The 53,379-nt window shown below is 71.9% G+C and carries 51 protein-coding genes and 1 pseudogene (1 of these 52 cut by a window edge); 29 read left to right on the forward strand and 23 right to left on the reverse strand.

Annotated elements, in window-relative coordinates:
* Positions 1-230 carry the start of a histidine ammonia-lyase gene (gene hutH, locus ACFP3V_RS19730; RefSeq protein WP_380585229.1) on the reverse strand. 1,327 nt of this gene lie to the left of the window's left edge, so 230 of the gene's 1,557 nt are visible here — the first part of the coding sequence; its start codon is at positions 228-230; its stop codon lies off the left edge, out of view.
* Between the two features lie 70 nt (positions 231-300).
* Here hutH and fdhD point away from each other — a divergent pair, with 70 nt between their 5' ends.
* Positions 301-1,122, forward strand: a complete 822-nt coding sequence (gene fdhD, locus ACFP3V_RS19735) for a formate dehydrogenase accessory sulfurtransferase FdhD (RefSeq protein ID WP_380585231.1) — start codon at positions 301-303, stop codon at positions 1,120-1,122.
* Between the two features lie 604 nt (positions 1,123-1,726).
* On the opposite strand, the pseudogene ACFP3V_RS19740 reads toward fdhD, so the two are convergent.
* The 3 genes and pseudogenes from ACFP3V_RS19740 to ACFP3V_RS19750 all read right to left on the reverse strand — a co-directional run.
* Positions 1,727-2,917: pseudogene (locus ACFP3V_RS19740) on the reverse strand (GGDEF domain-containing protein); the annotation flags it as partial.
* A gap of 284 nt (positions 2,918-3,201) precedes the next feature.
* The gene (locus tag ACFP3V_RS19745) at positions 3,202-4,311 is read right to left on the reverse strand and encodes an adenylate/guanylate cyclase domain-containing protein (protein WP_380585233.1); all 1,110 of its coding nucleotides are present in this window, start codon (positions 4,309-4,311) and stop codon (positions 3,202-3,204) included.
* A 128-nt stretch (positions 4,312-4,439) separates the two neighbouring features.
* The gene (locus tag ACFP3V_RS19750; protein ID WP_380585235.1) at positions 4,440-5,288 is read right to left on the reverse strand and encodes a biotin--[acetyl-CoA-carboxylase] ligase; all 849 of its coding nucleotides are present in this window, start codon (positions 5,286-5,288) and stop codon (positions 4,440-4,442) included.
* Positions 5,289-5,393: 105 nt separating this feature from the next.
* On the opposite strand from ACFP3V_RS19750, the gene ACFP3V_RS19755 reads away from it, so the two are divergent.
* The 6 genes from ACFP3V_RS19755 (at position 5,394) to ACFP3V_RS19780 (ending at position 11,241) form a co-directional block, all read left to right on the forward strand.
* Positions 5,394-6,992, forward strand: a complete 1,599-nt coding sequence (locus ACFP3V_RS19755; protein WP_380585237.1) for an acyl-CoA carboxylase subunit beta — start codon at positions 5,394-5,396, stop codon at positions 6,990-6,992.
* A gap of 12 nt (positions 6,993-7,004) precedes the next feature.
* Positions 7,005-7,214, forward strand: coding sequence for an acyl-CoA carboxylase subunit epsilon (locus tag ACFP3V_RS19760; RefSeq protein ID WP_380585239.1), 210 nt, complete (start codon positions 7,005-7,007; stop codon positions 7,212-7,214).
* 73 nt (positions 7,215-7,287) lie between these two features.
* Entirely contained in the window at positions 7,288-7,413 is a 126-nt protein-coding gene (gene mmpB, locus ACFP3V_RS19765) for a morphogenic membrane protein MmpB (protein ID WP_380585241.1), read from the forward strand.
* A gap of 54 nt (positions 7,414-7,467) precedes the next feature.
* The gene (locus tag ACFP3V_RS19770; RefSeq protein ID WP_380585243.1) at positions 7,468-8,070 is read left to right on the forward strand and encodes a nucleoside triphosphate pyrophosphatase; all 603 of its coding nucleotides are present in this window, start codon (positions 7,468-7,470) and stop codon (positions 8,068-8,070) included.
* A gap of 64 nt (positions 8,071-8,134) precedes the next feature.
* Positions 8,135-8,971, forward strand: coding sequence for a hypothetical protein (locus ACFP3V_RS19775; RefSeq protein WP_380585245.1), 837 nt, complete (start codon positions 8,135-8,137; stop codon positions 8,969-8,971).
* A 500-nt stretch (positions 8,972-9,471) separates the two neighbouring features.
* The gene (locus ACFP3V_RS19780; RefSeq protein WP_380585247.1) at positions 9,472-11,241 is read left to right on the forward strand and encodes an acetyl/propionyl/methylcrotonyl-CoA carboxylase subunit alpha; all 1,770 of its coding nucleotides are present in this window, start codon (positions 9,472-9,474) and stop codon (positions 11,239-11,241) included.
* A 188-nt stretch (positions 11,242-11,429) separates the two neighbouring features.
* Here ACFP3V_RS19780 and ACFP3V_RS19785 read toward each other — a convergent pair whose 3' ends face one another.
* The gene (locus ACFP3V_RS19785; RefSeq protein ID WP_380585315.1) at positions 11,430-12,284 is read right to left on the reverse strand and encodes a DeoR/GlpR family DNA-binding transcription regulator; all 855 of its coding nucleotides are present in this window, start codon (positions 12,282-12,284) and stop codon (positions 11,430-11,432) included.
* A 187-nt stretch (positions 12,285-12,471) separates the two neighbouring features.
* On the reverse strand, positions 12,472-13,923 hold the full coding sequence (locus ACFP3V_RS19790; RefSeq protein WP_380585248.1) for an NAD(P)H-quinone dehydrogenase: 1,452 nt from the start codon (positions 13,921-13,923) through the stop codon (positions 12,472-12,474).
* 63 nt (positions 13,924-13,986) lie between these two features.
* On the opposite strand from ACFP3V_RS19790, the gene ACFP3V_RS19795 reads away from it, so the two are divergent.
* The 4 genes from ACFP3V_RS19795 to ACFP3V_RS19810 all read left to right on the forward strand — a co-directional run bounded on the left by ACFP3V_RS19795 (position 13,987) and on the right by ACFP3V_RS19810 (position 18,416).
* Entirely contained in the window at positions 13,987-14,424 is a 438-nt protein-coding gene (locus ACFP3V_RS19795; protein WP_380585250.1) for a gamma-glutamylcyclotransferase family protein, read from the forward strand.
* A gap of 211 nt (positions 14,425-14,635) precedes the next feature.
* Positions 14,636-15,514 (forward strand): purine-nucleoside phosphorylase, encoded by an 879-nt coding sequence (locus tag ACFP3V_RS19800; RefSeq protein WP_380585317.1) that lies wholly within the window; start codon positions 14,636-14,638, stop codon positions 15,512-15,514.
* A gap of 139 nt (positions 15,515-15,653) precedes the next feature.
* Positions 15,654-17,378, forward strand: a complete 1,725-nt coding sequence (locus ACFP3V_RS19805) for a phospho-sugar mutase (protein ID WP_380585252.1) — start codon at positions 15,654-15,656, stop codon at positions 17,376-17,378.
* A gap of 261 nt (positions 17,379-17,639) precedes the next feature.
* A complete protein-coding gene (locus ACFP3V_RS19810) occupies positions 17,640-18,416 on the forward strand; it encodes a tyrosine-protein phosphatase (protein ID WP_380585254.1) in 777 nt (258 codons plus the stop codon).
* A 53-nt stretch (positions 18,417-18,469) separates the two neighbouring features.
* On the opposite strand, the gene ACFP3V_RS19815 is transcribed toward ACFP3V_RS19810, so the two are convergent.
* Positions 18,470-19,147: a PH domain-containing protein gene (locus ACFP3V_RS19815; protein WP_380585256.1), complete on the reverse strand. Its 678-nt coding sequence runs from the start codon at positions 19,145-19,147 to the stop codon at positions 18,470-18,472.
* Positions 19,148-19,365: 218 nt separating this feature from the next.
* On the opposite strand from ACFP3V_RS19815, the gene deoC reads away from it, so the two are divergent.
* From deoC to ACFP3V_RS19830, 3 genes are read left to right on the forward strand one after another with little or no spacing between them, the layout of a single operon-like run.
* The gene (gene deoC / locus ACFP3V_RS19820) at positions 19,366-20,328 is read left to right on the forward strand and encodes a deoxyribose-phosphate aldolase (RefSeq protein WP_380585319.1); all 963 of its coding nucleotides are present in this window, start codon (positions 19,366-19,368) and stop codon (positions 20,326-20,328) included.
* A gap of 5 nt (positions 20,329-20,333) precedes the next feature.
* Positions 20,334-21,776 carry an aldehyde dehydrogenase family protein gene (locus tag ACFP3V_RS19825; RefSeq protein ID WP_380585258.1) on the forward strand — a complete coding sequence of 481 codons (1,443 nt, stop codon included), beginning with the start codon at positions 20,334-20,336 and terminating at the stop codon, positions 21,774-21,776.
* The gene (locus tag ACFP3V_RS19830; protein WP_380585260.1) at positions 21,769-22,668 is read left to right on the forward strand and encodes an aldehyde dehydrogenase family protein; all 900 of its coding nucleotides are present in this window, start codon (positions 21,769-21,771) and stop codon (positions 22,666-22,668) included. The genes ACFP3V_RS19825 and ACFP3V_RS19830 overlap by 8 nt, the downstream gene beginning before the upstream one ends.
* Before the next feature lie 48 nt (positions 22,669-22,716).
* Here ACFP3V_RS19830 and ACFP3V_RS19835 read toward each other — a convergent pair whose 3' ends face one another.
* Complete coding sequence (locus ACFP3V_RS19835) at positions 22,717-23,295, reverse strand: TetR/AcrR family transcriptional regulator (protein WP_380585262.1); 579 nt, start codon at positions 23,293-23,295, stop codon at positions 22,717-22,719.
* A 143-nt stretch (positions 23,296-23,438) separates the two neighbouring features.
* Here ACFP3V_RS19835 and ACFP3V_RS19840 point away from each other — a divergent pair, with 143 nt between their 5' ends.
* Both ACFP3V_RS19840 and ACFP3V_RS19845 read left to right on the forward strand, forming a co-directional pair.
* Complete coding sequence (locus tag ACFP3V_RS19840; RefSeq protein ID WP_380585263.1) at positions 23,439-24,878, forward strand: MFS transporter; 1,440 nt, start codon at positions 23,439-23,441, stop codon at positions 24,876-24,878.
* A gap of 97 nt (positions 24,879-24,975) precedes the next feature.
* On the forward strand, positions 24,976-25,614 hold the full coding sequence (locus tag ACFP3V_RS19845) for a uridine kinase family protein (protein WP_380585265.1): 639 nt from the start codon (positions 24,976-24,978) through the stop codon (positions 25,612-25,614).
* Between the two features lie 347 nt (positions 25,615-25,961).
* On the opposite strand, the gene ACFP3V_RS19850 is transcribed toward ACFP3V_RS19845, so the two are convergent.
* Entirely contained in the window at positions 25,962-26,642 is a 681-nt protein-coding gene (locus ACFP3V_RS19850) for a SigE family RNA polymerase sigma factor (protein WP_380585267.1), read from the reverse strand.
* A gap of 205 nt (positions 26,643-26,847) precedes the next feature.
* Between ACFP3V_RS19850 and ACFP3V_RS19855 the strand changes: the two genes are divergently transcribed.
* Genes ACFP3V_RS19855 through ACFP3V_RS19875 form a run of 5 tightly spaced genes read left to right on the forward strand, consistent with a single transcriptional unit; the run spans position 26,848 to position 30,194 of the window.
* The gene (locus tag ACFP3V_RS19855; RefSeq protein WP_380585269.1) at positions 26,848-27,525 is read left to right on the forward strand and encodes a response regulator; all 678 of its coding nucleotides are present in this window, start codon (positions 26,848-26,850) and stop codon (positions 27,523-27,525) included.
* Entirely contained in the window at positions 27,522-29,021 is a 1,500-nt protein-coding gene (locus ACFP3V_RS19860) for an ATP-binding protein (RefSeq protein WP_380585271.1), read from the forward strand. The genes ACFP3V_RS19855 and ACFP3V_RS19860 overlap by 4 nt, the downstream gene beginning before the upstream one ends.
* The gene (locus ACFP3V_RS19865) at positions 29,018-29,359 is read left to right on the forward strand and encodes a hypothetical protein (RefSeq protein ID WP_380585273.1); all 342 of its coding nucleotides are present in this window, start codon (positions 29,018-29,020) and stop codon (positions 29,357-29,359) included. The genes ACFP3V_RS19860 and ACFP3V_RS19865 overlap by 4 nt, the downstream gene beginning before the upstream one ends.
* A gap of 26 nt (positions 29,360-29,385) precedes the next feature.
* Positions 29,386-29,958, forward strand: a complete 573-nt coding sequence (locus tag ACFP3V_RS19870; protein ID WP_380585275.1) for a VanZ family protein — start codon at positions 29,386-29,388, stop codon at positions 29,956-29,958.
* 35 nt (positions 29,959-29,993) lie between these two features.
* Positions 29,994-30,194, forward strand: a complete 201-nt coding sequence (locus ACFP3V_RS19875) for a PspC domain-containing protein (protein WP_380585277.1) — start codon at positions 29,994-29,996, stop codon at positions 30,192-30,194.
* A gap of 189 nt (positions 30,195-30,383) precedes the next feature.
* Here the strand turns inward: ACFP3V_RS19875 and ACFP3V_RS19880 are convergent, their stop codons facing one another.
* From ACFP3V_RS19880 to ACFP3V_RS19890, 3 genes are all read right to left on the reverse strand, one after another.
* Positions 30,384-30,773 (reverse strand): hypothetical protein, encoded by a 390-nt coding sequence (locus ACFP3V_RS19880; protein WP_380585279.1) that lies wholly within the window; start codon positions 30,771-30,773, stop codon positions 30,384-30,386.
* A gap of 133 nt (positions 30,774-30,906) precedes the next feature.
* Positions 30,907-32,007: an adenosine deaminase gene (locus ACFP3V_RS19885; RefSeq protein ID WP_380585281.1), complete on the reverse strand. Its 1,101-nt coding sequence runs from the start codon at positions 32,005-32,007 to the stop codon at positions 30,907-30,909.
* A 249-nt stretch (positions 32,008-32,256) separates the two neighbouring features.
* Entirely contained in the window at positions 32,257-33,195 is a 939-nt protein-coding gene (locus tag ACFP3V_RS19890) for a LysR family transcriptional regulator (protein ID WP_380585283.1), read from the reverse strand.
* A 64-nt stretch (positions 33,196-33,259) separates the two neighbouring features.
* On the opposite strand from ACFP3V_RS19890, the gene ACFP3V_RS19895 reads away from it, so the two are divergent.
* Positions 33,260-34,498 (forward strand): MFS transporter, encoded by a 1,239-nt coding sequence (locus tag ACFP3V_RS19895; RefSeq protein WP_380585285.1) that lies wholly within the window; start codon positions 33,260-33,262, stop codon positions 34,496-34,498.
* Between the two features lie 123 nt (positions 34,499-34,621).
* Here the strand turns inward: ACFP3V_RS19895 and ACFP3V_RS19900 are convergent, their stop codons facing one another.
* The 9 genes from ACFP3V_RS19900 to ACFP3V_RS19940 form a co-directional block, all read right to left on the reverse strand.
* The gene (locus ACFP3V_RS19900) at positions 34,622-35,899 is read right to left on the reverse strand and encodes a thymidine phosphorylase (protein WP_380585287.1); all 1,278 of its coding nucleotides are present in this window, start codon (positions 35,897-35,899) and stop codon (positions 34,622-34,624) included.
* 40 nt (positions 35,900-35,939) lie between these two features.
* Positions 35,940-36,278: a cytidine deaminase gene (locus ACFP3V_RS19905; protein ID WP_380585321.1), complete on the reverse strand. Its 339-nt coding sequence runs from the start codon at positions 36,276-36,278 to the stop codon at positions 35,940-35,942.
* Between the two features lie 59 nt (positions 36,279-36,337).
* Positions 36,338-37,558, reverse strand: coding sequence for an ABC transporter permease (locus ACFP3V_RS19910; protein ID WP_380585323.1), 1,221 nt, complete (start codon positions 37,556-37,558; stop codon positions 36,338-36,340).
* Positions 37,559-37,566: 8 nt separating this feature from the next.
* A complete protein-coding gene (locus ACFP3V_RS19915; RefSeq protein WP_380585289.1) occupies positions 37,567-38,718 on the reverse strand; it encodes an ABC transporter permease in 1,152 nt (383 codons plus the stop codon).
* 4 nt (positions 38,719-38,722) lie between these two features.
* Positions 38,723-40,288: an ABC transporter ATP-binding protein gene (locus tag ACFP3V_RS19920; RefSeq protein WP_380585325.1), complete on the reverse strand. Its 1,566-nt coding sequence runs from the start codon at positions 40,286-40,288 to the stop codon at positions 38,723-38,725.
* Positions 40,289-40,379: 91 nt separating this feature from the next.
* Entirely contained in the window at positions 40,380-41,456 is a 1,077-nt protein-coding gene (locus ACFP3V_RS19925) for a BMP family lipoprotein (RefSeq protein WP_380585291.1), read from the reverse strand.
* 184 nt (positions 41,457-41,640) lie between these two features.
* Positions 41,641-42,861 carry an amidohydrolase gene (locus tag ACFP3V_RS19930; RefSeq protein ID WP_380585293.1) on the reverse strand — a complete coding sequence of 407 codons (1,221 nt, stop codon included), beginning with the start codon at positions 42,859-42,861 and terminating at the stop codon, positions 41,641-41,643.
* 113 nt (positions 42,862-42,974) lie between these two features.
* Entirely contained in the window at positions 42,975-43,841 is an 867-nt protein-coding gene (locus tag ACFP3V_RS19935; RefSeq protein ID WP_380585294.1) for a hypothetical protein, read from the reverse strand.
* A gap of 52 nt (positions 43,842-43,893) precedes the next feature.
* Positions 43,894-45,477, reverse strand: coding sequence for an acyl-CoA mutase large subunit family protein (locus tag ACFP3V_RS19940; RefSeq protein ID WP_380585296.1), 1,584 nt, complete (start codon positions 45,475-45,477; stop codon positions 43,894-43,896).
* A 133-nt stretch (positions 45,478-45,610) separates the two neighbouring features.
* Between ACFP3V_RS19940 and ACFP3V_RS19945 the strand changes: the two genes are divergently transcribed.
* From ACFP3V_RS19945 to ACFP3V_RS19970, 6 genes are all read left to right on the forward strand, one after another.
* Positions 45,611-46,357: an SDR family NAD(P)-dependent oxidoreductase gene (locus tag ACFP3V_RS19945; protein ID WP_380585298.1), complete on the forward strand. Its 747-nt coding sequence runs from the start codon at positions 45,611-45,613 to the stop codon at positions 46,355-46,357.
* 383 nt (positions 46,358-46,740) lie between these two features.
* Positions 46,741-47,262 carry a 2-oxo-4-hydroxy-4-carboxy-5-ureidoimidazoline decarboxylase gene (locus tag ACFP3V_RS19950; RefSeq protein ID WP_380585327.1) on the forward strand — a complete coding sequence of 174 codons (522 nt, stop codon included), beginning with the start codon at positions 46,741-46,743 and terminating at the stop codon, positions 47,260-47,262.
* A gap of 263 nt (positions 47,263-47,525) precedes the next feature.
* Positions 47,526-47,906: a succinate dehydrogenase, cytochrome b556 subunit gene (sdhC, locus tag ACFP3V_RS19955; protein WP_380585300.1), complete on the forward strand. Its 381-nt coding sequence runs from the start codon at positions 47,526-47,528 to the stop codon at positions 47,904-47,906.
* Between the two features lie 15 nt (positions 47,907-47,921).
* A complete protein-coding gene (locus ACFP3V_RS19960) occupies positions 47,922-48,389 on the forward strand; it encodes a succinate dehydrogenase hydrophobic membrane anchor subunit (protein ID WP_380585302.1) in 468 nt (155 codons plus the stop codon).
* Between the two features lie 27 nt (positions 48,390-48,416).
* The gene (gene sdhA / locus ACFP3V_RS19965) at positions 48,417-50,171 is read left to right on the forward strand and encodes a succinate dehydrogenase flavoprotein subunit (RefSeq protein WP_380585304.1); all 1,755 of its coding nucleotides are present in this window, start codon (positions 48,417-48,419) and stop codon (positions 50,169-50,171) included.
* Complete coding sequence (locus tag ACFP3V_RS19970) at positions 50,171-50,956, forward strand: succinate dehydrogenase iron-sulfur subunit (RefSeq protein ID WP_380585306.1); 786 nt, start codon at positions 50,171-50,173, stop codon at positions 50,954-50,956. The genes sdhA and ACFP3V_RS19970 overlap by 1 nt, the downstream gene beginning before the upstream one ends.
* Positions 50,957-51,032: 76 nt before the next feature.
* On the opposite strand, the gene ACFP3V_RS19975 is transcribed toward ACFP3V_RS19970, so the two are convergent.
* Complete coding sequence (locus ACFP3V_RS19975; RefSeq protein ID WP_380585308.1) at positions 51,033-51,821, reverse strand: hypothetical protein; 789 nt, start codon at positions 51,819-51,821, stop codon at positions 51,033-51,035.
* Positions 51,822-51,878: 57 nt separating this feature from the next.
* On the reverse strand, positions 51,879-52,124 hold the full coding sequence (locus ACFP3V_RS19980; RefSeq protein WP_380585310.1) for an SCO4848 family membrane protein: 246 nt from the start codon (positions 52,122-52,124) through the stop codon (positions 51,879-51,881).
* 95 nt (positions 52,125-52,219) lie between these two features.
* Here ACFP3V_RS19980 and ACFP3V_RS19985 point away from each other — a divergent pair.
* Positions 52,220-53,379, forward strand: a 1,160-nt coding sequence (locus ACFP3V_RS19985) for a D-alanyl-D-alanine carboxypeptidase family protein (protein ID WP_380585311.1), incomplete at its 3' end; no start/stop codon positions are given.

The following is a 53,379-nucleotide window of genomic DNA, read 5'->3' on the forward strand; positions in this document are numbered from 1 at the left end:
GCGCGCAGCTCGGGGCTGATGTGACGGACCGCCAGCGCGCCGAAGCCGGTGGACACGCCGTAGACCGGGCGGGGCTCCGCGGCCAGCGCGTCGATGCGGGCCCGGGAGGCGGCCATCTCCTCGCGGGCGTCCGCGGTGAGCTCGATGCGGGCCTCGCCCCGCGCCACGGCCAGGACGTCGGCCGGACCGACGTTGGCCTTTCCGACGAACACGGTGTTGTGCATATCCATATGCGAAATGACATCACGTGAATGGCTTCATGACAACCGCTTCCCGGAGGAGAGTGGAAGGATCGGTCACATGGGTCGAGTGACGGAGCGCCGGAAGATACTGCGACTGCGGGAGGGCTACGAGCCCAGCACCCGCCCGGACGCGCTGGCGGCGGAGGAGCCCCTGGAGATCCGCGTCAACGGCGAGCCGCTGACCGTCACCATGCGCACGCCCGGCCACGACTTCGACCTGGTCGCCGGCCTGATGACGGCGGAGGGCCTGGCCCGCGCCACGGAGGACCTGGTCTCGCTGCGGTACTGCGCCGGCACGGACGCCGACGGGCAGAACACCTACAACGTCGTCGACGCGCAACTGCGGCGGTCCGGCGGCGTCCCCGCGTCCCTGCACCGGAACCTGCTGACCACCAGCGCCTGCGGGCTGTGCGGGCGGGAGACGGTCGACTCCATCCGGAACCAGGTGCCCTGGGACCTGACGGAGGATCAACTCCGGGTCGCCCCCGAGGTGCTGTACGGCCTGCCCGACGCCCTGCGGGAGGCGCAGCGCGTCTTCGACTCCACCGGCGGCCTGCACGCCGCCGGCCTGTTCACCGCGGACGGCCGGCTCCTGTGCGCGCGGGAGGACGTGGGCCGCCACAACGCCGTGGACAAGGTCGTCGGGTGGGCGCTGCGCGAGGGACTGCTGCCGCTCCGGGGCCACGTGCTGATGGTCAGCGGGCGGGCCTCCTTCGAGCTCACGCAGAAGGCGGCGATGGCCGGAATCCCCCTGCTGGCCGCCGTCTCCGCGCCCTCCTCGCTGGCCGTCGACCTGGCCGACGAGCTGGGCCTGACGCTCGTCGGCTTCCTCCGGGGCCGCAACGCCAACGTCTACGCGGGCTTCGAACGCATCTCGTGACCACGAGCGACGGAAGCCACCGCTACGGCGGGCTGCACGGGCCGGAGAGGGCGACGGCGATGAGCGCGCGGAGCGTGGGGCCGGTGCCCGCGAGGGACAGGGTGGACTCGTCCGCGAACAGCTCCAGCAGCCACCCTCCGGCCGCGTTGGTGCCGCCCGCCGCGACCATCGCGCGGTAGCCGCCGACGACCAGGACGGCCTCCTCCGCCGGGTCGTTGTCCGCCGCTCCGGTGCGCAGCCAGAACGAGTGGCCCTTCACCGCCTGCGCGGTCAGCGGGTAACCCCGCAGGTCGAAGACCGCGTCCGGGGCCTCGTTGATCGCGCGCTGCACCTGGGCCCGTGCGCCCGCCGGCCCGCGGGTCATCCGGCGGATGCCGTACCGAGCCGTCCGGCACAGGTCGGTGCCGGGCGGGACGTAGGAGATCCACCACGCGACGGCGTCCAGCAGGTGCGCCACCGTCTCGGCCACGGCCTCCAACCTGCCCAGGGTGTCGGCCGGATGGATGCGGGGCAGCACCTCCGACTCCTCGTCCAGCCGGACCGCCGAGCTGTGCTCGTCGAGCACCGCGACCGCGGCGGCGAGCAGCTGGCCGGGATCGGCGCTGTGCCGGGCGCCGCGGAACCGGCGGCGCTCGGTCCGGCGCCCGGAGGGCAGCCCGGGCGTTTGGCGGGGCGGGGCGTCCGCCAGACGGAGCGTCAGATCCTGGCGCCCGCCCCGACCGGCGACCACCGGCTGCGCGGCCTGGCCGGCCTTCGCCCGGTACTGCGCGGCGTCGGCGAGCCGGAACAGCCGGTCGGCGGTGGTCACCGGGCCGATCGGGTCCCCCGTGGACGCCACGCCGCAGGCCACGCCCTCGCCCTGCTCCAGCGTCAGCGCCTGCGCGCACAGCTCCTCCGCGACCCGGACCACCTCGTCGGCGCTCGGCCCGGCTGCCACCAGGCAGAACTCGTCCCCGCCGAGCCGGCCGACCAGGCTGCCGGGCAGCATCGTCCCGCACAGCGAGAGCTGGTTGGCGAACCGTTCCAGCAGCCGGTCGCCGAACTCGTGGCCCTGCTCGTCGTTCACCCTCTTGAGCCCGTTGACGTCGCAGACGACGAGGGAGACGACGGTGCCGTCGGCACGGTGCTGCTCGAGCGCGGCGTCGAGCCTGGCGTCGATGGCCCGGCGGTTGGCGAGCCCGGTGAGCGGATCGGTGAAGGCCAGGCGACGGACCTGCTCCAACTCCTCCGTCTGGGCCAACCCGGCGGACAACTGGGCGGCGAGGACGGTGGCGAAGGACGCCTCCTCGTCGTCGAAGACCGGGCGCTCGACCGCGCGGGCCAAGTACAGCTCGCCCCAGGCGCGGCCGCGGACCACGATCGGCGCGACGAGGGCGCAGCCGCGCCCGCGCCGCCGCAGGCCCGCCGCGCGTGCTCGGCAGTCGGGGCCGTTGGCCGACACACCGTCAACTGTCTGCACCCAGGCCCGCGGCAGGCCGTCCCGGGACCAGCCCTCGCCCAGCCCGCGCTGGGCGAGGAACTGCGCGATCTCGGGATAGTCCGCCAGGGGGTAGGACTCGTCCTCCGGGAACTCCTCCTCCCCCGGTGCGCGCGCCCCCTCGTTGACGAGGACGCGGAGCCGGCCCCGGTCCCGCTCCCAGACGGAGATCGCCCCGAAGTCGGCGTGCAGGGCCTCACGGATGCGGGTCGCGGCCCCCTGCAGGGCCTCCCGGCGGGTCCGCGCGCCCGCCATCAGCTGCGCGAGCTCGACGACGGCCCGAAGGCGGGCGTCCGCACTCACGGCTGGGTTCTCCATCGCTGCGGCCACAGATGCCTCTCGCTGCGCTCGACCAGGACGACAACAGCGTAGGGACAAACCACCTGAATCGGATGCAGGCGGGCAGCCCCCTCAGGGGCGCGAGGATCCCACGCCCTTCGGGCGGGAGGTGCCCCACAGCGAGCAGCCCACCACCCACGGGGGTTCCACCCTGATTGCAGGCCGGACCTCCCCGAGTGGTGTATTGCTCGCGGTGGGCATCGCCCACCCGCAGGGTGGGGGATCCTCGCACCCCTGAGGGGGCTGCTCGCCTGCCGGAGGGCTTACGGCCGTCCGGGGCGGCGGGTGAGGAGCCAGGGCTCGACGAGTCCGAGGCCGCGGACCGGGCGGCGCCACATCGGCTGCAGGTGGTACGGGTAGGACCCCGGGTCCTCGACGACCTCCGGGCGGTCCTCCGGGGCGATGCCCACCGCCGACACCGCTGACAGGGCGTCAGCCGCCCCCGGCGGGACCCCGGGCGAGGCCGCCGCGCCCTCGCGCTCCAGCGCCTGGGCGAACTCCTCGTCCACCAGCACCGCGTCCCGCGGCGCGATCGACGTCAGCCGCGAGGCGAGGTTCACCGTGGTCCCGAAGACGTCGCCCATCCGGGTCGTCACCGTGCCGAAGGCCATTCCCACCCGCAGCGCGGGCATGGTGTCGTCCTTGCCCAGCGTCTCGACCAGCGCAAGGCCGATCTCCGCCGACGTGGTGGCGTCCTCGGAGACGTAGAGCACCTCGTCGCCCAGCGTCTTCACCAGCCGGCCGCCGTGGCCGGCGACCAGGTCGGCGCAGGTGGTCTCGAAGTTCTCGACCAGTTCGCCGAGTTCCTCGTCCTCCAGCCGCCGCGACAGCCGGGTGAAGCCGACCAGGTCGGCGAAGCCGACGGCCAGGCGACCCGACTGCATGTCCTCGTCGTTCTCGGCCTGGACCACCCGACCGGTGACGGCCGCCAGCTGGCGCCGCCACACGTAGACGAGGAACTGCTCCAGTTCCGGGAGCAGCAGCTCCACCAGCGGATAGGCGACCTCGGCCCGGGACAGTCCGGGCTCCGCCTCCGCCGTCAGGTGCTCCAGGAAGGTGTCGATCTGCCACTCCGCCAGCCGGGCCGTCGTCTGCCCGGTGGAGCGGGCGACCTGGACCGCCATCGTCTCGCTGAGCAGTCCCGCCTCCACCAGGCCGGACAGCCGTCGCAGCGCGATCACGTCCGCCTCGGTCAGCGCCCGGGACTGCCCGATGTCCGCGAAGCCCATCGCCCGCCAGAAGCGCGAGGCCAGCTCCATGGAGACGCCCGCCGCCCGCGCGGCCTGGTACGGCGTGTACCGGCGCTCGGCGTCCAGGATCAGCTGTTCCAGCTGCAGCGACACCGAGTCGGGCTGCTTTGCCTCGTCGCCCACCTGTCCGTCCTCGTGCTTTCCCCGGCTCCGCCGCGTGTTCTTGCTCACACCCTGGCCAAGAGATAGTCGCACGGATCCGGCCTGCTCCGACACGTCTGCGGGCGACCTCTCCACGGAGCGGAACGCGGCTACACCCCGCGCAGGTGCACCACGTCACCAGCCGAGACGGCGTGCTCGTCGCCGTCCTCGGCGCGGATCACCAGCCGCCCGGCGGCGTCCACGTCCACCGCCCGGCCGACCAGCTCGCGCTCGCCCGGCAGCAGGGCCCGCACCTCCCGGTCCAGTGTGGCGCACACGTCCAGGTAGGCGTCGCGGAGGCGGCTGGCCGCGGGGTCACCGGCGTCGGCGCACCACTCGCCGTACAGCTCCTCGAAGCTCCGCAGCAGCGCCCGGACCAGGATCTGGCGGTCCGTCAACTGCGCCCCGGCCAGGGCCAGCGAGCCCGCCGTCGGCACCGGCAGCTCGGTCTCCTTGAGCGTGACGTTGAGCCCCAGGCCCGCGATGACCGCCTTGCCCCCGTCGGCCAGCTCGGTGAGGATGCCGCCCAGCTTCCGCTCCTCGTCGCCGACCTGCACCAACAGGTCGTTCGGCCACTTCAGCCGGACGTCGACCCCCGCCGTCTGCCCCAGCGCGGAGGCGGCGGCGACACCGACCAGCAGCGGCAGCCAGCTCCAGTGCTCCTTGGGCACCCCGGCGTCGCCCGGCCGCAGCAGCAGCGAGAGGAAGATCCCGGACCGGGGCGGCGCGGACCAGCTGCGCTCCAGCCGGCCGCGGCCGTGCGTCTGCACCTCGGCGATCAGCACGGCGCCCTCGGCGGCGCCCGACGCGGCGCGGGCCGCCAGGTCCGAGTTGGTGGAGCCGGTGCTGTCCACCACCTCCAGCTCGGTCCACAGGCCGTCCGGCCGGATCAGGGACCGGCCCAACTGGCCGCCGCGCAACGGCGGGCGGTCGAGATCACTCCACGGGGAATCGCTCACAAACCCACCCTATGACGGTAGTCACTCCGCGTATCCCAAGCGGGAGCGCGTGGCTAACCTACTGATCAGAAACCCCTCACCCCTTCTGACGGGAGCCACGACGCCGTGTCTACCCCCGCGAACGACCCGATCGACATCCACACCACGGCCGGCAAGATCGCCGACCTGCGGCGGCGGATCGACGAGGCCGTGCACTCCGGCTCCGCCCGCGCGGTCGAGAAGCAGCATGCCAAGGGCAAGCTGACGGCGCGTGAGCGCGTGGAGCAGTTGCTGGACGAGGGCTCCTTCGTGGAGTTCGACGAGTTCGCCCGGCACCGCTCCACCAACTTCGGCCAGGACCGCACCCGCCCCTACGGCGACGGCGTGGTCACCGGCTACGGCACCGTAAACGGCCGCCAAGTGGCGGTCTTCGCCCAGGACTTCACCGTCTTCGGCGGCTCGCTGGGCGAGGTCTTCGGCGAGAAGATCGTCAAGGTGATGGACTTCGCACTGAAGACCGGCTGCCCGGTCATCGGCATCAACGACTCGGGCGGCGCGCGGATCCAGGAGGGTGTGGTCTCGCTCGGCCTCTACGGTGAGATCTTCCGCCGCAACGTGCTGGCCTCCGGCGTGATCCCGCAGATCTCGCTGATCATGGGTCCCTGCGCGGGCGGCGCGGTCTACTCCCCCGCCATCACCGACTTCGTGGTGATGGCCGACCAGACCTCGCACATGTTCATCACCGGCCCGGACGTCATCAAGACCGTCACCGGCGAGGACGTGGGCTTCGAGGAGCTGGGCGGCGCGCGCACCCACAACTCCAAGTCCGGCGTGGCGCACCACCTGGCCACCGACGAGAAGGAGGCCGTCGAGTACGTCAAGGCCCTCCTCTCCTACCTGCCCTCGAACAACCTGGAGGAGGCCCCGGCCTTCCCGGAGGAGGCGGACCTCACCGTCTCGGACGAGGACCTGGAGCTGGACGCGATCGTCCCGGACTCCGCCAACCAGCCCTACGACATCCGCAAGGTCGTCGAACACGTCCTGGACGACGGCGAGTTCCTGGAGACGCAGGAGCTGTTCGCGCCCAACATCGTCACCGGCTTCGGCCGGGTCGAGGGCCACTCGGTGGGCATCGTCGCCAACCAGCCGATGCAGTTCGCCGGCTGCCTGGACATCGACGCCTCGGAGAAGGCCGCCCGCTTCGTGCGCACCTGCGACGCCTTCAACATCCCGGTGCTCACCTTCGTGGACGTCCCCGGCTTCCTGCCCGGCACCGACCAGGAGTGGAACGGCATCATCCGCCGCGGTGCCAAGCTGATCTACGCCTACGCCGAGGCCACCGTGCCGCTGATCACCGTGATCACCCGCAAGGCCTTCGGCGGCGCCTACGACGTCATGGGCTCCAAGCACCTGGGCGCGGACCTCAACCTGGCCTGGCCGACCGCGCAGATCGCGGTGATGGGCGCCCAGGGCGCGGTCAACATCCTGCACCGCCGCGAGATCAGCGAAGCGACGGCCGCCGGAAACGGCGAGGCCAAGCGGGCCGAGCTGATCGCGGACTACGAGGACACCCTGCTCAACCCGTACGTCGCCGCCGAGCGCGGCTACGTGGACGCGGTGATCCTGCCCTCGGAGACCCGCCAGCACATCGTCAAGGGGCTGCGGGCGCTGCGCAACAAGCGCGAGGCGCTGCCGCCGAAGAAGCACGGCAACATCCCGCTGTAGAAGGAGCCCCCGATGACGCCGATCCGTGTGCTGCACGGAGACCCCAGCCCCGAGGAGCTCGCCGCCGTCCTGGCGGTGGTCTCGGCCCGGGCGGCGGCCGGCTCCGCCGCCCGGGAGGAGCAGGACGGCACCGCAAGGGTCTGGGCCGACCGCGCCGCCGCGATGCGCCCGGTCCCGCGCCCCGGCCCGACGGCCTGGCGCACCTCCCTGTGGAACCGCTGACACCGCTTCCGGTACGGAAGTTGAGTACGCGTACTCATGCGGCCGGGGCCTCCCCGGCCGCATGGTGGGAAGCGTGCTCTGGTCCGACCCGCGCGACGACACCCCTCAGCAGCAGCGTGACATCCGCGCCCTGCTGCGCCGGGTCTGGCTGCTGATCGCGCTCTTCGCGACCCTGAGCCTCGTCGTCGTGATGATCTGACCTCCCCGCGAGGAGCGGATGGGCCCGCCGAGTGCGGCGGATACCCTGTGGCCCATGAGCGCACACCGGTCCCTCGTCCTCGCCTCCGCCTCCCCCGCCCGGCTCGGACTGCTGCGTCAGGCCGGTCTCGATCCGAAGGTGATCGTCAGCGGGGTGGACGAGGACGCGCTGAGCGCCCCCACCCCGGGCGAACTCGCCCTGGTCCTGGCCGAGGCCAAGGCTGACGCCGTGGCGGCCGGGCTGACGGACGGTCAACTGGTCGTCGGCTGCGACTCGGTACTGGACCTGGACGGCCGGGCGCTGGGCAAGCCCGCCGACGTGGACGACGCCCGGCGTCGCTGGCAGGCCATGGCCGGCCGGGCGGGCGTGCTGCGCACCGGCCACTGCGTCATCGACACGGCCACCGGCGCCCGGGCCGCCGCGACCGCCTCGACCGTGGTCCGCTTCGGCCACCCGGAGCCCGAGGAGCTGGAGGCCTACCTCGCCTCCGGCGAACCGCTGCACGTCGCAGGGGCGTTCACGCTCGACGGCCGGTCGGCGCCGTTCGTCGAGGGCATCGACGGCGATCCGGGCAACGTGATCGGACTCTCCCTTCCGCTGCTGCGCAAGCTGCTCGCGGAGCTGGGGATCCGCATCACCGACCTGTGGACAACCTGATCCCTGTCCGATCCGCCCGCTACCGTGGTTCCCGTCGCACACAGGGGAGTTCGGGAGGGGCGACATGGGCGGGGACGTCTGGAACGTGGTGCTGGGCGTGGTGTCCAGCGCGGTCAGCGCGGTGCTGGCCTGGTCGCTGCAGGCGGGCCTGCGCCGGCGCAGGCTGAACCGCAGGCGCGCCTTCTTCGGCATGCCCGCCGGCAGCGAGGCGCTGGTCGTCGTCCCGCGCAAGGCGGGCACCGGCAAGGAGGACCGCGTCGTCGCCCAGCGGGACGTCTACGCCCTGATGGAGCTGGCCACGCTGATCCGCGAGTGCGGCGCCACCGCCACCGTCCTGCCGCACGACGAGGTGCGCCAAGGGCTGGGCGACAAGACCGAGTTCTGCATCGGCGGCGTCTACGCCAACGACCGCTCGGCCGCGCACCTGCGCTGGAAGTTCCCCGGCGTGGGGGTCACCGCCGAGTGGGAGCAGTGGGGCGCCAACAAGCTGATCATCGGCGGCCGTGAGTTCGTCCGGGACAAGACCAAGGAGGACTACGCCCTGCTGCTGCGCATCGCCGCGGGCGAGGGCGGGCGTCCCACCTTCCTGGTGCACGGCCAGACCGCGACGGCCAACCTCGCGACGGTCCGCTATCTCACCCGCCACATCGGCGAATTGATACGCCGTTACCCCGGCGACCAGACCTTCGCCCTGCTGCTGCGCGTGGTGCAGCCCTTCGCCTACGGCCCGGACGTGGTGGAGCTCGTCGGAGACGTCACTGCGCAGGCGCTGGAGGCGCCTGCGGCGGGGCAGCCTGCTCCGCTTCCGCCGGTGCGGGAACAGCGGTCCGCGGCTCCATCCCCGTCCCCAGCAGCTGGAGAACCAGCAGCGTCAGCGTCACCGTCAGCACCGCAAAGCTGAGCGGGCCGGAGAGCGCCAGCGACACCGCCGCCAGGACGCCGACCAGGATCGCGCCCGCCAGCAGCACGATCCGGCCGAAGCGCCCGGGTGCCCGGTTGCGCACGGCTACGGCGACCAGCACCGCGGCCACCAGGAGCAGGAACCCGCCCTGCAGCCCGAGGCCGACATAGGCCCCGAGCGACATCAGGTTCGGATCCGCCCCGCCGAAGGACATGTGCTGCCGGTGCACCGCCGTGCCCAGCACCAGCCCCACGAAGGCCGCCGCGAGGGCGTCCACGAGCAGGAACACGACCGCGAGCAGTGCCGTCCATCTCCGCATGGGCGCACCTTACTGAGGAGTAGTCAGCTCCGGAAGAGGTCGCGCGTAGGCTGGAATTCAGTGCCGCCGAAGGCTGCCAAGCGATGCTGTGGGAAAGCTCACCGTGTCTGCCGACTCCTGCGGACTCGTGGGTAACGCCGCCCAGTCAATAAACTCGCCTCGGTTCGAGAAGGGAGCCATTGTGCGCAAGGTGCTCATCGCCAACCGCGGAGAGATCGCGGTCCGTGTCGCCCGGGCCTGCCGGGACGCAGGCATCGCCAGCGTCGCTGTCTACGCCGAGCCGGACCGGGACGCGCTCCACGTCCGCGTGGCCGACGAGGCTTTCGCCCTGGGTGGGGACACGCCCGCCACCAGCTACCTGGACATCGCCAAGGTGCTCAAGGCCGCCGCCGACTCCGGCGCCGACGCGGTCCACCCGGGTTACGGCTTCCTCTCCGAGAACGCCGACTTCGCGCAGGCCGTCCTCGACGCCGGCCTGATCTGGATCGGCCCGCCGCCGCAGGCCATCCGCGACCTCGGCGACAAGGTGACGGCCCGTCACGTCGCCCAGCGCGCGGGCGCCCCGCTGGTGGCCGGCACCCCGGACCCGGTCTCCGGTCCGGACGAGGTCGTCGCCTTCGCCCAGGAGCACGGCCTCCCCATCGCCATCAAGGCCGCCTTCGGCGGCGGCGGCCGCGGCCTGAAGGTCGCGCGCACGCTGGAGGAGATCCCCGAGCTGTACGGGTCGGCGGTCCGCGAGGCCGTGGCGGCGTTCGGCCGCGGCGAGTGCTTCGTCGAGCGCTACCTCGACAAGCCGCGCCACGTCGAGACCCAGTGCCTGGCCGACCAGCACGGCAACGTCGTCGTGGTCTCCACCCGCGACTGCTCGCTGCAGCGCCGTCACCAGAAGCTCGTCGAGGAGGCCCCCGCGCCGTTCCTCAGCGACGAGCAGAACGCGCAGCTGTACGCCGCCTCGAAGGCCATCCTCAAGGAGGCCGGCTACGTCGGCGCCGGCACCTGCGAGTTCCTGGTCGCGGCCGACGGGACGATCTCCTTCCTGGAGGTCAACACCCGCCTGCAGGTCGAGCACCCGGTCACCGAGGAGGTCACCGGCATCGACCTGGTCCGCGAGCAGTTCCGCATCGCCGACGGCGAGGAGCTGGGCTACGGGGACCCGGAGATCCGCGGCCACTCCTTCGAGTTCCGCATCAACGGCGAGGACCCGGGCCGCAACTTCCTGCCCGCACCGGGCACCGTCACCCTGTTCCAGCCGCCGTCCGGCCCCGGCGTCCGCCTGGACTCCGGCGTCGAGTCCGGCTCGGTCATCGGCCCGGCCTGGGACTCCCTGCTGGCCAAGCTGATCGTCACCGGCTCCACCCGCGAGCAGGCCCTGCAGCGCGCCCGGCGCGCCCTGGCCGAGTTCAAGGTCGAGGGCATGGCCACCGCCCTGACCTTCCACCGCGCGGTGGTCGAGGACCCGGCCTTCACCAGCTCCCCGTTCCAGACCTACACCCGCTGGATCGAGACCGACTTCGTCAACACCATCCCGCCCTTCACGCCCACCGGCGCTCCCGGTGCGGCGGAGGAGGACGGCGAGGGCGGCCGCGAGACGGTGGTCGTCGAGGTCGGCGGCAAGCGCATCGAGGTCTCCCTCCCGGCCGGCCTGGGCGCGGGCGCTGCGGCGGCGCCTCGCGCGGCGGGCGGCGCGAAGGCCAAGCGCCGGGTCTCGTCGAACCGCGGCGGCAGCGCGGTCTCCGGCGACACGCTGGCTTCGCCGATGCAGGGCACGATCGTCAAGGTCGCCGTGGAGGAGGGCCAGACGGTCGCCGAGGGCGACCTGGTCGTCGTCCTGGAGGCGATGAAGATGGAGCAGCCCCTCAACGCCCACAAGGCCGGCACGATCGTGGGCCTGCACGCGGAGGTGGGCGCGACGATCACCTCCGGCGCGGCCATCTGCGAAATCAAGGACTGACGCCCGTCCCCGCTGGGGGCCGAATGGCCCCTCAGGGGCGCCGGGGTATCCCCGGCCTGAGGCTGGGGGAGGAACTGGGCGAGCACCACACCACCCACGAAGGTCCGGGCCCGATCAACTGGTCGAACCTCCCCGGGTGGTGTGGTGCTCGCCCAGTTCCCCGCGCCCCTGGAGGTGCCTGGCTGAGGTCAGCGGGCCGGTGCTACCGCTTGGACCGGGGCGCGGCGTTGGCCCGGAAAGGGGGCCTGCACGCGCCTCGGCAGGGGCAGCGCCTCCGCCGGCAGCGCCGCCCCCGCGCCCATGGGGGCGACATGGACCTCAACTCCCCGGTCCGCCAAGGCGTTCAGCTCCCGCGCCCCGCCCTCGCTCAGCGTGGCCTTCTCGTCCGTGACCAGGTGGGTGATCGCCTCGCTGGGCACCGTCTGGAACATCGTGTCCGTGCCCAGCTTGCCGTGGTCCGCCAGGACCACCACCTCCGCTGCCGCCTGCACCAGCGCCCGGTCCACGCTCGCGGCCAGCATGTTCGTGGTGGACAGCCCGCGCTCCGCCGTCAGCCCCGAGCCGGAGACGAAGGCCCGGGTGACCCGCAGCCCCTGCAGGGACTGCTCCGCACCGCTCCCCACCAGGGCGTAGTTCGACCCGCGCAGCGTGCCGCCGGTCATCACCACCTCCACCCGGTTGGCGTGGGCCAACGCCTGGGCGACCAGCAGCGAGTTGGTGACGACCGTCAGACCGGGCACCCGGGCCAGTCTTCGTGCCAGCTCCTGCGTCGTCGTGCCGGCGCCCACCACGATGGCGTCGCCCTCGGCGACCATGGCCGCGGCTATGTCGGCGATGGCGCTCTTCTCGGCGGCGGCGAGGTGGGTCTTCTGCGGATACCCGGGCTCTCTCGAGAAGCCGCCCGGGAGCACGGCTCCGCCGTGCCTGCGGTCGAGGAGCCCTTCGGCCTCCAGCGCCCGCACATCACGGCGCACGGTCACTTCGGAGGTCTGGACGACGCGGGCGAGTTCCCGGAGCGAGACGGCTCCGTTGGCACGCACCATTTCGAGGATCAACTGGCGACGTTCTGCTGCGAACACGAAACTGACGGTAACGTGCACGCCCGTTTTCTTTCAGGCGTTTGCGCCTTGTTGCCGAAGTTGGGCACGGACGACCACGCGCCACCCCTAGAATGCGCGCCACATCCGCAACTTGAGGCACCGTCAGACATCAGTGGTGCCGCCTGGTCCCTCAGCTCGCGCCCTCGCGCTTGCGCACGTGCAGCTGGCGCGCGGCCTCCGCGACCGAACCCGACACGGACGGGTAGACCGTGAAGGTGTTGGCGATCTGCTCCACCGTCAGGTTGTTGTCCACCGCCAGCGCGATCGGGTGGATCAGCTCGCTCGCCTTCGGCGCGACGACCACGCCGCCGACCACGATGCCGGTGCCCGGGCGGCAGAACAGCTTCACGAAGCCGTCCCGGATGCCCTGCATCTTGGCCCGCGGGTTGCCGCGCAGCGGAAGCTTGACCGCGACGGCGTCCATCTTCCCGGCCTCGATGTCGGCCTCGGTGTAGCCGACGGTGGCGATCTCCGGGTCGGTGAAGACGTTGGAGGCCACGGTCTTGAGGTTGAGCGGGGCCACCGCGTCGCCCAGCGCGTGGTACATCGCGATGCGGCCCTGCATGGCGGCGACCGAGGCGAGCATGAAGACGCCGGTGCAGTCACCCGCTGCGTAGACGCCGGGCGCGGTGGTGCGGGAGACCCGGTCCACCTTCACGTGACCGGACTCGGCAAGCCGGACGCCGGCCTCCTCCAGGCCCATGCCCTTAGTGTTCGGGATCGAGCCCACGGCCATCAGCACGTGCGAGCCCGTGATCACGCGGCCGTCGGCGAGGGTCACCTCGACCTTGTCGCCGACCCGGGTGGCGGACTCGGCCCGGGAGCGGGACATGACGTTCATGCCGCGGCGGCGGAACACGTCCTCGAGCACGGTCGCGGCGTCCTGGTCCTCGCCGGGCAGCACCTTGTCACGGCTGGAGACCAGGGTGACCTTGGAGCCCAGCGCCTGGTAGGCGCCGGCGAACTCGGCGCCGGTGACGCCGGAGCCGACCACGATCAGCTCCTCCGGCAGTTCCTCCAGGTCGTAGACCTGGGTCCAGTTGAGGATCCGCTCGCCGTCCGGCTTGGCCTCCGGCAGCTCGCGCGGGGTGTTGCCGGTGCTGATCAGCACGACGTCGGCGCGCAGCTCGCGCGTCTCCGCGACCTGGCCGCCCTCGTCCAGCACGTCGACCATGACGGCCCGCGAACCGTCCAGGGCCTGTCCGCCCTCCAGTCGTCCGAACCCGCGCACCACGGTGACTCCGGCGCGGGTGACGGACTGGGTGATGTCGTGCGACTGGGCGATGGCGAGACGCTTCACACGGCGGTTGACCTTGCCCAGGTCCACGCCGACGACCCGGCTGGCGTCGTCCTTGCAGGCGACCGTGATGCCCAGCTCGTCATAGGAGTTGGAGAAGGTGGTCATCACCTCGGCGGTGGCGATCAGCGTCTTGGAGGGGACGCAGTCGGTCAGCACCGCGGCGCCGCCCAGGCCGTCCCGGTCGACGACGGTCACCTCCGCGCCAAGACGAGCGGCGACCAGCGCCGCCTCGTAGCCACCAGGTCCGCCACCGATGATCACAATCCGAGTCACGTTCCTCATTGTCCCGCAAGGCGGCACCCCGGCGACACCGACCCCTCTCGGGGCTGCCGTACGCTATGCCGCATGTCGCTCTACGCCGCATATGCCAGCAATCTCGATGCGCGGCAGATGAGCCGCCGCGCACCCCACTCGCCCCTCCGGGGCACGGGCTGGCTGGACGGCTGGCGACTCACCTTCGGCGGCGAGCAGTTCGGCTGGGAGGGCTCCATCGCGACGGTGGTGGAGGACGAGAAGGAGCAGGTCTTCGTCGCGCTGTACGACGTGGCGCCGATGGACCAGCCCGGCCTGGACCGCTGGGAGGGCGTCCCCCTCGGCTTCTACCGCAGGGTCCGCGTGCGCGTGCACACCCTCGACGGCGAGGTCGCGGCCTGGACCTACGTCCTCAACGACTACGAGGGCGGCCTCCCCTCCGCGCGGTACCTCGGCTTGATCTCCGACGCCGCGGAATCCGCCGGCGCCCCCGCGGACTACGTCCACGACCTCCGCCGCAGGCCGTGCTGACGCACCGTTAGTTGCAATCCCCCCTCAGGGGCGCGAGGATCCCCCACCCTTCGGACGGGAGGTGCCCCCACCGCGAGCAACACACCACCCACGGAGGTTCGTCCCCGGTCAACGGGTCGGACCTCCCCGAGTGGTGTGCTCCTCGCGCCCCTGAGGGGTCGCAACTGGAGGTAAGCCCAAGCCGTCCCCCTGAGAAAGTGGGGAAATTGTCATCATGGCGTTGCTCTACGCGCGTAGGAGAACGGATATCCTCGATCCCGTGAACGCTCTCCCGCAGCCGGCCGCCGGCGACATCCGCACTCCGTACGAGTCCGCACAGGACGCCGCCGCCGCGCTGCGCGCGCTGACCGGCGGGGGCGACCACGACATCGCCCTGGTCATGGGGTCGGGCTGGGTTCCCGCCGCCGAAGCCCTCGGCAGCGCCGAGTACGAGTTCCCGATGACCGAGCTCCCGGGCTTCGCCCCGCCGGCCGTCGCGGGGCATGCCGGGCGGGTCCGTTCCGTGCGCATCGGACAGGACAAGCGCGCCCTCGTCTTCCTCGGCCGCACCCACTTCTACGAGGGCCACGGCGTGGCCGCCGTCGCGCACGCCGTCCGCACCGCCGTGGCCGCGGGCGTGCGGACCGTCGTGCTGACGAACGGCTGCGGCGGGCTGCGCCAGGGCATGCAGCCCGGGCAGCCCGTGCTGATCAGCGACCACATCAACCTGACCGGCACCTCCCCCATCGTCGGAGCCAACTTCGTCGACCTGACCGACCTCTACTCCTCCCGCCTGCGCGCGCTGTGCAAGGAGGTGGACCCCTCCCTGGAGGAGGGCGTCTACGTCCAGTTCCCCGGCCCGCACTACGAGACCCCGGCCGAGATCGGGATGGTCCGGGCGATCGGCGGCGACCTGGTCGGCATGTCCACCACGCTGGAGGCGATCGCGGCCCGCGAGGCCGGAGCGGAGGTGCTCGGCATCTCGCTGGTGACCAACCTGGCCGCCGGGATCACCGGCGAACCCCTCAACCACGAGGAGGTGCTGGAGGCCGGACGGTCCTCCGCCGCCCGCATGGGCGCCCTCCTGGCCAAGGTGCTGGAACGCATCTGACACGCCGCGACCCGATGGCATCCGACGGTTCCTCCGCCGGGTGCCATCCTTTTTGTACCGAATCGACGCTCCACCCATCTGACCCCGACTCGACACCGACTCGACCGAGACCGAACGACCGAGACGTGAGGCGAAAGCGATGACGCGCGACACCGACCGCGACCTGCTCACCCGGGCCCGCGCCTGGCTGGACGAGGACCCCGACCCGGACACCCGCGCCGAGCTGGCCGACCTGCCCGCCGCCGCCGAGGCCGGGTCGGACGGCGAGGCGACCGGCGCGGAGGAGTCCGCCCGCGCCTGGTCCGACCTCTCCGAACGCTTCAGCGGCACACTGCAGTTCGGGACCGCCGGCCTGCGCGGCGAGATGGGCGCGGGCCCGATGCGGATGAACCGCGCCGTGGTCATCCGCGCCGCCGCCGGGCTCGCGGCCTATCTCAAGCGGGACGCGCCGGACGGGCTGGTGGTCATCGGCTACGACGCCCGGCGCAAGTCCGCCGACTTCGCCCGCGACACCGCCGCCGTCATGGTCGGTGCCGGACTGCGGGCGCTGCTGCTGCCCCGGCCGCTGCCCACGCCCGTACTCGCCTTCGCGGTACGGCACTTCGGGGCCGCCGCGGGCGTCGCGGTGACCGCCAGTCACAACCCGCCGCGCGACAACGGCTACAAGGTCTACCTGGGCGGTGACTTCGGCGGCTCTCAGATCGTCCCGCCGCACGACGCGGGGATCGCCGCCGAGATCGCCGCCGTGGGTGCGCTCAAGGAGGTGCCGCTGGCCTCGGGCGGCTGGCAGACACTCTCCGACGAGGGCGCACTGGAGCCCTATCTCGCCCGCGCTGCACGGGTGTTGGACCCACACAGCTCTCGCGACCTGTCCGTCGTCTACACCCCCATGCACGGCGTGGGCCGGGACGTGCTGCTGGCCGCCTTCGCGCGGGCCGGGTTCCCGGAGCCGGTCCAGGTCGTGGAGCAGGCAGAGCCCGACCCGGCCTTCCCGACCGTCTCCTTCCCCAATCCGGAGGAGCCCGGCGCCATGGACCTGGCCTTCCGCACGGCCGCACAGGTCAACCCCGACATCGTCATCGCCAACGACCCCGACGCCGACCGCGTCGCCGTCGCGGTGCCGGACCCGGCCGCCGAAGCCGGCTGGCGGATGCTGCGCGGCGACGAGGTCGGCGCGCTGCTGGCAGCACATCTGGTGCACCGTCAGGCGCAGGGCACCTTCGCCACCACGATCGTCTCCTCGACGCTGCTGGCCCGGATCGCCGAGTCCGCCCGGCTGCCCTATGCCGAGACGCTCACCGGCTTCAAGTGGCTGACCCGGGTGCCGGAGCTGCGCTACGCCTACGAGGAGGCGCTCGGCTACGCCGCCGACCCGGACGGGGTCCGCGACAAGGACGGCATCACCGCCGCGCTGCTCGTGGCCGAACTCGCCGCCGAGCTCAAGGAGAAGGGCCGGACCCTCACCGACCTGCTCGACGACCTGGCCCTCACGCACGGCCTGCACGCCACCGACCAGTTGTCGGTGCGCGTCTCCGATCTGAAGGTGATCGCGGACGCCATGGCCCGGCTGCGCGAGCGGCCGCCCACCCGATTGGCCGGGCTGACCGTCGACTCCGCAGAGGACCTGGAGCAGGGCTCTGCCGACCTGCCCCCGACCGACGGCCTGCGCTACCGCCTCTCCGGCGAGGGCGTCACCTCAGCCAGGATCGTGGTGCGCCCCTCGGGCACCGAGCCGAAGCTCAAGTGCTACCTGGAGGTCGTGCTGCCGGTCAGGTCCGGCAACGCGCTCGCGGACGCGCGGGCGGAGGCCGGCCGGCTGCTCGCCGCCCTGAAGACGGACCTGTCGAAGGCCGCGGGCCTGTAGAGCCTGCCTGCCGCCTGCGTGAGCCGCCCCGGACCCCGCACGGTCCCGGGCGGCTCACTGCTTCAGGGCGATGCCGAAGGCGATCGCCAGCCCGCAGGAGGCCAGGACCGCGGTGGCCACCACGACCGACAGCACGGTCACCAGCTTCTGCTCGCGTGGCGTCATCGGGCACACCTCCTGGGCCTCGGCCTTCCAGCGTGAACCCGGCGGACCTCCGGGGACCAGACCCTTGCAGTCAGTGGCGTCTGAGAAGCTGGGCGCGTGGAGACAACCGGCGTCGAACGTCTGATCAGCATCCCCGGCGTGCTCAACTTCCGTGACACGGGCGGATTTCCGACCGAGGAGGGGCGACGGGTTGCCACCGGGCTGCTCTACCGCTCGGCCTCGCTCGCACAGCTCACCCCGGCGGGCGCCCAGGCCCTGGCCGCGCTCGGCCTGCGCACGGTCGTGGACCTGCGCAGTCCCCGCGAGCTCGAGGTCTGGCCGAACCGGCCGCACGACCTGGACGTCGCCCTGGTGAACCTGCCGACCTTCCCGCCCCGCTTCCCCAGCCAGGAGGTGGACAGCCAGGAGGTGGACGGCGAGGCGACGACGGACGGCGACGCCGAGGCGGGCGAGGAGACCCTGGAGGGGCTGTACGCCTTCCTCGCCGACACCTCGGGCCCGGCGGTCGCCGCCTGCGTCGGCCGCCTGCTGGAGCCGGGCGCCCTGCCCGCACTGCTCCACTGCGCCGTCGGCAAGGACCGCACCGGCGTCACGGTCGCGGTGATCCTCTCCACCCTCGGCGTGGCGGACGCCCACCTGCTCGCCGACTACCACCTGTCCAACCACGGCCTGGGCTTCACCAACGGCCCGGTCACCTACATCGACGAGGACGGCGTCGAGCGCGTCTCGCGGCCGGTCCACCCCGACCTGCTGGCGCTGTACCTGGACCGGATCCGTGCCGCCCACGGCTCGGCCGCCGGCTTCCTGCGCGCGCACGGCCTCACCGAGGCCCACCTGCGGCGGCTGCGGGAACTGCTGCTCGAAGCGGACTGACGCGGCGTCAGTCCGCCCCGCTCACGTTCCGTCCCGGGATCACGTGCCGAGAGTCAGTTGGTGGACCAGAGGATGATCAGCCCGACGGCGCCGACGACGATCGGGGCGATCAGCCACCAGGTCCAGGTGACGGTCACCGGCCCCTCGGCCGTGGGACGGTCGGCAGCCGCGTCCTGCAGCTCGGTCAGCTCGGCGACGGCCTGGTCCGCCTGGGCGAGCGAGGGTCCCGCGGAGGGTGCGCCGAAGCTGCCCGCGCCGCCCCTGCCGCCGGAACCGGTCCCCCCGGAGCCACGGCTGAGGAGCGCGCGGTCGCCGGTGTCCCGCATCGCGCGCCGCCCGGCGCGCTTGCGCTGCCGCAGGGAGACGGGGATGGACCAGATCACGTACTTCCTGCCCTCGGCCCGCAGCTCCACGGAGAGCGCGGCGACGACGGACTCGACGGAACGCCAGGGCGCGGCGATCGTCCGCAGCGGATTGCGCACGACGATCCGGTCCTGGTCGGCGGTGACGACGGGCCAGACGGTGAAGGCGGCGATGAGCGGCCCGAGCAGGACGAGCGCGGCGAGGGCGAACCAGAGCGAGCGGCCGTGGCCGTAGACCATGGCGTCGAGGGTGAGCCAGAGCAGCAGCGCCAGCATCAGGATGCCCGTGACGACCCCGGGGATGGACCGGTACTTCCGCACGGCGGGTGCGCCGCCGGTGGCGGCCCGCTGCGTCTCACTCTCGCTCATGCGCCCGATTGTGCCATCCACACAGACGGCCAGTCGCAGCCGCAGGGCCGCGGGGAACCGCGTGACCAGCCCACCGCCCCTGAGGTTCGTCCCGCAGACGGGGCCGGACCTCCCCTGGTGGCGGGTTGCTCGCGCAGCTCCCCGCGCCCCCAGGGAAGTGCAACTGAACACGGGGTCTAACGTTTCGCTACGCGTGTAGATATGCTGGGCTGGTGAGCATGCCCACCCGAACCCCACTGGCCGAGGTCGCGACCTCCGACGCGGCGCTCCGCCGCTTCCTGCACGGGCTCCCCGGCGTCGACGCCGTGGGGCTGGAAGCGCGGGCCGCAGGCCTCGGCACACGGTCCATCAAGACCACCGCCAAGGCCTTCGCCATCGACCTCGCGATCTCGATGATCGACCTGACCACGCTGGAAGGCGCGGACACCCCGGGCAAGGTCCGGTCGCTCTGCGCCAAGGCGCTGCGTCCCGACCCCAGCGATCCGACCACCCCCCACACCGCCGCGGTCTGCGTCTACCCGGACATGGTCGCGGTCGCGAAGGACACGCTCGGCCCCGCCTCCGGCATCGCCGTCGCGTCCGTGGCCACCGCCTTCCCGTCCGGCCGGGCCGGCCTCCCGGTCAAGCTCGCGGACACTGCCGAGGCGGTCGCCGCCGGGGCCGACGAGGTGGACATGGTGATCGACCGCGGCGCCTTCCTCTCCGGCCGCTACCTGGAGGTCTTCGAGACCATCACCTCGGTGAAGGAGGCCTGTGCCCGTCCGGACGGCACGGCCGCCCACCTCAAGGTGATCTTCGAGACCGGCGAGTTGCAGACCTACGACAACATCCGCCGGGCCTCCTGGCTGGCCATGCTCGCGGGCGCGGACTTCATCAAGACGTCCACCGGCAAGGTCGCCGTCAACGCCACCCCCGCCAACACGCTGCTCCTCATGGAAGCCGTCCGGGACTTCCGCGCCGCCACCGGCACGCAGGTGGGCGTGAAGCCCGCCGGGGGTATCCGTACCACCAAGGACGCCATGAAGTACCTGGTCATGGTGAACGAGACCCTCGGTGACGACTGGCTGACCCCGGAGTGGTTCCGCTTCGGCGCGTCCAGCCTGCTCAACGACCTGCTGATGCAGCGTCAGAAGCTTTCCACGGGCCGCTACTCCGGTCCTGACTACGTGACGGTGGACTGATCACCATGGCCGACCAGCTTTTCGCGTACGCACCGGCACCCGAGTCGCGGGCCGCCGCAGGCGAGATCGCCTCGCACTACGGGCACTTCATCGACGGCGAGTTCACCGAGAGCACCGGCTCCGAGTCGCTCAAGACGATCGACCCGGCCACCGAGGAGGTGCTGGCCGAGTTCGCCCAGGGCACCGAGGCGGACGTCGACCGCGCCGTCGCCGCCGCACGGGCCGCGTTCCCGGGGTGGGCCGGGCTGCCCGGTTCCGAGCGGGCCAAGTACCTGTTCCGGATCGCCCGGATCGTCCAGGAGCGCAGCCGTGAGCTCGCGGTCCTGGAGTCGATCGACAACGGCAAGCCGATCCGGGAGACCCGCGACGTCGACCTGCCGCTGGTCGCCGCGCACTTCTTCTACTACGCGGGCTGGGCCGACAAGCTGGAGTTCGCCGGCTACGGCCCGAACCCCCGGCCGGTCGGCGTCGCCGCCCAGGTCATCCCGTGGAACTTCCCGCTGCTGATGCTGGCGTGGAAGATCGCCCCGGCGCTCGCGACCGGCAACACGGTCGTGCTCAAGCCGGCCGAGACCACGCCGCTCACCGCGCTGCGCTTCGCGGAGATCGTCCGCCAGGCCGGGCTGCCCCGAGGGGTCGTCAACATCGTGACGGGCGACGGGCGTACGGGCGCGGCGCTGACCGCGCACCCGGACGTGGACAAGGTCGCCTTCACCGGCTCCACCGAGGTCGGCCGGGCCATCGCCCGGACGCTGGCGGGCACCCGCACCCGGCTCTCGCTGGAACTGGGCGGCAAGGCCGCCAACATCGTCTTCGACGACGCGCCGATCGACCAGGCGGTCGAAGGCATCGTCGACGGCATCTTCTTCAACCAGGGCCACGTCTGCTGCGCGGGTTCGCGCCTGCTGGTCCAGGAGTCGATCCAGGACGAGCTGCTGGACGCGCTCAAGCGCCGGATGTCGACCCTGCGCGTGGGCGACCCGCTGGACAAGAACACCGACATCGGCGCGATCAACTCCGCCGCCCAGCTGGCCCGGATCACCGAGCTGGCGCAGGCGGGCGAGGCCGAGGGCGCCGAGCGCTGGGCTCCCGCCTGCGAACTGCCGTCCAGCGGCTTCTGGTTCGCGCCGACGCTGTTCACCGGTGTCAGCGCCACCCACCGGATCTCCCGCGAGGAGATCTTCGGCCCGGTGCTCTCGGTGCTGACCTTCCGCACCCCGGAGGAGGCCGTGGCCAAGGCCAACAACACCCCCTACGGGCTGAGCGCCGGCATCTGGACGGAGAAGGGCTCGCGCATCCTGTGGATGGCGAACAAGCTCCGCGCCGGTGTGGTGTGGTCCAACACGTTCAACAAGTTCGACCCGACCTCGCCCTTCGGCGGCTACAAGGAGTCGGGCTACGGCCGCGAGGGCGGTCGCCACGGCCTGGAGGCGTACCTCGATGTCTGAGCCCACCGCAGTCCGCCTGGACGTCTACAAGACCTACAAGCTCTACGTGGGCGGCAAGTTCCCCCGCTCCGAGAGCGGACGGGTGTACGAGGTGACCGACCGCAAGACCGGCGAGTGGCTGGCCAACGCCCCGCACGGCACCCGCAAGGACACGCGTGACGCGGTCGCCGCCGCACGCAAGGCGGTCGGCGGCTGGTCCGGGGCCACCGCCTACAACCGCGGCCAGATCCTGTACCGCGCCGCGGAGATGCTGCAGGGCCGCCGCGAGCAGTACACCGCGGAGGTCGCCGCCGCTGAGGGCCTGTCGGCCAAGAAGGCCGCGCCGCTGGTGGACGCCGCCGTCGACCGGCTCGTCTGGTACGCGGGCTGGACCGACAAGGTCGCCCAGATCGCGGGCGCGGCCAATCCGGTGGCCGGGCCGTACTTCAACCTGTCCACCCCCGAACCCACCGGCGTGGTCGGCATCGTGGCCCCGCAGGACGGCACCGGCTTCTCGCTGCTGGGCCTGGTCTCGGTGGTCGCGCCGGTGATCGCCACCGGCAACACGGCGGTCGTCGCCCTGGCCCCGGGCGCGCCGCTGCCGGGCCTGAGCTTCGGCGAGGTGCTGGCCACCTCGGACCTGCCGGGCGGCGTGGTGAACCTGCTCTCCGGCGAGACCGCCGACATCGCCCCCACGCTGGCCTCGCATGCCGACGTCAACGCGCTGGACCTGACCGGCGTGGTGGACGAGGAGGGGCCGGCCTCCGCCAAGGCCCTGGAGACCGCGGCGGCGGAGACGCTCAAGCGGCTGCGCCACCCGGAGCCCGGCACCGACTGGACCGCCGCGCCCGGCACGGACCGCCTGCTGGGCTTCATCGAGACCAAGACGGTCTGGCACCCGATGGGCATCTGACCGTCCCTCAGCCTGAATGGCAGAAGGGCCCCTTCGGGGGCCCTTCCGCTATCCCCGGGCGCGCACGCCGTCGAGGGCGATGGCCAGCACCCGGTCGCGCTGCTCGTCGTCGGGGAAGGCCACCGAGCTGATCCCGGAGACCATCCGCAGCAGGTCGTCGATGGACATGTCCGCACGCACCTCCCCGGCCTGCTGCGCGCGCTCCAGCAGCGGCCTCCCGGCGTCGTACATCGACTGCCGGCAGGCGAGGAAGACGTCGGACTCCTCGCCCTCCAGCGCCTCCCGGATCGCCTTCTTGGTCAGCGCGTAGGCGACGAAGCGCCGCAGCCAGGAGGTCAGTGCCTCCCAGGGCGGGGTGTCGGCCAACTGGTCGGCGACCACGCCGAGTTCGCGCACCTCGTTGGCGTAGACGGCCTCGAACAGGTGCTTGCGGCTGGGGAAGTTCCGGTAGAGCGTGCCGATGCCGACACCCGCTCGCCGGGCGATGTCCTCCAGGGAGGCCTCGGCGCCGTCGGCGGCGAAGGCCTCGCGGGCGGCGAGCAGCAGCGCGTCGTAGTTGCGCGCGGCATCCGCCCGGCGCGGCCGCCGGGACTCCAGGAACTCCTGGACACTGACCTGCTCCGGCACCTCGACCTACCTCCTCGGAAATCCGGCTTGAACCGGAGGTCTGCCTCCGCTAATCTGGAGGAGCACCTCCACTTTAACGCGTGGAGCTCTCCCTGCGCTTCCCCAGATTCTTCTGCCTTCCGCTTCCGTTCCGAGAGGCACCCATGAACCGGAACAACAACCGCGTCACCTTCGCGGTCCTCGCGATCGGAGCCGGCGTCTACTCGCTGCTCCAGTCGCTGATCACCCCTGCCCTGCCCACGGTCCAGCACGCCCTGCACACCTCGCAGTCCACGGTGACCTGGGTGATGACGGCCTACCTGCTGTCCGCCTCGATCTTCACCCCGATCCTCGGCCGGGTCGGGGACCTGGTCGGCAAGAAGCGGACCCTGGTCGCGGCGCTGGTCGCGCTGACCGTCGGCTGCCTGGTCGCCGCGCTGGCCCCGAACATCACCGTGCTGATCATGGCCCGGGTGATCCAGGGCATCGCGGGCGCGCTCTTCCCGCTCTCCTTCGGCATCATCCGCGACGAGTTCCCCGCCGCCCAGGTGCCCACCAGCATCAGCAACCTCTCCGCCGTCATCGCGGCGGGCGGCGGTCTCGGCATGGTGCTGGCCGGCCCGATCGTCGGCGCGCTGGACTACCGCTGGCTGTTCTGGATCCCGGTCATCGTGGTCTCGCTGACCACGCTGATCGCCCTGCGCTACGTCCCCGAGTCGCCCACCAGGGCCGTCGGCAGCGTCAACTGGCTTGCCGCCGTGCTGCTTTCGGGATGGCTGGTGGCGCTGCTGCTGCCGGTGAGCCAGGCCTCGAAGTGGGGCTGGGGTTCCCCCTCGGTGCTCGGCCTGCTCGGCCTGGCGGTCGTACTCTTCGCCCTGTGGGGCCTGGCCGAGTCCCGCTCCGCGCACCCGCTGATCGACCTGCGCGTCATGCGGCTCCCGGCGGTGTGGACGACCAACACGGCGGCGCTGCTGTTCGGCGCCGGCATGTACGCGGTCTGGGCCTTCCTCCCCGGCTTCGTGGAGACGCCCAGCGCGCTCGGCTACGGCTTCGGCGCCAGCGTCACCGGCGCCGGTCTGCTGATGCTGCCGATGCTCGTCGCGATGTTCGCCGCGGGCATCCTCTCCGGCCGCCTGGCCGGACGGTTCCCGGCCAAGGCCCAGCTCGTCACCGGCGCCGTCCTGGGCGCCCTCGCCTGCGCGATCCTCGCCTCCTGGCACGACCAGGAGTGGCAGGTGGCCCTGGCGGCAGGGGTGTTCGGCCTCGGCATCGGCCTTGCCTTCTCCTCGATGAGCAACATCATCGTCGGTAGCGTGCCCGCGGCCCAGACCGGCGCGGCCACCGGTATGAACGCCAACATCCGCACCATCGGCGGCTCGATCGGCTCGGCGGTGATGGCCTTCCTGGTCACCAGCCACCTGCAGCCTTCGGGTGCGCCCTACGCCTCCGGCTACACCCACGGCTTCACCTTGCTGACCTTCTTCTGCGGGGCGGCGGCCCTGGCCGCGCTGCTCGTGCCGACCCGGCGCGCGGTGGCCCGTGTCGTCGGCCTCCCGGCGACGGCAGGGGCCGTCACGGCCGAGCGGGAGGCGGCCCGGAGCTGAGGCCCGCCGGGGACTGCCTCGAACCGGCCCGACCTGACCCCGCGTCAGGTCGGGCCCGGTTCCGATCACGGGGTTTCATCGGTCAGACTGGTCTCCCGTGAGCATCGCATCGGTGAACCCCGTCCGTCCCGCCCGTGTCGTCCTGGTGAGCGGCCCCTCGGGGTCGGGCAAGTCGACGCTGGCCGAGGGCAGCGGACTGCCGGTGCTGCAGTTGGACGACTTCTACAAGGACGGCGACGACCCCACCATCCCGACGCTGCCGGACGGCAGCGGCCTGGACTGGGACACCCCCGCCTCCTGGCACGCGGAGCAGGCGCTGGACGCCATCCGCAGGCTCTGCGCCGAGGGCAGGGCGGAGGTCCCGATCTACTCGATCCCCGCCAACGGGAAGACGGGCACACAGGTGCTCGACCTTGACGGTGCGTCAGTCTTCGTCGCGGAGGGCATCTTCGCCGCGGAGATCGTGCGCGCGTGCGAGGCGGAGGGCCTGCTGGCCGCGGCGCTGTGCGTACGCAACCGGCCCGTGGTGACCGCGTGGCGGCGGTTCCGCCGCGACGTCCGCGAGGGACGGAAGTCCGTCCCCTTCCTGCTCCGCCGCGGCTACCGCCTGATGCGCGCGGAGCGCGCCATCGTCACCTACCAGGTCTCCCGCGGCGCGGAACCGGTGACCACCGCCGAAGCCCGCACCCGCCTGGCGGCGTGCTCCGCGGAAACGCCCATACCGGCCGCCGTCTGAGGCTCCGCCACGAGTCCTGCGCCCCGGCCGCAGGGGCCCCGAGGGGCCGAACGCGCGTCCCCGGGCCGGCTCGCGCGACGGAGGGCCCCCGGGCCCCGCCGCCCCTGGGTGGGCGCCCGCCACGGGCCGGCCGCCCGCCCGGGTGAAGGGCCGGTCGGCCGGGTGTGGGCACTTCCTTGGATCCGCTCCGGGGGTGCGCGCCCCGCCCGATGCCCCTCGGGAAGGGGCGGTCCCCGCTCAGGCGGCAGAGCCCGCCCAGGCCACGCCCCGGACCCGCGCGGTCCCGGGGCATGGCGAAACGCAGGATCCCCCCGGACCCTGCGTTTCGTCGGTTCTGCAGCCTCAGGTCAGGCGACGAGCTCGCCGAAGGCGTGGCCGAGGTCGCCATCGCGGGCGGCGAGGCTCTCGTCGTCGCGGAGGCGGCGCAGCGCGCGCCAGATGCTGGACTTGACCGTGCCCACGGAGATGCCGAGCACGTCGGCGATCTCCGGGTCCGTGCGTCCCTCGTAGTACCGCAGCACCAGCATCGTCCGCTGCGTCTCGGGCAGGCGGGCCAGCGCCTGCCACAGCACGGCGCGCAGCTCGGTGCCGCCCATGGCGTCCGTGTCGCCGACCGTCTCCGGCATCTCCTCGGTCGGGTACTCGTTGACCTTCCGCCGCCGCCAGGCGGAGATGTGCAGGTTCGTCATGGTGCGCCGCAGGTAGCCCCCCACCGCGGCCTTGTCGTCGATCCGGTCCCACGCCCGGTACGTGCTGAACAGCGCGCTCTGCAGCAGGTCCTCCGCCGCGAAGCGGTCGCCGGTCAGGTGGTAGGCGGTCGCGTAGAGGGAGGCGCGCCGCTCGCGTACGTACGTGGTGAAGTCGTCCTCCGTCTTCGACCACGCCGTGTCGCGCTGGCTGCGCGTCGCGCCTCCCTCTTCCGCTGCCGGCTGCTCCCCCAGAGGCCGGCTTCCCCCCGTCCCCCCGGGCAGCAGGGTGAGCAGCGGCGTGGCTTCGGTGGCCGCAGTGGCCTCGATGACCGCGTTCATGTTCGCTCCCTGACTGCCTCGACTGTGTTGCTGTCTTGCGGTGTTGCTTCCTTGCTGGGCAAAACTCTGCCGGGCGCTCGTCATGGCGGTGTCCGCCGACTGTCACAGGCCTGTCACAAGGGACAGCGGGTCACGGGAACCGCCGCGGCCGCCCCTGCGTCTCCGGGGTCGATCCGCAGCCGGAGATTGGTCCAGAATGAACGCCGTGTCTCACCTGTTGCTCATCGAGGACGACGACGCGATCCGCACCGGCCTCGAACTCGCGCTGACCCGCCAGGGTCACAAGGTCTCGGTCGCGGCCTCCGGCGAGGACGGGCTCAAGCTGTTCAAGGAACAGCGCCCGGACCTGATCGTGCTGGACGTCATGCTGCCCGGGATCGACGGGTTCGAGGTCTGCCGTCGCATCCGCCGCACCGACCAGTTGCCGATCATCCTGCTGACGGCCCGCTCCGACGACATCGACGTCGTGGTCGGCCTGGAGTCGGGCGCGGACGACTACGTCGTCAAGCCGGTGCAGCCGCGGGTGCTGGACGCGCGGATCCGCGCGGTGCTGCGCCGCGGCGAGCGGGAGAGCCAGGACTCCGCCGCCTTCGGCGACCTGGTCATCGACCGCAACGCGATGATCGTCACCAAGGGCGGCACCGAACTCCAACTCACGCCCACGGAGCTGCGGTTGCTGCTCGAGCTGAGCCGCCGGCCCGGTCAGGCGCTGTCCCGGCAGCAGCTGCTGCGCCTCGTCTGGGAGCACGACTACCTCGGCGACTCGCGCCTGGTGGACGCCTGCGTGCAGCGGCTGCGCGCCAAGGTGGAGGACGTCCCGTCCTCGCCCACCCTGATCCGCACCGTGCGCGGCGTCGGCTACCGCCTGGACCCGCCCGCGTGACCGCTCCGCTCGACCTCGCCCGCCGGATCGCCCGGCGCCTGCGGCTGACGTCCCTCCGGATAAGGCTGATCGCCGTCTTCGCCCTGGTCGCGCTGGCCGCGGCGGTCTCCGCCTCCGGCATCGCCTACTGGCTCAACCGCGACGCGGTGCTCAAGCGCACCCAGGACGCGACGCTGCAGGACTTCCGCAATTCGGTGGACCGCACCGTCACCCAGCTGCCGCTGGACCCGGACTGCGCCGACCTGCAGCGCGCCGCGAACGTCATCGCGCACACGGGGCTCAAGTACGACGTGCTGCTGACCACGGACAGCTGCTCGGTGTCGTCCAATCCGGCGATCACGGCCAGCGTGCTGCCGCAGGCGCTGGTCTCCTCGGTGACCCACCCCTGCGCGCACTGCGCCGGCCAGCAGGGCACCTACCACCTGTTCTGGCAGCGGATCTCGCTGGAGGGCGCGCCCTACCTGGTCGGCGGCACCCATGTGGTGCCGACGGGGCCCAACGCCTACATGTTCAAGTCGCTGGACGACGAACGGAAGGACCTGGACTCGCTGGCCTGGTCGCTGGGCATCGCGACGCTGCTGGCCCTGGTCGGCGCCACCCTGCTGGCCCAGGCCGCGGCCACCACCGTGCTCCGCCCGGTGGCCCGACTCGGCGACGCCGCACGGCAGTTGGGCCAGGGCAACCTGGACGTCCACCTGGAGGAGCGCGGCACTGACGAACTCGCGGGCCTGGCACGGCAGTTCAACCAGGCGGCCGCGTCGCTCAAGGACCAGGTGGACGAGTTGAGCGCCCGCGAGCACGCCAGCCGCCGCTTCGTCGCCGACATGTCCCACGAACTGCGCACCCCGCTCACCGCGATGACGGCCGTCACCGACATCCTGGAGGACGAGGCCGACGCGCTGGACCCGATGATCGAGCCCGCGGTCCGGCTGGTGGTCAGCGAGACCCGGCGGCTGACCGAACTGGTCGAGAACCTGATGGAGGTCACCCGCTTCGACGCGGGCACCGCCAAGGTGGTCCTGGACGACGTGGACTTCGCCGACCTGATCACCGCCTGCATCGACGCCCGCGCCTGGCTGGACGCCGTCGAGGTGGACACGCCGCGCGGCCTGGTGGTCCGGGTGGACCCGCGCCGCATCGACGTGGTGCTGGCCAACCTCATCGGCAACGCCCTCAAGCACGGCGGCTCCCCGGTCGTCGTCCGGGCCCGGGAGGACGCGGACGGCGCCTGGCTGACCGTCGAGGTCGTGGACAACGGCCCCGGCATTCCGGAGGACGTGCTGCCGCACGTCTTCGACCGCTTCTTCAAGGCGGACGCGGCCCGCCGCCGCTCCGAGGGCAGCGGCCTGGGCCTCTCCATCGCCATGGAGAACGCCCGCATCCACGGCGGCACCATCAGCGCCGCCAACCGCACCGACGGGACCGGCGCGGTGTTCACCCTGCGCCTGCCGGTCCGCCCACCGGCCCAGCCGGGCCAAGGAGTTGACGGCTCGTGAACCACCCCCGCACGCGGCTCGCGGCGCTGGGCGCCGCCGCGCTGCTCGGCGCGCTCGCCCTGACCGGCTGCGGCATCCGCACCACCGCCGTGCCCGTGGACGCGGGCGAGCCGGCCTCGCGCACCGCCTGCCCGCCCTCCGGCTCGGCCGCGGCCGGCGTGCTCCAGCCGCCGGACCGGCTCGCCTCGGCCGCCGCGACCCCCGTCCCGGCCCCGGAGGGCGACGCCACCCCCTGGGCCCAGCTAAGCCCCGCCGCCCCGGCCACGCCGTCTCCGGCGGCACCCACGGCGTCCGACGGCACCCTGTCCTGCCTGCACAGCACCTCGCCGGAACCGTGAGCCGGACGGGCGGCGTCCGTAGGGACGTGCTGCAAACAGACCGTCGAGGCCCCGCCCACGGCACCGCCCGCCTCGTCGGACTGGCGCTGGTCGCACTGCATCTCGGTTTCGTGGCCTGGTACGCCACCCTCCCCGGCGACGCCTCCTTCATGGCCGACGCCAACCTCACGCCGCTGGTGAGCATCCGTCAGAACCTCACCGACGCGGGCCTGCCGGGACTCCTCGAGATCGCACGTGAGCTGCTCCTGCTCGCGCCGCTCGGGATCACCCTGCCCCTGATCGGCGGTCAGCTGGACCGCCCCTGGCTGGGCTCCTTCGTGCGGACCCTGCTGGGCGGGGTGCTGCTGGCCACGGCGGCGGAGGCGCTGCGCACCTTCAGCTCGGCCCACCTGCTGAACGTCGACGACGTCCTGCTGTCCGTGACCGGCATCGCCCTGGCCCACCTGGCCGTCGTCCCGGCCGGGCGGTCGTACCTGCGACGGCTCCGGGACACCCCCGAGGCCGACCCTGAGACGGCGTCACCCCGGAGTACGGGAGCCGCACGGGTCCGGATCGTCGCCCGGGGTGACGCCGCGGCGCGCCCGGCGCGGGAGGCTTGAGACATCACCGCACGAACCGCAACGGGGAGTTGAAGATGTCTGCATTCGCCGCCGACAACGGTCTGGTCCGCCCCAGCGAGGGCCGCGTCCTCGCGGGCGTCTGCGCCGGCCTGGCCCGCAGGTTCGGCCTGCGGCCGAACACGGTCCGCGTGCTCTTCCTGCTGAGCTGCCTGCTCCCGGGCCCGCAGTTCCTCGTCTACCTGGCCCTGTGGCTGCTGATGCCGAGCGAAGTCTGACACCTGCGGTTGCCCCCGCCAGGGTCGCGAGGAACTGCGCGACCGGCCCACCACCGAGGGAGGTCCGTCCCGCAGATGGGGTCGTACCTCCCTCGGTGGTGGGCTGGTCGCGGTGGGGGCACCTCCCGCGGTGGGGGCACCCCCGGCCGAAGGCTGGGGGACGGTGGAGATCCTCGCGCCCCTGACGGGTCAGCCCAGCGGCGTGTGGACCGGCAGGCCGCCGAGGCCGCTCTGGGCCTGACCCAGGCCGCCGCCGAGCGCGCCGGTGACCTGCTGGCCACCGGGCAGGCCGCTGAGGACGTCGCCGCCCGGGAGGGCGGCGGGCCCGGCCGCGTCCCGCTGGACCGGACCGGCCATCGCCTGCTGCGCCGTGGGCTGGACACCCTGCAGCACACCCTGGACCGTCGAGGTCAGGTTGCCGACGCCGTTCAGCGGGTTGGCGCCGTTGGCCAGCGGGCTGTTGGTCACCGCGCCGACCGCGCCCAGCGCGTCGTCCGCCATCGCGGGCGCCGCGGCGGCCGCGGCCATCGCGACACCGAGCACGGCGGTCCCGGCTACCTGCAGCGTTGCCTTCTTCATGGCTGTCCCTCGTGTCCTCGGAAGCAGATCCGCCGGCACACAGAGTGTCCGACTGGCCGCCCAACGTATCGGCGCGGGCGGACCGCTCCCAAATCCCGGTCACCCGAACGGATCAACTCCCGTCAGGCACTCGTCAGTTGAACAACCATTCGGCCTTGAGGCCGGCATAGCCCGGCTTGATGACGTCGTTGATGAAGGCGAGCCGCTGCTCGAAGGGCAGGAACGCCGACTTCATCGCATTGACGGTGAACCACTGGAGGTCGTCCAGGGAGTAGCCGAACGCGTCCACCAGGTGCTCGAACTCCTGGGTCATCGAGGTGCCGCTCATCAGGCGGTTGTCGGTGTTGACGGTCACCCGGAAGTGCAGCCGGCGCAGCAGGCCGATCGGGTGCTCGGCGTAGGAACTGGCCGCCCCCGTCTGCAGGTTGGAGGTCGGGCACATCTCCAGCGGGATGCGCTTGTCGCGCACGTACGCGGCGAGCCGGCCCAGCTCGACGGTGCCGTCCGGCTTGGCCGTGATGTCGTCGATGATCCGGACGCCGTGCCCGAGACGGTCCGCACCGCAGATCTGCAGGGCCTCCCAGATGGACGGCAGGCCGAAGGCCTCGCCCGCGTGGATGGTGAAGTGGTTGTTCTCCCGGGCCAGGTACTCGAAGGCGTCCAGGTGCCGGGTGGGCGGGTTGCCCGCCTCGGCGCCGGCGATGTCGAAGCCGGCGACGCCGTGGTCCCGGAAGCGGTTGGCCAGCTCGGCGATCTCCAGGCTGCGGGCGGCGTGGCGCATCGCGGTGAGCAGCGCCTGCACCTTGATCCGCTGCCCCTTCTCCCGGGCCGCGGCCTCCCCTTGGCGGAAGCCCTCGTTGACGGCCTCGACGACCTCGTCGAGCGTCAGCCCCCGCTCCAGGTGCTGCTCCGGGGCGTAACGGACCTCGGCGTAGACGACGCCGTCCGCGGCGAGGTCCTCGGCGCAGTCGCGGGCGACGCGGACCAGCGCGTCGCGCGTCTGCATGACCGCGCAGGTGTGCGCGAAGGTCTCCAGGTAGCGGACCAGGGAGCCGGAGTCGGCGGCCTCGCGGAACCAGGTCCCGAGGGACTCGGCGTCCCCGGCGGGGAGCTTGTCGAGGTAGCCGACCTGGTCGGCCAGTTCCAGCACGGTCTGCGGCCGCAGGCCCCCGTCCAGGTGGTCGTGGAGCAGCACCTTCGGTGCGCGGCGGATGTGGTCGCGAGTCGTCTCCATCGCCCGATGGTACCCCTACGCGCGTAGATCCGCTGGTGGCGCACCGCCAGGGGCGCGGGGATCCCCCACCCTTCCCCAGCCTTCGGCGCCCCCACGGCGGGAGGTGCCCCCCAGCTCGGGCAACACACCGCCCACAGAGGTCTGTCCCGCACACGGGGTCGAACCTCCCCGGGCGGTGTGTTGCTCGCGCTGGGGGCGCCTCCCGCCCGAAGGCTGGGGGCGGGTGGGGATCTCCGCGCCCCTGAGGGGTCACCCGTGCAGGGGGAGCTGGCCGCGCATGGAGAGGACGTAGTCGCGGAAGGCCCGGGCCGGGGGCGGGAGTTCACGGTTCGTCACCCACGCGAGCGCCAGTTCGCGCCGCGCGCGTGGGGCGGTGATCTCCAGCTCGGTCACCTCGGGCCGGTGCGTCCCTGCGGGAGGGAGCACGGCGACCCCCAGCCCCGCCGCGACCAGTCCCCGCAGTGTGTCGGCCTCCTCGCCCTCGAAGGAGACCCGGGGCGTGAAGCCCGCCTCCGCGCACAGCGCGTCGACGATCCGGCGCAGGCCGTACCCGGGCTCCAGGGTGACGAACGGGTCCTCCGCCACCTCCGCCAGCCGGGCCCGGCGACGGCCGGCCAGCCGGTGGTCGGCGGGGACGACGAGCCGCAGCCGCTGCTCCCCCATCCGACGCGACGTCAGATCCGCCCCCTCCGGGCTCGGTGAGAGCAGGCACAGGTCCAACTCGCCCTCCCGCAGCCGGGCCAGCATGGAGTCGGTGTAGTCCTGCACCAGCGTGAAGCGGACCTTCGGATACGAGGCCCGGAAGCCGCGCAGCAGCATGGGCACCGCCTCCGGGCCCATCGTGTGCAGGAAGCCGAAGGCCACCCGCCCGCCGTCCGGATCCGCCTCACCGCGGGCGTCCTCCACGCCCCGGCCGAGCTCGGCGAGGGCCCGCTCGGCCGCAGCGAGCAGGATCCGCCCGGCCCGCGTCAGCCTCACCGTCCGACCCTCCCGGGTCAGCAAGGCCACGCCGACCTGCTGCTCCAGCCGGGCCACGGCCCGGCTCAGGGTCGGCTGCGGCATGCCGAGCTCGTTCGCGGCCCGGGTCACGTGCTCGGTCCGGCCGACGGCCGCGAACTGCGCCAGCGCCGGTGCGATCTCCGCCACACGCGCCGAGACGTCCGGCTCCGACCTGTGGTCATACGTCATGGCATCGATCATCCCCTGTCCATGCATTGGACGCATCAACTGGGCCGGTCCTAACGTCACGTCCATGCCAGCCGTCTCAGCGCCTCCCGCCACCGACCCCGACCTACGACACACCTCCGGCAGCCGCGGCCTGCGCCGCACCCAACTCGCGCTCTTCGGCGCCGGACTGGCGACCTTCCTGCTCCTCTACTCGACGCAGGCGCTGCTCCCCGCCCTCTCCGACGACCTGCACCTGACGCCGGGGCAGGCGAGCTGGACGGTCTCGGTGGCCTCGATCGGCCTGGCCCTGGCGGTCATCCCGGTGAGCGCCCTGTCCGAGCGCTACGGGCGGATCACGGTGATGACCGCGTCGGTCTTCACGGCGGCCGCGATCGCCCTCGTCCTGCCCTTCGCGCCGGACCTGACGACGCTGGTGGTGCTGCGGGCGCTGCAGGGCGTCGCCCTGGCGGGTCTTCCCGCGACGGCGATGGCCTTCCTCGCGGAGGAGGTCCACCCGAGCGCCCTGGCCGGCGCGATGGGCCTGTACGTCGCGGGCAACAGCATCGGCGGCATGGCCGGACGGCTGATCTCCGGCGTGGTCGCGGGCTCCTTCGGCTGGCGTTGGGGCCTCGCCTCGGTGGCGGTGCTCGCCGTCGTCTGCGCGGTGGCCTTCCGCCTGCTGGTGCCCGCGGCGCGGTACTTCCGCCCGGCCCCGGTGAACCCGGCGGCACTGTGGCGGACGATCACCGGCCACCTCGGAAACCCGCTGCTGGCGCGGCTGTTCGCGCTGGGGCTGCTGTTCATGACCGTCTTCGGCGCGGTCTACACCGTGATGGGCTACCGCCTGGTGGCCGCGCCCTTCGGCCTCTCCCAGGGTCTGGCCAGCTCGATCTTCGCGGTCTACGTGTTCGGGACCTTCGCCTCCGCGATGTCGGCCCGCGTGACGGGACGCTTCGGCCGGCGGGGCACGCTCTACCTGGCCATCGGCACGGTGGCGGTGGGGCTGGTGCTGACGCTCACCCAGTCGCTCGCGCTGTCCCTGGCGGGCCTGGTGCTCATCACGGTGGGCTTCTTCACCGGCCACTGCGTCGCCTCCGCGGCGGTCGGCCGGACGGCCACCCACGCCCGGGCCCAGGCGAGCGCGCTGTACCTGGCCGCGTACTACCTCGGCAACAGCCTCGGCGGCACGCTCGGCGCCACCGCGTACCACGGCGCGGGCTGGGACGGCACGGTGGCGGTGGCCCTCGGCGCGATGGTGCTCGCCGCGGGCGTGACCCTCTACGGAACCGTCCAGGCGCGGTCACGCCTCGTGGCACACGCCTAACCCCGCCAGGGGCGCGAGGACACCGCGCGAGCAACACACCACTCGCGGAGGTCCGACCCCGATCAACGGCCGGACGTCCTGGGTGGTGTGTTGCTCGCGCGGTGTCGTCGCGCCCTCGCGGGGCTAGCCGATACGGTCGAGGATGATCGGCGTCGGGGTGAACGGAGTGCCCTCCTCCGCGACCGCCCACCCGCCTGCCAGGGCTTCGAGGGCGTACTCGAAGCGCTCGGGCGTGTCCGTGTGCAGCGTCAGCAGCGGCTGACCCGCCGTCACCTTGTCGCCGGGCTTGGCGTGGATCTCCACGCCCGCCCCGGCCTGCACCGGGTCCTCCTTGCGGGCGCGGCCCGCGCCCAGCCGCCAGGCGGCGACGCCGACCGCGTACGCGTCCAGCGACGTGAGCACGCCCGAGGCGTCCGCCGTCACGACCTGGCGCTCGCGCGCCACCGGCAGTTCCGCGTCCGGGTCGCCGCCCTGGGCGGCGATCATGCGGCGCCAGTGGTCCATCGCCGAGCCGTCCTTGAGGGCATCGGCCGGGTCCTTGCCGTGCACCCCCGCCGCGGCGAGCATCTCCCGCGCGAGCGCGACCGTCAGCTCCACGACGTCCGCCGGGCCGCCGCCGGCCAGGACCTCGACCGACTCGCGGACCTCGAGCGCGTTGCCCGCCGTGAGACCGAGGGGCGTGCTCATGTCCGTCAGCAGGGCGACCGTGTTGACGCCCGCGGCCTTGCCCAACCCGACCATGGTGCGGGCGAGTTCCTGGGCGTCGGCGAGGTTCTTCATGAACGCTCCGGTGCCGACCTTGACGTCGAGCACCAGGGCGCCGGTGCCCTCGGCGATCTTCTTGGACATGATGGAGCTCGCGATCAGCGGGATCGCCTCCACCGTGCCGGTGACGTCGCGCAGGGCGTAGAGCTTCTTGTCGGCGGGGGCCAGGCCGTCACCGGCCGCGCAGATGACCGCGCCGGTGTCGCGGAGGACCGCCAGCATCTCCTCGTTGGAGAGCAGCGCCCGCCAGCCGGGGATGGACTCCAGCTTGTCCAGGGTGCCGCCGGTGTGGCCGAGGCCGCGGCCGGACAGCTGCGGGACGGCCGCCCCGCACGCGGCGACGAGCGGAGCCAGCGGCAGGGTGATCTTGTCGCCGACGCCGCCGGTGGAGTGCTTGTCCGTGGTGGGCAGGGGCAGCGAGGAGAAGTCCATCCGCTCGCCGGAGCGGATCATCGCCTCGGTCCAGCGGGAGATCTCGCGCAGGTTCATGCCGTTCAGCAGGATCGCCATGGCCAGCGCGGACATCTGCTCGTCCGCGACCTCGCCGCGCGTGTACGCGTCGATGACCCAGTCGATCTGAGCGTCCGTCAGCTCGTTCTTGTCGCGCTTCGCGCGAATGACAGAGATCGCGTCCATCAGTGGTGCTCCTCGTTCCGTTGCACAGCCCCTGGGGGGCTCAGAGCCGTTCGGGGCCGAAGGCGTCGGGCAGCAGCTCGGCCAGCGGCCGGATCCCGGAGACCGACTCCACCAGGAGCTCGGCTCCGCCGTGCTCCCACAGCAGCTGCCGGCAGCGCCCGCAGGGCATCAGCGCGGCGCCGTCGCGGTCGCAGCAGGTGAAGGCCACCAGCCGCCCCCCGCCGGAGGCGTGGAGCTGGGACACCAGCCCGCACTCCGCGCACAGCCCCAACCCGTAGGACGCGTTCTCGACGTTGCACCCGGCGATCACGCGGCCGTCGTCCACCAGGGCCGCCGCACCCACGGGGTAGCCCGAGTAGGGGGCGTAGGCCCGGGACATCGCGTCCCGGGCCGCGGCCCGCAGGGCCTCCCAGTCGATCCGGTCGACCTGAGGGGCCGTCACTTTCCTTCACCCCGGCGGTAGACCAGGCCGTCCGCCTTGGGCATGCGCAGCCGCTGCGAGGCGACCGCCAGCACGACCAGCGTGATCACGTACGGCGTCGCGGAGACCAGCTGGGCCGGCACGTCGTTCGTGGTGGCGTACCAGACCGCGAAGACCGCCGCGGCCACCAGGCTGGCGACCGCGCCCGACCAGCTCCGCTTGAGCAGCAGACGGATCGCGATGCCGAGCAGCAGCACGGCCACGCCCAGCAGCAGCGAGTGGACCGCGTCGGAGCCGCGCAGCTGCAGCGAGTCGGTGTAGCCGAACAGGCCAGCGCCGGCGGTCAGGCCGCCGACCTTCCAGTTGCCGAAGATCAGCGCGGCGAGACCGATGAAGCCGCGACCGCCGGTCTGCCCGTCCTGGTAGATGTTCGAGCTGACGGTGACCATGAAGACGCCGCCGAGGCCGGCCAGCGCACCGGACACCACCACGGCGATGTACTTGTGCAGGTAGACGTTGACGCCCAACGACTCGGCCGCGAACGGGTTCTCACCGCAGGAGCGGACCCGCAGGCCGAACGGCGTGCGCCAGATGATGTACCAGGTCAGCACGAGCATGGCCGCGCAGATGACGGTCAGCACGGACATCTGGGTGACGAAGCCGCCGATGATGCCGGCCAGGTCCGAGATCAGGAACCAGTGGTGCGCCTCCAGCGTGGCGAGCCAGTGCGAGAGGCCGGGCACGTTGAACACCGGCAGCGACTGCAGCGGCGGCGACTGCTTGGAGCCGACGACCTTGTAGAAGGTCAGCTTGGCGAGGTAGCCGGTGGCGCTCAGCGCCAGCAGGTTGATCGCCACACCGGAGACGACGTGGTCGACGCCGAAGGTGACGGTGACCACCGCGTGCAGCAGGCCGCCGACCGCGCCGCCGATCATGCCGGTGATCAGGCCGGCCCAGGGGCCCCAGTGCCAGTCGCCCCAGGCGCCGAAGAAGGTGCCGAGGATCAGCATGCCCTCCAGGCCGATGTTGACGACGCCGGAGCGCTCGGACCAGAGGCCGCCCAGACCGGTCATGGCGATCGGAACCGCCATGTTGATCATGCCGCCGATCTGGCCGGAGGAGGTCAGGTCGTTGGAGTCGGTGATCGCCCGGACCGCGGCGAGCACGATCAGGCCCGCGGCGATCATCAGGTACACCATGGACCGGCTCGGCGTCCCCACCGAGCGGGCCTTCGCCATGACGGTGCTCACTTGGCGCTCTCCTTCTGCTCCGCGCCCGCAGCGGCTGCCGCCGCCAACTCACGTCCGACGCGCTGCTGCTGACGCTTGAGGCCGTAGCGGCGCACGACCTCGTAGGCCACCACGACGGAGATCACGATGGTGCCCTGGATGATTCCGGTGATCTCCGGCTCGAAGCCGTCGAAGCTCAGCTGGCCCGCGGCGCGGTCCAGCGAGGCCCAGAGCAGGGCGCCGATGGCGATGCCGACCGGGTTGTTGCGGCCGAGCAGCGCCACCGCGATGCCGGTGAAGCCCCAGCCGGAGGGGAAGGTCAGGTTGAAGCTGAACGCCTCCTGGGTCAGCTCGGGGATGCCGACCAGACCCGCGATGCCGCCGGAGAGCAGGATCGCGATGAGGATCATCTTCTTGGTGTTCACGCCGGAGGCCAGCGCCGCGCCGTCCGACTGGCCCGCGGTGCGCAGGTCGAAGCCGAAGCGGGTGCGGGACAGCAGCAGCTGGTAGCCCACACCGAGGACGACCGCGATGAAGACGAAGCCCCAGATGTCGCCGCCGTAGGTGTGCAGCGTGAAGAAGTGCGCCGCGTCCGGCAGCGGCTTGGTGCTGACGTTGTTGCTGCCCGGCGGCGCGTAGCCGAGCAGGTTCGGCTGCAGCAGCCAGGAGATGACCGCGATGGCGATGTAGTTGAGCATGATCGAGGCGATGACCTCGTTCACCCCGCGGGTCACCTTCAGCACGCCGACGATGCCGGCCCACAGGGCGCCGACGATCACGCCGGTGAGGATCACCAGGATGATCCGCAGCGGGCCGGGCAGGGCCACCACGCCGCCGACGTAGGCGGCGAAGAAGACGCCCATCCGCAGCTGGCCCTCGACACCGATGTTGAAGAGGTTCATCCGGAAGCCGAGCGCGACCGCCAGACCGGCCAGGAAGTAGGTCGTGGCGCGGTTGAGGATGTAGACGGTGCTGTCCGGCTTCACGTCGTAGGTGAGGATGTCCGACAGCGCGGTCCCCGGGTTCTTGCCCGAGATCAGCAGCACGACCGCGGTGACCAGGGCGGCGAACAGCACCGCCAGGACCGGCGCGGCGATGCCGAGCAGCAGCCGCTCCTTGTCGAGGCGGGCGAACCAGCCGCGCACGCCTCCGTTGCTCGTGGTCTCCATGGCGCTACTCCCCCGCCTCTTCGGTCTCGTCGAGGTGACCGGTGGCGGCGCCGGTCATCGCGGTGCCCAGCTGCTCCGGGGTCACCGTGTTCGGGTCGGCGTCCGCGACGAGGCGGCCGCGGTAGATCACCTTGAGGGTGTCGGACAGGCCGATCAGCTCGTCCAGGTCGGCGGAGATCAGCAGCACGGCCAGGCCGGCCCGCTGGGCGGCCCGGATGTGCTCCCAGATCTGCGCCTGCGCGCCGACGTCCACACCGCGGGTCGGGTGTGCGGCGATCAGCAGCTTGGGCTCGTGGCTCATCTCGCGGCCGACGATCAGCTTCTGCTGGTTGCCGCCGGACAGCGAGGCCGCGGTGACCTCGATGTTCGGGGTGCGGACGTCGAAGTCGGCGACGATCCGCTCGGTGTCCTTGCGGGCGGCCTTGGGGTAGATCAACCCCTTGGCGCCGTTGGGCTGTTCGGTGACGTGGCCGAGGATCCGGTTCTCCCAGAGCGGGGCCTCCAGCAGCAGGCCGTGCCGGTGCCGGTCCTCGGGGATGTAGCCCACGCCGGCCTCGCGGCGGGCCCGGGTGGGGACGGCGGTCATGTCGGTGCCGTCCAGGGCGACGGTTCCGGAGTCCACCGCCCGCATGCCCATGATGGCCTCGACCAGTTCGGCCTGGCCGTTGCCCTCGACGCCGGCGATGCCGAGGATCTCGCCCTTGTGGATGGTGAGCGAGACGCCGCCGAGCACGGTGCGCTCGATGCCGTCGGGATCGATCTCGGACAGCCGCAGGTCATCGACCTGCAGCATGGGCTCCTCGGTCACCGTGGACACCCGGCTCTCCGGGGACGGCAGCTCGGAGCCGACCATCATCTCGGCGAGTTGACGGCTGGTCACCGTCTTCGGGTCGGCGTCGCCGACCGTCGTGCCGCGGCGGATCACGGTGATCGCGTCGGCGACCGCGCGGACCTCGTCCAGCTTGTGCGAGATGAAGATGACGGTGAGGCCCTCGGACTTGAGCTCGCGCAGGTTGTCGAAGAGCGCGTCCACCTCCTGCGGCACCAGGACCGCGGTGGGCTCGTCCAGGATCAGGATGCGCGCGCCGCGGTACAGCACCTTGAGGATCTCGATGCGCTGCCGGTCGGCGACGCCCAGGTGCTCGACCAGCACGTCCGGCCGCACGCCCAGGCCGTAGGCGTCGGAGATCTCCTTGATCTTCGCCTTGGCCTTCGCGCCGATGCCGTAGAGCTTCTCGGCGCCCAGGACGATGTTCTCCTGGACGGTGAGGTTGTCGGCGAGCATGAAGTGCTGGTGCACCATGCCGATGCCGCGCTTGATCGCGTCGGAGGGCGAGTGGAGGTCCACCTGCTCGCCGTTGATCGCGATGGTGCCCTCGTCGGGACGCTGCATCCCGTAGAGGATCTTCATCAGCGTCGACTTGCCCGCGCCGTTCTCCCCAACGAGAGCGTGCACGGTGCCGCGCTGAACCGTGATGTCGATGTCGTGGTTGGCCACGACACCCGGGAACCGCTTGGTGATCCCGCGCAGCTCGACGGCTGCGGCGACCTGCGGAGTGGGGGCGTTGATGGCGCGCTCCTGGGTGAGTACCGGCGGTGCGGACAGCGGTGCAGGGGCCCGCACCTCGCTGGGTGCCGGGCCCCCGCATCATGACGGATCGTCAGCTGGTCGGAACAGTGACCTTGCCGGAGGTGATGTCCTGCGTGGCCTTGTCCAGCTGCGGCTTGATGTCGTTGACGAAGCCGCCGGAGGTGGAGTAGCCGACACCGCCCGACTTCAGGTCGAAGCGCTGGGTGCCGGTGAGCGGGGAGCCGTCGTGGATCGACTTGATGTAGTTGTAGACGGCGACGTCCACGTTCTTGAGCGCGGAGGTCAGGATGGTGCTCTTGTAGGCGGCCAGGCCCGGCAGGTTGTACTGGTCCGAGTCGACGCCGATGGACCAGGCGTTGCCGTGGGTGTGGACGGCCTTGATGGCGCCGTCACCGGAGGAGCCGGCCGCGGCGTAGATCACGTCGGCGCCCTGGGACAGCTGGCCCTCGGCGGCGGCCTGGCCCAGGTTCGGGGAGGAGAAGCCCGCGAAGTTGCCGGCCGGCGTCAGGTACTTGACCAGGATCTTGTCGTTGGGCTTGACCGACTTCACACCGGCCTGGAAGCCCGCCTGGAACTTGTGGATCAGCGGGACGTCGACGCCGCCGATGAAGCCGACGGTGCCGGTCTTCGACTTGAGCGCCGCCGCGACACCGACGAGGTAGGAGGACTGCTCCTCGGTGAAGACCAGGTTGGTGACGTTCGACAGGTTGTTGCTCGAGTCGTCGACGATCGCGAACTTGACGTTCGGGTACTTCTTGGCCTCGATGCCGACGGCGGCGGCGTAGTTGAAGCCGATGGCGATGATCGGGTTGTAGCCGTTGGCCGCCAGCTGGTCCAGCTTGGCGGCGCGGTCCGCGTCCGACTCGCCGTTGGTCGCCTGCAGCTCCTTGGTCTGGACGCCGAAGTCCTTCACGGCCTTGTCCAGACCCGCTGCGGCGGAGTCGTTGAAGGAGTGGTCGCCGCGGCCGCCGACGTCGTAGGCCATGCCGACCTTGAGGCCGCCGGCGGCGGCGGAGGAGCCCGCGGAGGAGGTCGACGTACCGCCGGCGGAACCGGAGGAGGTCGAGTTGCTGCCACAGGCGGTGAGGGCGGTGACACCGAGGGAGCCGCAGAGGACTGCCGCGGCGATCTTGGTTACCCGGCGCAAGGGATTCTCCTTGGTCGACGCGCACCTGGTCGGCGCGGATTGAAGGCGACGTTAACGCGCGTAGAACACGTTTGTGTTACGCGGGGCCGGGCGTTATCAGATCGTCGCAATTTCGGCCGATCGGAACCGGATGACCCGGTTCCGATTCGTGCCTACCTCCGCGCCGGGGGACCAGGCTTCCGCGTCAGAGGACCAGCGAGGCGAACAGCTCCGCGCCGACGGCGATAGCGCCCTCGTCCGCATCAAAGGTTCCCTGATGCAGGTCCCGCACACCGGATTCACCCGAAGAGCGGACACCCAACCGGGCCAGCGCCCCCGGAACCTCCTCCAGGTACCAGGCGAAGTCCTCCCCGCCCAGGCTCTGCTCGGTGCCCTCGACGCGGCCCGGGCCGAAGCGCCGCTCCATCGCGTCGGCGAACATGGCCACCGAGTCGGCCTCGTTGACCACCGGCGGCACGCCGCGGTGGTAGTCCAGCACCCACTTGGCCCGGTGCGTCTCGGCGATCTGGCCGAGCAGCTCCTCGATCGCCGTGGGCGCCTCGTGCCATCCGGCCAGCTCCAGGCAGCGCACCGTGCCCTCCAGCTCGGCGTGCTGCGGGATGACGTTGGCGGCGGAGCCGGAGGCGATCCGGCCCCAGACCAGGCTGACGCCCCAGCGGGGGTCCAGCCGGCGGCTGAGCGCCGTGGGCAGCTCGGCCGCGGTCTTGGCCGCGGCGAGCACCAGATCGGTCGTCAGGTGCGGACGGGCGGTGTGCCCGCCGGGGCCGTCCAGGGAGATCACCAGCCGGTCGCAGGCGGAGGTGATCGCGCCGACCTTGAGGCCCACCTTGCCGACCTCGACCTTGGGGTCGCAGTGGACCGCGAAGATCCGCTCGACGCCCTTCATCCCGCCCGCGGCGATGACGTCCAGCGCGCCGCCGGGCATGACCTCCTCGGCGGGCTGGAAGATCAGCCGCACCGCCCGCTTCAGCCGCCCGTCCCGGGCCGCCCGGGCCAGCAGGATGCCCGCGCCGAGGACGACCGTCGTGTGCACGTCGTGCCCGCAGGCGTGGGCGCGGCCGGGGACGGTGGAGCGGTACGGGACGCTCGCCGGCTTGGCGTCCTCGATCGGCAGCGCGTCGATGTCGGCGCGGAAGGCGGTCAGCGGGGAGTCCGCGGGCAGCCCCTCGGGGCGGATGTCGCAGACGAGGCCGGTGCCGCCGGGGAGCACCCGTGGTACCAGGCCCTCCTGCTCCAGTCTGGCCTTCAGCAGCGCCGTGGTGCGGACCTCCTGGCGCCCCAGTTCGGGGTGCATGTGCAGGTCGCGGCGGATGCCGATCAGCTCGGGGTGCAGTTCCTCGACCAGGGCGCGGAGATCCGCGCCGGAACTACCGGCGGGGGCTTGGCCTTCAACGGGAGCGCTCACCCCCACAAGGCTACGACCCCCGGCCGACGGTGGCACGGTAACGCCCGAAAAAGCTGTTCCTTCTGTGCATGAGTCGCCCCGAACGGGGTAGGAAAGCTCTTTCATACCGACTCTCAACGAGTGGCGGCCGTCCCGGTCACGCTCAGGCCGAGGGCCTTCAGCACCGCGGCGGAGCGGTCCGACCCCCCGGCGAGCTGGACGCCGTCGGCGGGCAGCCCCGGACCGAAGACGCTGATGGCGCGGCATCCGGAGAGCTGCAGCTCGGCCCGGTGGCCGCCGCCGAAGTCCAGTTCGGTGACCCCGCCGACGTCGTCCGGGCAGGAGACCGACGCGCCGGAGTGGAGCGGCAGCGCGTCGAGCAGGTCGGCCGCGCGACCGATCCGGGCGGGGTCGGTCACCCGGCCGCTGGTCGTGCCCTGCTGCGTACGGGTCCGCACGGCGACCGACGCGGCCCCCCGGGGGATCAGCGAGGCAGCCGGGCGCCGCCCCACGAACTCGGCCTCGGCGACGGCCTCCAGGTAGACCGTCCCCCCGGACGCGAAGGCCGCGATCTGCGCGATACGCACGCCCCAGCCGTCGGCCGCGGGCCACTCCCGGCCCGCCATGCGGAAGTCCGGCCCGGTCCCGCTCTCCGGGAAGCCCCGGCGGTGCAGGCCGGAGACCCAGTTCTGAGTGGCCGTCAGACCCAGCGGCGAACGCCACCAGCCGGTGGCCACGGAGCCGTGCCCGGACGGCAGGTTGACCAGTCGGTCGGGCAGCTTCGGCTCGATCCCCTGCGGGGCGGTCGGCAGCCGCCGCGCGCCCGGGGGCAGCGGAAGGGACGCGAGCAGGGCGTCGGCGCCCCGCTGCTCGGTGGACGGGGCCGACGGCGCGGCCGCCGGCAGGTGCCCGGCCGGGGGCGGAGGGGCGGCGCAGGCGGCGACCAGGACGGTGGTGCTCAGCAGGAGGACGGGCGGCAGCCCGCGCGAGAGCCGTCTCATGGGGATGGGACGCAGGTGCCCCCGCGCGGGTTCCGGCTTTGCTGACGAGCCGTCAGAAACGGTCCACGGGGACGTAGGTGCCCCAGACCTCGCGCAGCGCGTTGCAGGTCTCGCCGACGGTGGCGCGGGCCGCCAGGGCCTCCTTCATCGGGTAGAGCACGTTCTCGCTCTCGCTCTCCGCGGCGCGCCGCAGCGCGCCGAGCGCCCGGTCCACGGCCGAACTGTCGCGGTCGGCACGGAGCTTGGCGAGCCGCTCGGCCTGCTGCGCCTCGATCGCCGGGTCGACCCGCAGCGGCTCGTAGGGCTCCTCCTCGTCCAGCTGGAACCGGTTGACGCCGACGACGGTGCGCTCGCCGGAGTCGGTCTGCAGCGCGACCTGGTAGGCAGAGCGCTCGATCTCGGACTTCTGGTAGCCCTGCTCGATGCCGGCGACCGCGCCGCCCAGCTCCTCCACCTTGGCCATCAGCTCCAGCGCGGCGGCCTCGACCTCGTCGGTCAGCGCCTCGACCACGTAGGACCCGGCGAAGGGGTCGACGGTGGCGGTGACGTCGGTCTCGTAGGCGAGCACCTGCTGGGTGCGCAGGGCGAGCCGGGCGGACTTCTCCGTGGGCAGCGCGATGGCCTCGTCGAAGCTGTTGGTGTGCAGCGACTGCGTGCCGCCGAGGACGGCCGCGAGGGCCTGGACGGAGACGCGGACCAGGTTGACCTCGGGCTGCTGCGCCGTCAGCTGCACGCCCGCGGTCTGGGTGTGGAAGCGCAGCATCTGCGACTTGGGGTTCCTGGCCCCGAACTCCTCCTTCATGACGCGGGCCCAGATCCGGCGCGCGGCACGGAACTTGGCGACCTCCTCGAGGAGGGTGGTGCGCGAGACGAAGAAGAAGGACAGCCGGGGGGCGAAGTCGTCCACGTCCATGCCGGCGGCGATGGCGGTGCGCACGTACTCGATGCCGTTGGCCAGGGTGAACGCGATCTCCTGCGCGGGCGTGGCCCCCGCCTCGGCCATGTGGTAGCCGGAGATGGAGATGGTGTTCCAGCGCGGGATCTCGGCCCGGCAGTACTTGAAGATGTCCGCGATCAGCCGCAGGCTCGGCTTGGGCGGGAAGATGTAGGTCCCGCGGGCGATGTACTCCTTGAGCACGTCGTTCTGGATGGTGCCGGTCAGCTTGTTCGACGGCACGCCCTGGGCCTCGCCGACCAGTTGGTAGAGCAGCAGCAGCAGCGAGCCGGGCGCGTTGATGGTCATCGAGGTGGAGACCTCGCCCAGCGGGATGCCGTCGAACAGGACCTGCATGTCCTCGATGCTGTCGACGGCCACGCCGACCTTGCCGACCTCACCGTGGGCGATGGGCGCGTCCGAGTCGTAGCCCATCTGCGTGGGCAGGTCGAAGGCGACCGACAGGCCCATGGTGCCGTTGGCGATCAGCTGCTGGTAGCGGGCGTTGGACTCGGCGGCGGTGCCGAACCCGGCGTACTGGCGCATGGTCCAGGGCTTGCCGGTGTACATCGTCGGATAGACACCGCGGGTGAACGGGTACTGACCCGGCTCGCCCAGCTTGGCGGCCGGGTCCCAGCCCGCGAGGGCCGAAGGCCCGTACACGGGCTCGATGGGCAGACCGGACTCGGAAAGGCGGGCCATGCGGATCCTCCGCGGTGAGTGTTCCGTCGAATGGTGGGAGTTGTGATCGACGGTAGTGAGCCGCCGGGTGCAGCAACAGCGGTACCCGCTGGGGCGTACCTCACACGGCGCCGGGTGCTGGGAGGATGTGCGTATGGCTGATACGCAGAAGATCGCGGTCGTGACCGGCGCGAGCAGTGGCATCGGGGAGGCGACGGCCCGTCAGCTGGCGGCCGCGGGGTACCGGGTGCTGCTCGCGGCCCGGCGGGTGGAGCGCCTGGAGGCGCTGGCGAAGGAGATCGACGGCGTCGCCTACGCCCTGGACGTCACGGACCGTGAGGCGGTCGACGCCTTCGCGGCCTCGCTGGACCGGGTGGACGTGCTGGTCAACAACGCCGGCGGCGCGCTCGGCGCGGAGTCGGTGGAGGAGGGCGACCCCGCCGACTGGCTGCGGATGTACCAGGTCAACGTGCTCGGCGTGCTGCACATGGTGCAGGCGCTGATGCCCGCGCTGCGGGCGTCCGGCGACGCCACGATCGTGGTGCTCTCGTCGACGGCGGGCCACGTGGCGTACGAGGGCGGCGGCGGCTACGTCGCGGCGAAGCACGGCGCGCACGCGATCGCGGCGACGCTGCGGCTGGAGCTGGTGGGCGAGCCCATCCGCGTCATCGAGATCGCCCCGGGCATGGTCAAGACGGAGGGCTTCGCGCTGACCCGGTTCCGCGGGGACGCGGAGCGGGCGGCGTCCGTGTACGCCGGGGTGGCCGCTCCGCTGACGGCGGACGACGTGGCCGACGTCGTCACCTGGGCGGTCACCCGGCCGTCGCACGTGAACGTCGACCTGCTGGTGGTGCGGCCGCGTGCCCAGGCCGCCCAGCACAAGATCCACCGCGAGGGTTAGTCGCACCACCTCAGGGGCGCGGGGAACTGCGCGGCCAGCTCCCCCACCCCACGGAGGTTCGACCGTGATCGCGGGTGGGACCTCCCCGAGTGGCGGGTGGCTCGCGGTGGGGGCGCCTCCCGCCGTGGGGCCCCCGGCCGAAGGGTGGGGGATCCTCGCGCCCCTGGAGGGCTGCGCCCGCCAAGGGGTCCTGCAGGGCTATCGACGTAGTCACACATCCGGGTGAATCCTGGATGCACGCGCAGCGGATTCCATGTGCCGGGGCGTCAGAAGGGTGTCAGGGCAGGGCGGTTGTACGCCCTAGCCTCGTTCGTGCGAACCGATCACCGAACCGACCACCGAACCGACCGTCAGAGCCTCGGGAGGATCCGCTGGCCAGTGAGATTCCCACCCAGCAGACCCGTGCCCACCCGCCCGCCGGGCTGGCGCGCTTGAACGCGGCCACCCCGGGTGCCGCCGAGGAGGCGCTGCTGGCCTGCTGCGGCAGCCGCCGCTGGGCCATAAGGGTCGCCGCGCACCGGCCGTACCCGGATGTGGAGTCCCTGCTCGCCGCCGCCAGCGAGGCCTCCTACGACCTGACCGCCCGCGACCTCGGCGAGGCGCTCGCCGACGAGAGCTGGATGCCGCAGCCGCTGCTCGGCATGCGGGCTCCGGGGTCGGCCGCCGCGCACACCGCCCTGCAGGCCGCGCACGCCGCCTACGAGGCGCGCTTCGGGCACGTCTTCGTGGTCGCCCTGGACGACTGTCCGCCCGAGGAGGTGCTGGACCGGGTGCTCGCCAGCATCCGCTCCCGGCTCGCCAACGATCCGGACGAGGAGCACATCACCACCGCCGAGGAGCTGCGCCGCCTCGCCATGTCGCGGCTGGAGCACCTGGTGGCGTCTCACGCCTCGGCCGCGCCGTGAGACGGCACCAGTGATTTGACCCACAGCACAGCTGTTCACAACCCACTGACAACCCGTCAAAGCTGGGCAAACAGGAGCCGCCGCCCCGCAGCGGGGTGGACCCGCGCGCATCGGAGGTACCCCGAAAGGCTTTCCGCCCCTTCCGCTGGCTACGATGGCCGCGGCCGGTGGTCCCTCCCCGGCCGGGCCGACCGGACACCGACGACCGAGACCGTTGCCGCGATGCCGGGCGACCCCCGCCCCGCTCCCGGAGGAAAGCTCCCGTGCCGGCTGGAACGCTGTACCGCGGCCAGGCTGAAGGTATGTGGTCGTGGGTGGCTCATCGAGTCACCGGCGTGCTCATCTTCTTCTTCCTGTTCGCCCACGTTCTCGACACCGCGCTGGTCCGTGTGTCGCCCGACGCTTACAACAGCGTCATCTCGACGTACAAGACCATCCCGGTCAACCTGATGGAGTACGGCCTCACCGCCGCCATCCTGTTCCACGCGCTGAACGGCCTCCGGGTCATCGCGGTGGACTTCTGGGCCAAGGGCCCGCGTTACCAGCGGCAGATGCTGTGGACCGTCGTCACTGTGTGGGTTCTGCTGATGGCCGGGGCGTTCTACCCCGTCCTGCAGGAGACCCTGCGGAAGATCTTCGGGTGAGGGTGAGACGAGACCATGGCTACCACTGAGACCACCGCGGTCGAGCTGACCTCCACCTCGACGAACCCGGACGCCTTCCTGATCGAGCCGCCGCGCAAGCGGACCCGGACGACCAAGGGCCGTCGCTCCCGTACCAACTTCGAGATGCTGGCCTGGCTGTTCATGCGGCTGTCCGGCATCGTGCTGGTGTTCCTGATCCTGGGCCACCTGATCATCCAGCTGGTGCTGGACGGCGGCGTGTCCAAGATCAGCTTCGCCTTCGTGGCGGGCCGCTGGGCCTCGCCCTTCTGGCAGGCGTGGGACCTGCTCATGCTCTGGCTCGCCATGCTGCACGGCGCCAACGGCATGCGCACCGTGATCAACGACTACGCCGAGCGTCCCAACACCCGCTTCTGGCTGAAGGTCCTGCTGGTGACCGCCACGGTCTTCACCGTGCTGCTGGGCACTCTGGTGATCTTCACCTTCGACCCGAACATCAGCTGACGCGGACCGACGAGGCATCAGATTCCCATGCAGATTCACCAGTACGACACCGTCATCGTCGGCGCCGGCGGCGCCGGCATGCGCGCCGCCGTCGAGGCGACCAAGCGCAGCCGCACCGCCGTCCTGACCAAGCTCTACCCGACCCGGTCGCACACCGGCGCGGCCCAGGGCGGCATGGCCGCGGCCCTGGCCAACGTCGAGGACGACAACTGGGAGTGGCACACCTTCGACACCGTCAAGGGCGGTGACTACCTGGTCGACCAGGACGCTGCGGAGATCCTGGCCAAGGAGGCCATCGACGCCGTCCTCGACCTGGAGAAGATGGGCCTGCCCTTCAACCGCACCCCCGAGGGCCGGATCGACCAGCGCCGCTTCGGCGGCCACACCCGCAACCACGGCGAGGCTGCGGTGCGCCGCTCCTGCTACGCCGCGGACCGCACCGGCCACATGATCCTCCAGACGCTGTACCAGAACTGCGTCAAGGAGGGCGTGGAGTTCTTCAACGAGTACTACGTGCTCGACCTGCTGCTCAACGAGGTCGACGGGGTCAAGAAGGTCGCCGGCGTCGTCTCCTACGAGCTGGCCACCGGCGAGATCCACGTCTTCCAGGCCAAGGCCGTGATCTTCGCCTCCGGCGGCAACGGCAAGTTCTTCAAGGTCACCTCCAACGCGCACACCCTGACCGGCGACGGCCAGGCCGCGGCCTACCGCCGCGGACTGCCGCTGGAGGACATGGAGTTCTTCCAGTTCCACCCGACCGGCATCTGGCGCATGGGCATCCTGCTCACCGAGGGCGCCCGCGGCGAGGGCGGCATCCTGCGCAACAAGGACGGCGAGCGCTTCATGGAGCGCTACGCCCCGGTCATGAAGGACCTCGCGTCCCGTGACGTCGTCTCCCGCGCGATCTACTCCGAGATCCGGGCCGGCCGCGGCTGCGGCCTCAACGGCGACCACGTCTACCTGGACCTGACCCACCTGCCGCCGGAGCAGCTCGACGCCAAGCTGCCGGACATCACCGAGTTCGCGCGCACCTACCTCGGCATCGAGCCCTACACGGACCCGATCCCGATCCAGCCCACCGCGCACTACGCCATGGGCGGCATCCCGACCAACAACGACGCCGAGGTCCTGCTGGACAACGAGACCGTCGTGCCCGGTCTGTACGCCGCCGGCGAGGTCGCCTGCGTGTCGGTGCACGGCGCCAACCGCCTGGGCACCAACTCGCTGCTGGACATCAACGTGTTCGGCCGCCGCGCGGGCATCAACGCCGCCGAGTACGCGGCGACCGCGGACTTCGTGCCGCTGCCGGAGAACCCGGCCGCCCAGGTCGAGGAGATGCTCCGGGGCATCCTCGAGTCCGAGGGCACCGAGCGCGTCGCGGACATCCGCAGCGCCCTGCAGGAGTCCATGGACACCAACGTGTCCGTGTACCGCACCGAGGCCACCCTGAAGCAGGCCGTGGCCGACGTCGCGGAGCTGAAGGAGCGTTACAAGAACGTCTCCGTCATGGACAAGGGCAAGCGGTACAACACCGACCTGCTGGAGGCCGTCGAGCTGGGCAACCTGCTCGACCTGGCCGAGGTCACCGCGGTCTCCGCGCTGGCCCGCAAGGAGTCGCGCGGCGGCCACTACCGCGAGGACTACCCCAACCGCGACGACGTCAACTTCATGCGGCACACCATGGCGTACCGCGAGACGGACTCGAACGGCAACGAGACGGTCCGCCTCGACTACAAGCCGGTCGTGGTCACCCGCTACCAGCCGATGGAGCGTAAGTACTGATGAGCACCCCCACGATCGACGACACCGCCACCCCGCACTCCGCCGCGCTGGACGCCGCCGAGTCCGGCGCGGTCGAGCTGGTCACCATCACCCTGCGGATCCGCCGGTTCAACCCGGAGGAGCACCCCGACGCGGTGTGGGTGGACTACCAGCTCACCGTGGACCCGAAGGAGCGCGTCCTCGACGCGATCAACAAGGTCAAGTGGGAGCAGGACGGCACGCTGACCTACCGCCGCTCCTGTGCCCACGGCGTCTGCGGCTCCGACGCGATGCGGATCAACGGCAAGAACCGCCTTGCCTGCAAGACCCTCATCAAGGACGTCAACCCGGAGAAGCCGATCACGATCGAGCCCATCAAGGGCCTCACGGTCCTCAAGGACCTGGTCGTGGACATGGACCCGTTCTTCCAGGCCTACCGCGACGTGATGCCGTTCCTGATCACCACCGGCAACGCGCCGACCCGGGAGCGGATCCAGTCGGAGGAGGACGTCAAGCGCTTCGAGGACACCACCAAGTGCATCCTCTGCGCCGCGTGCACCACCTCCTGCCCGGTCTTCTGGAACGACGGGCAGTACTTCGGCCCGGCGGCCATCGTCAACGCGCACCGGTTCATCTTCGACTCGCGTGACGAGGGCGCCGAGCAGCGCCTGGAGATCCTGAACGACCGCGAGGGCGTGTGGCGCTGCCGCACCACCTTCAACTGCACCGACGCGTGCCCGCGCGGCATCGAGGTGACGAAGGCGATCCAGGAAGTGAAGCGGGCCCTGGTGACCCGCCGCTACTAGCCTCCTGGCAGGTACGGCTGAGGCCCCGTCAGCGCGAGCGCTGACGGGNGGGGCCTCAGCCGTGGGCGGCGGGTGCCTACTTCACGGTGACCCAGGTCTGGGCGGAGGAAGCCGCACCGGACACCGCGTTGCCGGTGTAGACGAAGCGCCAGTAGCCGGAGGCGTAGTCGCGCACGGCGGCGGAGACCAGGCCCTTGCTGTTGCTGGTGACCCACTTCTTGGTCACCCAGGTGCTGGTGCCCGGCTTGCGGTACTGCAGGGCGACCTTCTGGTAGCCGTAGCCCTGCCAGACCCACTTGTCCCAGTCGGCGCGCGAGAGCTTGCCGTTGAGCGTCACGAAGCGGCCCTTGGCGACGCGGGTGGAGACGGCCTTGCCGGAGACGACATCCGCACGCTTGTAGGTGAAGGTGGTGGCCTTCGGGATCAGCGTGGTGGTGCCGTTCTTGGCGGTGATCAGCACGGCCACGTTGTAGCTGCCGGCCAGGGCGTTGGGCAGGTGGTCGCCCTTGGTCCACGGCGCGGTGTGCGACTCGGCGGCGACCTGGGAGGTGGCCGAGGTGGAGACGGCCTTGAGGGCCGGCTCGCCGGAGAAGTCGTCCTTGGTGACGCCGTACTTGGCGTAGGCAGCCGGGATCGGCAGCGCCTGGATGGACTTGATGCCCGGGGTGGCCGCGTCCGTGTCTGTCGCGGCGACCCGGATGTTGATGGTGAACGTGCCGCCGAGCCCGAAGACCAGCGAGTTGACGTGGGCGCTGACCAGCTTGGGCGCCACCGGGGCCGGCGTCGCGGCGACCGCGGCCGGGGCGGCGAAGACGCCCAGGGCCAGGGCGCCGGCGACGGCGGTCGCGGCTATGCGAGTGCGCATGGTTCTCCTGTGAAGGGAGTGAAAAGGAGACCCATGAATAGCACACCTGAGTGACCGTCAGGACCTCCGGGCCGCCCGGAGGCTGCGCACTCCCAGCGAGCCCACGACCAGGCCCAGGACCAGGGACGTCAGGGCCAGCGCGGCGTGCACCCAGAAGTAGGCCGTCGGCCGGGAGTGGTCGTGGCCGGTGAAGGCCAGGCCCTCTCCGTCGGACCAGAGGTTCTTGAAGAAGGTCACCCAGATCCAGATGGACCAGACGCCGAAGGCGGTGAGGAACCAGGAGGCACGTCGGCTGAGTCTCATGTCGTCGAGTATCACCGGAGCGGCCCACGCGTCCGGACGGGGGGTCCTTGGCTCCGAACGCGGGGCACTCGAATGGATTGGGTACGGTCTTCCGCGTGCGCGTGCGAATCGGAGTTCTCTGTCGGTCCACCGCGGCCTGCGCGGGTGCGGTGTCGCTGGTCCTCGGCGGCGGTGTGTCCGCCGCCCGTGCGGCCGGGACCAGCCCCTCGGCCGTCCCACGGCCCCCGGCCACCATGTCCGACGTCGGCGGGGCCGCCCTGGCCCGTGCCGGCGAACAGACCGGGGCCGGCGCCCCGGCCCTGCCCGGAGACCTGTCGGCGCTCTCCTTCGTGGTCTCCGACGCCGACTCGGGCGACGTGCTGGCCGCCAAGAACCCGCACTGGCAGCTGCCGCCGGCCAGCACCCTGAAGACGCTGTTCGCGGACACGGTGCTGCCCAGGTTCCCGGCCACGGCCCGCCATCAGGTCGTGGACGCCGACCTGGCCGGGATGGGCGAGGGCAGCAGCCAGGTCGGCATCGTGCCCGGCCAGACCTACACCGTGGCCGACCTCTGGCGCGGCGTCTTCCTCCGCTCCGGCAACGACGCGGTGCACGTGCTGGCGGCGATGAACGGCGGCGTGGCGGCCACCGTGCAGGAGATGCAGGCGGAGGCGCAGAAACTGGGCGCGCGGGACACCCACGTGATCTCGCCGGACGGCTACGACGCCAAGGGCCAGGTCTCCTCGGCCTACGACCTCTCCCTCTTCGCCCGCGCCGGTCTGCGGAACGCGGACTTCGCCGGCTACTGCGGAACCGCCCGGGCGCAGTTCCCGGGCAAGGGCAAGGACCACTTCGAGATCGACAACACCAACCGGATGCTCTCCGGCATCGACGGGGTGGCCCGGTACCCGGGCATCATCGGCGTGAAGAACGGCTACACCACCAACGCCGGGAACACCCTGATCGTCGCCGCCCGCCGGAACGGGCACACCGTGCTGGTCACCGTGATGAACCCGCAGAGCCACAAGTTCAACGCGGTCTACGCGGAGGCCCGGGCGCTGCTGGACTGGGGATTCGCGGCCGAGGGAAGGACCAGGGCGCTGGGCACGCTTGACGCCGGGTCAGGCGGCTCCGCGGACGCCGCGGGCTCGGGCGCGGCCTCGGCCCGAGCGGCGGCGGGGCCGGGTGCCAACGCCGCGCCGGCGTCCGCCGGCGGCCCGGGAGCGCTCGGCTGGACCGCTCTGGGCGCCACGCTCGCCCTGGCCGCCGCCGGGGG

Origin of the sequence: Streptacidiphilus monticola, from assembly GCF_042658505.1 — a bacterium.
Lineage (GTDB): Bacteria > Actinomycetota > Actinomycetes > Streptomycetales > Streptomycetaceae > Streptacidiphilus > Streptacidiphilus monticola.

Excerpts from the sequence above, each read along its gene's own strand:
- ACFP3V_RS19805 (WP_380585252.1), top strand. The coding sequence starts at position 15,654 with ATGACGCGCGACACCGACCGCGACCTGCTCACCCGGGCCCGCGCCTGG.
- ACFP3V_RS19915 (WP_380585289.1), bottom strand. The coding sequence starts at position 38,718 with ATGGAGACCACGAGCAACGGAGGCGTGCGCGGCTGGTTCGCCCGCCTC.
- ACFP3V_RS19785 (WP_380585315.1), bottom strand. The coding sequence starts at position 12,284 with ATGGTGCGTGCCAACGGAGCCGTCTCGCTCCGGGAACTCGCCCGCGTC.
- ACFP3V_RS19850 (WP_380585267.1), bottom strand. The coding sequence starts at position 26,642 with ATGAACGCGGTCATCGAGGCCACTGCGGCCACCGAAGCCACGCCGCTG.
- ACFP3V_RS19760 (WP_380585239.1), top strand. The coding sequence starts at position 7,005 with ATGACGCCGATCCGTGTGCTGCACGGAGACCCCAGCCCCGAGGAGCTC.
- ACFP3V_RS19980 (WP_380585310.1), bottom strand. The coding sequence starts at position 52,124 with ATGAGACTCAGCCGACGTGCCTCCTGGTTCCTCACCGCCTTCGGCGTC.
- ACFP3V_RS19770 (WP_380585243.1), top strand. The coding sequence starts at position 7,468 with ATGAGCGCACACCGGTCCCTCGTCCTCGCCTCCGCCTCCCCCGCCCGG.
- ACFP3V_RS19825 (WP_380585258.1), top strand. The coding sequence starts at position 20,334 with ATGGCCGACCAGCTTTTCGCGTACGCACCGGCACCCGAGTCGCGGGCC.
- ACFP3V_RS19900 (WP_380585287.1), bottom strand. The coding sequence starts at position 35,899 with ATGGACGCGATCTCTGTCATTCGCGCGAAGCGCGACAAGAACGAGCTG.
- ACFP3V_RS19830 (WP_380585260.1), top strand. The coding sequence starts at position 21,769 with ATGTCTGAGCCCACCGCAGTCCGCCTGGACGTCTACAAGACCTACAAG.
- ACFP3V_RS19970 (WP_380585306.1), top strand. The coding sequence starts at position 50,171 with ATGAGCACCCCCACGATCGACGACACCGCCACCCCGCACTCCGCCGCG.
- ACFP3V_RS19875 (WP_380585277.1), top strand. The coding sequence starts at position 29,994 with ATGTCTGCATTCGCCGCCGACAACGGTCTGGTCCGCCCCAGCGAGGGC.
- ACFP3V_RS19895 (WP_380585285.1), top strand. The coding sequence starts at position 33,260 with ATGCCAGCCGTCTCAGCGCCTCCCGCCACCGACCCCGACCTACGACAC.
- ACFP3V_RS19790 (WP_380585248.1), bottom strand. The coding sequence starts at position 13,923 with ATGAGGAACGTGACTCGGATTGTGATCATCGGTGGCGGACCTGGTGGC.
- ACFP3V_RS19975 (WP_380585308.1), bottom strand. The coding sequence starts at position 51,821 with ATGCGCACTCGCATAGCCGCGACCGCCGTCGCCGGCGCCCTGGCCCTG.
- ACFP3V_RS19910 (WP_380585323.1), bottom strand. The coding sequence starts at position 37,558 with ATGGCGAAGGCCCGCTCGGTGGGGACGCCGAGCCGGTCCATGGTGTAC.
- ACFP3V_RS19840 (WP_380585263.1), top strand. The coding sequence starts at position 23,439 with ATGAACCGGAACAACAACCGCGTCACCTTCGCGGTCCTCGCGATCGGA.
- fdhD (WP_380585231.1), top strand. The coding sequence starts at position 301 with ATGGGTCGAGTGACGGAGCGCCGGAAGATACTGCGACTGCGGGAGGGC.
- ACFP3V_RS19795 (WP_380585250.1), top strand. The coding sequence starts at position 13,987 with ATGTCGCTCTACGCCGCATATGCCAGCAATCTCGATGCGCGGCAGATG.
- ACFP3V_RS19940 (WP_380585296.1), bottom strand. The coding sequence starts at position 45,477 with ATGGCCCGCCTTTCCGAGTCCGGTCTGCCCATCGAGCCCGTGTACGGG.
- ACFP3V_RS19960 (WP_380585302.1), top strand. The coding sequence starts at position 47,922 with ATGGCTACCACTGAGACCACCGCGGTCGAGCTGACCTCCACCTCGACG.
- ACFP3V_RS19935 (WP_380585294.1), bottom strand. The coding sequence starts at position 43,841 with ATGAGACGGCTCTCGCGCGGGCTGCCGCCCGTCCTCCTGCTGAGCACC.
- sdhA (WP_380585304.1), top strand. The coding sequence starts at position 48,417 with ATGCAGATTCACCAGTACGACACCGTCATCGTCGGCGCCGGCGGCGCC.
- ACFP3V_RS19890 (WP_380585283.1), bottom strand. The coding sequence starts at position 33,195 with ATGACGTATGACCACAGGTCGGAGCCGGACGTCTCGGCGCGTGTGGCG.
- deoC (WP_380585319.1), top strand. The coding sequence starts at position 19,366 with ATGCCCACCCGAACCCCACTGGCCGAGGTCGCGACCTCCGACGCGGCG.
- ACFP3V_RS19945 (WP_380585298.1), top strand. The coding sequence starts at position 45,611 with ATGGCTGATACGCAGAAGATCGCGGTCGTGACCGGCGCGAGCAGTGGC.
- ACFP3V_RS19885 (WP_380585281.1), bottom strand. The coding sequence starts at position 32,007 with ATGGAGACGACTCGCGACCACATCCGCCGCGCACCGAAGGTGCTGCTC.
- ACFP3V_RS19880 (WP_380585279.1), bottom strand. The coding sequence starts at position 30,773 with ATGAAGAAGGCAACGCTGCAGGTAGCCGGGACCGCCGTGCTCGGTGTC.
- ACFP3V_RS19775 (WP_380585245.1), top strand. The coding sequence starts at position 8,135 with ATGGGCGGGGACGTCTGGAACGTGGTGCTGGGCGTGGTGTCCAGCGCG.
- ACFP3V_RS19815 (WP_380585256.1), bottom strand. The coding sequence starts at position 19,147 with ATGAGCGAGAGTGAGACGCAGCGGGCCGCCACCGGCGGCGCACCCGCC.
- ACFP3V_RS19905 (WP_380585321.1), bottom strand. The coding sequence starts at position 36,278 with ATGTCCCGGGCCTACGCCCCCTACTCGGGCTACCCCGTGGGTGCGGCG.